The sequence below is a fragment of the Brevibacillus centrosporus genome, from assembly GCF_046622605.1.
Lineage (GTDB): Bacteria > Bacillota > Bacilli > Brevibacillales > Brevibacillaceae > Brevibacillus > Brevibacillus centrosporus.
In genome coordinates this window covers 3945622-4002398 of record NZ_CP176856.1, presented here as the reverse complement: position 1 = coordinate 4002398, position 56777 = coordinate 3945622, and the positions used below count along the sequence as shown (strand labels likewise).

57 protein-coding genes, 5 tRNA genes, 4 pseudogenes and 1 riboswitch (2 of these 67 only partly in view) are annotated in these 56777 nt (G+C 49.1%); of the genes and pseudogenes, 50 read left to right on the top strand and 16 right to left on the bottom strand.

Going from position 1 to position 56777, the window contains the following annotated elements:
* Together ACLIN2_RS20220 and ACLIN2_RS20215 are read left to right on the top strand one after the other, a co-directional pair.
* A protein-coding gene (locus ACLIN2_RS20220; protein WP_411501951.1) for a serine hydrolase domain-containing protein crosses the window boundary here: on the top strand, positions 1–1368 show its 3' portion. The gene continues 66 nt to the left of window position 1, outside the view; 1368 of the gene's 1434 nt are visible here — the last part of the coding sequence; the start codon falls outside the window, past its left edge; its stop codon occupies positions 1366–1368.
* 24 nt (positions 1369–1392) lie between these two features.
* Entirely contained in the window at positions 1393–2229 is an 837-nt protein-coding gene (locus tag ACLIN2_RS20215) for a M55 family metallopeptidase (RefSeq protein ID WP_411501950.1), read from the top strand.
* A gap of 83 nt (positions 2230–2312) precedes the next feature.
* On the opposite strand, the gene ACLIN2_RS20210 is transcribed toward ACLIN2_RS20215, so the two are convergent.
* The gene (locus ACLIN2_RS20210; RefSeq protein WP_092267633.1) at positions 2313–2981 is read right to left on the bottom strand and encodes a tetratricopeptide repeat protein; all 669 of its coding nucleotides are present in this window, start codon (positions 2979–2981) and stop codon (positions 2313–2315) included.
* A 103-nt stretch (positions 2982–3084) separates the two neighbouring features.
* On the bottom strand, positions 3085–3651 hold the full coding sequence (locus tag ACLIN2_RS20205) for a PucR family transcriptional regulator (RefSeq protein WP_411501949.1): 567 nt from the start codon (positions 3649–3651) through the stop codon (positions 3085–3087).
* 26 nt (positions 3652–3677) lie between these two features.
* On the opposite strand from ACLIN2_RS20205, the gene ACLIN2_RS20200 reads away from it, so the two are divergent.
* The 8 genes from ACLIN2_RS20200 to ACLIN2_RS20165 all read left to right on the top strand — a co-directional run bounded on the left by ACLIN2_RS20200 (position 3678) and on the right by ACLIN2_RS20165 (position 13607).
* Positions 3678–4037, top strand: a complete 360-nt coding sequence (locus tag ACLIN2_RS20200; RefSeq protein ID WP_411504568.1) for a DUF917 family protein — start codon at positions 3678–3680, stop codon at positions 4035–4037.
* Complete coding sequence (locus tag ACLIN2_RS20195) at positions 4034–5614, top strand: hydantoinase/oxoprolinase N-terminal domain-containing protein (RefSeq protein ID WP_411501948.1); 1581 nt, start codon at positions 4034–4036, stop codon at positions 5612–5614. Before ACLIN2_RS20200 ends, ACLIN2_RS20195 begins: the two co-directional genes overlap by 4 nt.
* A 206-nt stretch (positions 5615–5820) precedes the next feature.
* A complete protein-coding gene (locus ACLIN2_RS20190) occupies positions 5821–7167 on the top strand; it encodes a sensor histidine kinase (RefSeq protein WP_411501947.1) in 1347 nt (448 codons plus the stop codon).
* Positions 7168–7205: 38 nt separating this feature from the next.
* The gene (locus ACLIN2_RS20185) at positions 7206–7943 is read left to right on the top strand and encodes a LytR/AlgR family response regulator transcription factor (protein WP_411501946.1); all 738 of its coding nucleotides are present in this window, start codon (positions 7206–7208) and stop codon (positions 7941–7943) included.
* Between the two features lie 192 nt (positions 7944–8135).
* Positions 8136–9485 carry an APC family permease gene (locus ACLIN2_RS20180; RefSeq protein ID WP_411501945.1) on the top strand — a complete coding sequence of 450 codons (1350 nt, stop codon included), beginning with the start codon at positions 8136–8138 and terminating at the stop codon, positions 9483–9485.
* Positions 9486–9505: 20 nt separating this feature from the next.
* Positions 9506–10264, top strand: a complete 759-nt coding sequence (locus ACLIN2_RS20175; RefSeq protein WP_411501944.1) for an SDR family NAD(P)-dependent oxidoreductase — start codon at positions 9506–9508, stop codon at positions 10262–10264.
* Positions 10265–10489: 225 nt separating this feature from the next.
* Entirely contained in the window at positions 10490–11707 is a 1218-nt protein-coding gene (locus tag ACLIN2_RS20170) for an MFS transporter (protein ID WP_411501943.1), read from the top strand.
* Between the two features lie 367 nt (positions 11708–12074).
* On the top strand, positions 12075–13607 hold the full coding sequence (locus ACLIN2_RS20165) for an AraC family transcriptional regulator (RefSeq protein WP_411501942.1): 1533 nt from the start codon (positions 12075–12077) through the stop codon (positions 13605–13607).
* Positions 13608–13808: 201 nt separating this feature from the next.
* Here the strand turns inward: ACLIN2_RS20165 and ACLIN2_RS20160 are convergent, their stop codons facing one another.
* Complete coding sequence (locus ACLIN2_RS20160; protein WP_411501941.1) at positions 13809–14573, bottom strand: SDR family oxidoreductase; 765 nt, start codon at positions 14571–14573, stop codon at positions 13809–13811.
* 483 nt (positions 14574–15056) lie between these two features.
* Positions 15057–15197 (bottom strand): hypothetical protein, encoded by a 141-nt coding sequence (locus tag ACLIN2_RS20155; protein ID WP_411501940.1) that lies wholly within the window; start codon positions 15195–15197, stop codon positions 15057–15059.
* Between the two features lie 179 nt (positions 15198–15376).
* Between ACLIN2_RS20155 and megL the strand changes: the two genes are divergently transcribed.
* Positions 15377–16582 (top strand): methionine gamma-lyase, encoded by a 1206-nt coding sequence (gene megL, locus ACLIN2_RS20150; RefSeq protein ID WP_411501939.1) that lies wholly within the window; start codon positions 15377–15379, stop codon positions 16580–16582.
* A gap of 209 nt (positions 16583–16791) precedes the next feature.
* Positions 16792–18354, top strand: coding sequence for a sigma 54-interacting transcriptional regulator (locus tag ACLIN2_RS20145; protein WP_411501938.1), 1563 nt, complete (start codon positions 16792–16794; stop codon positions 18352–18354).
* Between the two features lie 66 nt (positions 18355–18420).
* On the opposite strand, the gene ACLIN2_RS20140 is transcribed toward ACLIN2_RS20145, so the two are convergent.
* Entirely contained in the window at positions 18421–18693 is a 273-nt protein-coding gene (locus ACLIN2_RS20140; protein ID WP_092267910.1) for an HU family DNA-binding protein, read from the bottom strand.
* 475 nt (positions 18694–19168) lie between these two features.
* On the opposite strand from ACLIN2_RS20140, the gene ACLIN2_RS20135 reads away from it, so the two are divergent.
* Positions 19169–19387: an HIT family protein gene (locus ACLIN2_RS20135; protein ID WP_092267644.1), complete on the top strand. Its 219-nt coding sequence runs from the start codon at positions 19169–19171 to the stop codon at positions 19385–19387.
* A 110-nt stretch (positions 19388–19497) separates the two neighbouring features.
* Positions 19498–19886: pseudogene (locus ACLIN2_RS20130) on the top strand (VOC family protein).
* Positions 19887–19986: 100 nt separating this feature from the next.
* Here ACLIN2_RS20130 and ACLIN2_RS20125 read toward each other — a convergent pair.
* Positions 19987–20391 (bottom strand): fumarylacetoacetate hydrolase family protein, encoded by a 405-nt coding sequence (locus ACLIN2_RS20125; RefSeq protein WP_411504567.1) that lies wholly within the window; start codon positions 20389–20391, stop codon positions 19987–19989.
* Between ACLIN2_RS20125 and ACLIN2_RS20120 the strand changes: the two are divergent.
* Positions 20336–20638 (top strand): annotated as a pseudogene (locus ACLIN2_RS20120) (hypothetical protein); the annotation flags it as partial. The gene ACLIN2_RS20125 and the pseudogene ACLIN2_RS20120 overlap by 56 nt on opposite strands.
* 67 nt (positions 20639–20705) lie before the next feature.
* Here ACLIN2_RS20120 and ACLIN2_RS20115 read toward each other — a convergent pair.
* From ACLIN2_RS20115 to ACLIN2_RS20105, 3 genes are all read right to left on the bottom strand, one after another.
* Complete coding sequence (locus ACLIN2_RS20115; protein WP_411501937.1) at positions 20706–20837, bottom strand: hypothetical protein; 132 nt, start codon at positions 20835–20837, stop codon at positions 20706–20708.
* Between the two features lie 371 nt (positions 20838–21208).
* Positions 21209–21865 (bottom strand): hypothetical protein, encoded by a 657-nt coding sequence (locus ACLIN2_RS20110; protein ID WP_122959848.1) that lies wholly within the window; start codon positions 21863–21865, stop codon positions 21209–21211.
* A 163-nt stretch (positions 21866–22028) separates the two neighbouring features.
* Positions 22029–22514: a hypothetical protein gene (locus tag ACLIN2_RS20105; RefSeq protein ID WP_411501936.1), complete on the bottom strand. Its 486-nt coding sequence runs from the start codon at positions 22512–22514 to the stop codon at positions 22029–22031.
* A 282-nt stretch (positions 22515–22796) separates the two neighbouring features.
* On the opposite strand from ACLIN2_RS20105, the pseudogene ACLIN2_RS20100 reads away from it, so the two are divergent.
* From ACLIN2_RS20100 to ACLIN2_RS20045, 12 genes and pseudogenes are all read left to right on the top strand, one after another.
* Positions 22797–24485: pseudogene (locus tag ACLIN2_RS20100) on the top strand (spore germination protein).
* Complete coding sequence (locus tag ACLIN2_RS20095) at positions 24433–25554, top strand: GerAB/ArcD/ProY family transporter (RefSeq protein WP_411501935.1); 1122 nt, start codon at positions 24433–24435, stop codon at positions 25552–25554. Before ACLIN2_RS20100 ends, ACLIN2_RS20095 begins: the two are co-directional and overlap by 53 nt.
* Positions 25523–26761, top strand: a complete 1239-nt coding sequence (locus tag ACLIN2_RS20090) for a Ger(x)C family spore germination protein (protein WP_411501934.1) — start codon at positions 25523–25525, stop codon at positions 26759–26761. Before ACLIN2_RS20095 ends, ACLIN2_RS20090 begins: the two co-directional genes overlap by 32 nt.
* A gap of 35 nt (positions 26762–26796) precedes the next feature.
* Positions 26797–27003: a CLC_0170 family protein gene (locus ACLIN2_RS20085; RefSeq protein WP_092267648.1), complete on the top strand. Its 207-nt coding sequence runs from the start codon at positions 26797–26799 to the stop codon at positions 27001–27003.
* A gap of 89 nt (positions 27004–27092) precedes the next feature.
* Complete coding sequence (locus ACLIN2_RS20080; protein WP_092267649.1) at positions 27093–27629, top strand: GNAT family N-acetyltransferase; 537 nt, start codon at positions 27093–27095, stop codon at positions 27627–27629.
* Positions 27630–27902: 273 nt separating this feature from the next.
* The gene (locus ACLIN2_RS20075) at positions 27903–28652 is read left to right on the top strand and encodes an SDR family NAD(P)-dependent oxidoreductase (RefSeq protein ID WP_411501933.1); all 750 of its coding nucleotides are present in this window, start codon (positions 27903–27905) and stop codon (positions 28650–28652) included.
* 12 nt (positions 28653–28664) lie between these two features.
* Positions 28665–29399 (top strand): SDR family NAD(P)-dependent oxidoreductase, encoded by a 735-nt coding sequence (locus tag ACLIN2_RS20070; protein ID WP_411501932.1) that lies wholly within the window; start codon positions 28665–28667, stop codon positions 29397–29399.
* Positions 29400–29515: 116 nt separating this feature from the next.
* Positions 29516–29935 carry a MarR family winged helix-turn-helix transcriptional regulator gene (locus ACLIN2_RS20065; RefSeq protein ID WP_092267651.1) on the top strand — a complete coding sequence of 140 codons (420 nt, stop codon included), beginning with the start codon at positions 29516–29518 and terminating at the stop codon, positions 29933–29935.
* A gap of 148 nt (positions 29936–30083) precedes the next feature.
* Complete coding sequence (locus ACLIN2_RS20060) at positions 30084–31016, top strand: manganese-dependent inorganic pyrophosphatase (protein ID WP_122959845.1); 933 nt, start codon at positions 30084–30086, stop codon at positions 31014–31016.
* Between the two features lie 154 nt (positions 31017–31170).
* Positions 31171–31638, top strand: coding sequence for a DinB family protein (locus tag ACLIN2_RS20055; protein WP_411501931.1), 468 nt, complete (start codon positions 31171–31173; stop codon positions 31636–31638).
* A 610-nt stretch (positions 31639–32248) separates the two neighbouring features.
* Positions 32249–34693 (top strand): bifunctional diguanylate cyclase/phosphodiesterase, encoded by a 2445-nt coding sequence (locus tag ACLIN2_RS20050; RefSeq protein ID WP_411501930.1) that lies wholly within the window; start codon positions 32249–32251, stop codon positions 34691–34693.
* 106 nt (positions 34694–34799) lie between these two features.
* Complete coding sequence (locus ACLIN2_RS20045; protein WP_411501929.1) at positions 34800–35684, top strand: hypothetical protein; 885 nt, start codon at positions 34800–34802, stop codon at positions 35682–35684.
* On the opposite strand, the gene ACLIN2_RS20040 is transcribed toward ACLIN2_RS20045, so the two are convergent.
* Positions 35681–35944 carry a hypothetical protein gene (locus ACLIN2_RS20040; RefSeq protein WP_411501928.1) on the bottom strand — a complete coding sequence of 88 codons (264 nt, stop codon included), beginning with the start codon at positions 35942–35944 and terminating at the stop codon, positions 35681–35683. The two genes, ACLIN2_RS20045 and ACLIN2_RS20040, sit on opposite strands and share 4 nt — an antisense overlap.
* A 123-nt stretch (positions 35945–36067) precedes the next feature.
* Positions 36068–36427, bottom strand: a complete 360-nt coding sequence (locus ACLIN2_RS20035; protein WP_411501927.1) for a nuclear transport factor 2 family protein — start codon at positions 36425–36427, stop codon at positions 36068–36070.
* Positions 36428–36619: 192 nt separating this feature from the next.
* Between ACLIN2_RS20035 and ACLIN2_RS20030 the strand changes: the two genes are divergently transcribed.
* From ACLIN2_RS20030 to ACLIN2_RS20020, 3 genes and pseudogenes are all read left to right on the top strand, one after another.
* Complete coding sequence (locus ACLIN2_RS20030; protein ID WP_411501926.1) at positions 36620–37909, top strand: APC family permease; 1290 nt, start codon at positions 36620–36622, stop codon at positions 37907–37909.
* A 145-nt stretch (positions 37910–38054) separates the two neighbouring features.
* Positions 38055–38165: pseudogene (locus tag ACLIN2_RS20025) on the top strand (MerR family DNA-binding transcriptional regulator); the annotation flags it as partial.
* Positions 38166–38442: 277 nt separating this feature from the next.
* Positions 38443–39198: an SDR family oxidoreductase gene (locus ACLIN2_RS20020; protein ID WP_411501925.1), complete on the top strand. Its 756-nt coding sequence runs from the start codon at positions 38443–38445 to the stop codon at positions 39196–39198.
* Here ACLIN2_RS20020 and ACLIN2_RS20015 read toward each other — a convergent pair.
* Entirely contained in the window at positions 39187–39765 is a 579-nt protein-coding gene (locus ACLIN2_RS20015; protein WP_411501924.1) for a pyridoxamine 5'-phosphate oxidase family protein, read from the bottom strand. The genes ACLIN2_RS20020 and ACLIN2_RS20015 overlap by 12 nt on opposite strands.
* A 56-nt stretch (positions 39766–39821) precedes the next feature.
* Here ACLIN2_RS20015 and ACLIN2_RS20010 point away from each other — a divergent pair, with 56 nt between their 5' ends.
* From ACLIN2_RS20010 to thiM, 10 genes are all read left to right on the top strand, one after another.
* Positions 39822–40760: a phosphotransferase family protein gene (locus ACLIN2_RS20010; RefSeq protein WP_411501923.1), complete on the top strand. Its 939-nt coding sequence runs from the start codon at positions 39822–39824 to the stop codon at positions 40758–40760.
* Between the two features lie 76 nt (positions 40761–40836).
* A complete protein-coding gene (locus ACLIN2_RS20005) occupies positions 40837–41784 on the top strand; it encodes an MBL fold metallo-hydrolase (RefSeq protein WP_411501922.1) in 948 nt (315 codons plus the stop codon).
* 121 nt (positions 41785–41905) lie between these two features.
* A riboswitch (cobalamin riboswitch) is annotated at positions 41906–42066 on the top strand.
* A gap of 181 nt (positions 42067–42247) precedes the next feature.
* Positions 42248–43234 (top strand): ABC transporter substrate-binding protein, encoded by a 987-nt coding sequence (locus tag ACLIN2_RS20000; RefSeq protein WP_411501921.1) that lies wholly within the window; start codon positions 42248–42250, stop codon positions 43232–43234.
* A gap of 1 nt (position 43235) precedes the next feature.
* Positions 43236–44273: a FecCD family ABC transporter permease gene (locus tag ACLIN2_RS19995; protein WP_411501920.1), complete on the top strand. Its 1038-nt coding sequence runs from the start codon at positions 43236–43238 to the stop codon at positions 44271–44273.
* A gap of 5 nt (positions 44274–44278) precedes the next feature.
* Entirely contained in the window at positions 44279–45055 is a 777-nt protein-coding gene (locus tag ACLIN2_RS19990) for an ABC transporter ATP-binding protein (RefSeq protein ID WP_411501919.1), read from the top strand.
* Positions 45056–45073: 18 nt separating this feature from the next.
* Positions 45074–45640, top strand: a complete 567-nt coding sequence (gene cobU, locus ACLIN2_RS19985; RefSeq protein ID WP_411501918.1) for a bifunctional adenosylcobinamide kinase/adenosylcobinamide-phosphate guanylyltransferase — start codon at positions 45074–45076, stop codon at positions 45638–45640.
* Between the two features lie 276 nt (positions 45641–45916).
* Entirely contained in the window at positions 45917–46570 is a 654-nt protein-coding gene (locus ACLIN2_RS19980) for a YitT family protein (RefSeq protein WP_411501917.1), read from the top strand.
* A gap of 178 nt (positions 46571–46748) precedes the next feature.
* Complete coding sequence (locus tag ACLIN2_RS19975; RefSeq protein WP_122959841.1) at positions 46749–47231, top strand: hypothetical protein; 483 nt, start codon at positions 46749–46751, stop codon at positions 47229–47231.
* Between the two features lie 306 nt (positions 47232–47537).
* Positions 47538–48020, top strand: a complete 483-nt coding sequence (locus ACLIN2_RS19970; RefSeq protein ID WP_246071060.1) for a hypothetical protein — start codon at positions 47538–47540, stop codon at positions 48018–48020.
* Positions 48021–48041: 21 nt separating this feature from the next.
* Complete coding sequence (gene thiM, locus ACLIN2_RS19965; protein WP_411501916.1) at positions 48042–48851, top strand: hydroxyethylthiazole kinase; 810 nt, start codon at positions 48042–48044, stop codon at positions 48849–48851.
* A 92-nt stretch (positions 48852–48943) separates the two neighbouring features.
* On the opposite strand, the gene ACLIN2_RS19960 is transcribed toward thiM, so the two are convergent.
* Positions 48944–49147, bottom strand: a complete 204-nt coding sequence (locus tag ACLIN2_RS19960) for a hypothetical protein (RefSeq protein ID WP_092267669.1) — start codon at positions 49145–49147, stop codon at positions 48944–48946.
* 140 nt (positions 49148–49287) lie between these two features.
* On the bottom strand, positions 49288–49533 hold the full coding sequence (locus tag ACLIN2_RS19955) for a phospholipase A2 family protein (protein ID WP_092267912.1): 246 nt from the start codon (positions 49531–49533) through the stop codon (positions 49288–49290).
* A 264-nt stretch (positions 49534–49797) separates the two neighbouring features.
* Here ACLIN2_RS19955 and ACLIN2_RS19950 point away from each other — a divergent pair.
* The 5 genes from ACLIN2_RS19950 (at position 49798) to ACLIN2_RS19930 (ending at position 50262) form a co-directional block, all read left to right on the top strand.
* Positions 49798–49890, top strand: a tRNA-Ser gene (locus ACLIN2_RS19950).
* A 6-nt stretch (positions 49891–49896) separates the two neighbouring features.
* Positions 49897–49970 (top strand) — tRNA-Glu (locus tag ACLIN2_RS19945).
* 9 nt (positions 49971–49979) lie between these two features.
* Positions 49980–50055 (top strand) — tRNA-Gly (locus tag ACLIN2_RS19940).
* 37 nt (positions 50056–50092) lie between these two features.
* Positions 50093–50169: transfer RNA gene (locus tag ACLIN2_RS19935), tRNA-Met, on the top strand.
* Between the two features lie 17 nt (positions 50170–50186).
* Positions 50187–50262: transfer RNA gene (locus ACLIN2_RS19930), tRNA-His, on the top strand.
* A gap of 146 nt (positions 50263–50408) precedes the next feature.
* On the opposite strand, the gene ACLIN2_RS19925 is transcribed toward ACLIN2_RS19930, so the two are convergent.
* The gene (locus ACLIN2_RS19925) at positions 50409–51461 is read right to left on the bottom strand and encodes an NAD(P)/FAD-dependent oxidoreductase (protein WP_400587154.1); all 1053 of its coding nucleotides are present in this window, start codon (positions 51459–51461) and stop codon (positions 50409–50411) included.
* Positions 51462–51646: 185 nt separating this feature from the next.
* Here ACLIN2_RS19925 and ACLIN2_RS19920 point away from each other — a divergent pair, with 185 nt between their 5' ends.
* From ACLIN2_RS19920 to ACLIN2_RS19905, 4 genes are read left to right on the top strand one after another with little or no spacing between them, the layout of a single operon-like run.
* Positions 51647–52438 (top strand): ABC transporter ATP-binding protein, encoded by a 792-nt coding sequence (locus tag ACLIN2_RS19920; RefSeq protein WP_411501915.1) that lies wholly within the window; start codon positions 51647–51649, stop codon positions 52436–52438.
* A 5-nt stretch (positions 52439–52443) separates the two neighbouring features.
* Positions 52444–53382, top strand: coding sequence for an iron-hydroxamate ABC transporter substrate-binding protein (locus ACLIN2_RS19915; protein ID WP_411501914.1), 939 nt, complete (start codon positions 52444–52446; stop codon positions 53380–53382).
* 43 nt (positions 53383–53425) lie between these two features.
* Positions 53426–54433 carry a FecCD family ABC transporter permease gene (locus ACLIN2_RS19910; protein WP_310237576.1) on the top strand — a complete coding sequence of 336 codons (1008 nt, stop codon included), beginning with the start codon at positions 53426–53428 and terminating at the stop codon, positions 54431–54433.
* Complete coding sequence (locus ACLIN2_RS19905; RefSeq protein WP_411501913.1) at positions 54430–55440, top strand: FecCD family ABC transporter permease; 1011 nt, start codon at positions 54430–54432, stop codon at positions 55438–55440. Before ACLIN2_RS19910 ends, ACLIN2_RS19905 begins: the two co-directional genes overlap by 4 nt.
* A 53-nt stretch (positions 55441–55493) precedes the next feature.
* Here the strand turns inward: ACLIN2_RS19905 and ACLIN2_RS19900 are convergent, their stop codons facing one another.
* Entirely contained in the window at positions 55494–56267 is a 774-nt protein-coding gene (locus ACLIN2_RS19900) for an IclR family transcriptional regulator (protein WP_411501912.1), read from the bottom strand.
* A gap of 202 nt (positions 56268–56469) precedes the next feature.
* Between ACLIN2_RS19900 and ACLIN2_RS19895 the strand changes: the two genes are divergently transcribed.
* A protein-coding gene (locus tag ACLIN2_RS19895; protein ID WP_411501911.1) for a fumarylacetoacetate hydrolase family protein crosses the window boundary here: on the top strand, positions 56470–56777 show its beginning. The gene runs 532 nt beyond the window's last position; the window shows 308 of its 840 coding nt (coding positions 1–308); its start codon is at positions 56470–56472; the stop codon falls past the right edge of the window.

Below are 56777 nucleotides of genomic sequence, written 5' to 3'. Positions count from 1 at the left end.
GTTCCAGGAGCGATGGTAGCCGTAGCCAAGAATGGGGAGCTTTTTTATGAAAAAGCGTTCGGGTATCGGGATCGGGAAGAGCAATGGCCTGTGAATCTCGATACGGTGTTTGGAATCGGATCGATTACCAAGTCGTTTTCGTGTGTCGCCATCATGCAGCTGCAGGAGCAGGGCAAGCTCTCCGTTCATGATCCGGTAGTGTCCTATTTGCCAGAATTCCGCACGCCGGATGAAGAACAGACGAAAGCCATTACGATCCATCATTTTATGACGCATACGCTTGGTTTTCCGCCGCTGCCTTCCTTGATTCCCGCTATGCAGCGAAGCCTGGAGGCGGATCCGACAGCGGCCGACCTGCTGAAGGCTTTTGAAGCGCAATGCCAAAAGCCGATTGATACCTTTGAAGAGCTGATGGCCTACATTGGCGATCTGTCCTTTGAACTGATCGGGAAGCCGGGAGAACAGTTCAGCTATTCCAACGACGCGTTCGGCTTGCTGGGTGCCATCGTTGAGCGTGTTACAGGAAAATCATACGAGGCTTATGTCAAGGATCACATCCTGCAGCCCCTGGGAATGGACCGCTCTGTCTTTCATGTCGAGGAATTGGGTGCCGATGACAACTGCGCGATGCTGTACACTCCGCAAGTACAAGAGGGGGTTCGCGAAGTGCTGCGGGCACCGCTCTGGTGGGATTCTCCTTCCATGCGTGCTGCGGGCTTCCTGAAAGCATCTGCTCGCGACATGCTGCAATATGCGGAGCTGTTCCGTACCGGAGGACTTGGCAAGGGGACGCGCATCATCTCGGAGGAAAGCACGGCACAGATGGTAACCCCTCATGCCAAAATTGATCCACTTCGCAGCTATGGATACGGGCTTGGTATCCTGCCATTTTCAGAAGGTCGTACCCTTGTACAGCATACCGGCGGCCTGAAAGGGATTACTGCGCAGATGTTCATTATCCCGGAAGAGGGAATTACAGGGATTTTGCTGACAAATATGGATGATGCGCCAATTACCGATTTGACTTTGGGTCTGCTGAACAGTGTGTTTGAGCGCCCCATCGATACGCAGTACGCTACGTTTGCGAACTATGAAGCTTCCCTCGCCGAACTGCAGACGTGCACAGGCACCTTCAAGTCCGGCGAAGGAGATGAAGTAAAAGTTCGCTTCGATGAAAACGAAGGGAAGCTCGTGCTGATTCTCGATAAAACGGAACTGCCTCTTCGTCCAATCGAAAAGGATGCGTTTGTATTTACGCGCCGCGGTATCGATACGGTGGTTCACTTCGTGCGCAATACGGCGGGAGAGGTCAAACGCTTTGCTTTGTTTTCGCGACAGCTGCCAAAAGTAGAGGTCGTAAACGCGTAATTTTAGGGCGGGAGGAATCCACGGATGAAGGTATTTATTTCTTTGGACATGGAAGGGATTTCTGGGATCACGGAGTGGGAAGATACGATCCCGGGGCGGCGGCATTATGAGGCAGGGCGACGACTGCTGACCCAAGATGTAAACGCCGCCATCGAGGGCGCTCTGGAAGCAGGAGCGACACAGATCGTGGTAAATGAGTCACATGGACCGATGAACAATCTGATTCTCGAGGATTTGCATCCACAGGCAGACGTCATCCGCGGTTTCTTCAAGCCGTTGTGCATGATGCAAGGAATCGACAGCACGTACGATGCCGCCTTTTTTGTCGGGTATCACGGAAAAGCTGGCGTTGGCGATGCCGTGCTCAATCATACGCTATCCGGTGTGGCGATCCACCGCCTCGTGCTGAACGGAAAAGAAGTGGGCGAAGCCGGATTAAACGCTGCGGTAGCAGGCGCTTTTGGCGTACCTGTCGTATTGGTGACTGGAGACTCCCAAACTGCACAGGAAGTGGAGCAGGATATACCAGGGGTCTTTACGGTAGCGGTGAAAACGGGTATTACCGGACTTTCCTCCCAAGCGATTCACCCTGTCCGCGCACGTGAGATGATCCGTCAGCAGGCGAAACAGGCTTTGATCAACCGAAGTGCGGTACAGCCACTCGCTCAGCAATCGGAAAATACGCTCGAAGTGGAGTTCACCAAATCGCAGTTCGCCACGGCCGTTAGCTGGATGCCGGGAGTCGAGCTGGTGGAAGGGCGTAAGGTTCGCTATCAATCCGCTGATGTGGTCAGCATGATGCCTGTGCTGCAAGCGATGCTGATGCTTACAGGGCAAGTCAATCGCATGGTTACAGGCTGATAGGCGAAGAATCAAGAAAAGGCAGCAGCAGAATCAAGACAAGTACGATCGTCTTGGACTGCTGCTGCCTGATTTGTTTTGCCTTACTTTTTCAGCCATGCCAGCAAGGCCCAGCGCCTTTCCAAGCGGCGCTTGTAGGGAGGCAAAACGCGATAAACCTCAACGGCTTCCCGGTACGATTGCTTGGCTTTTTCCTTTTGGTTTAGCTCGGCGTACAGCTCTCCTTGTTTGTAGTACACCTCGCACGATGACATGTTCATCTTCGCCAATTCTTCCAGACTCGCTAACGCTTTTTCCATCTGTGCAAGCTTCGCATACGCTTCGGCTACGCGAAGATAGGGTTCTCCATATTTGACCCGCGGATTGACCTTTAATGCCTGCTCGATTAGCCGCAAGCCCTCTTCTACACGCCCCACCTTCAGAAGGCAGGTACCCTTGTCGCACAAATATTCTGGAGAATCCTCCATGACGGATGCGACTTCTTCCAAATAGGACAAAGCTACACTGAACTGCTTTTTTTCCATCAGCAATCGGGCAGCCTCGAGTTTAGCGGTGGTATCATGCGGATTGAGACGAAGCAGGTTCGTAAGAGCGGATAGCCGTCTCCATCGCCGATAAGGCTTGGTGATGTCCGGAAGCAGGCGGACAAAGCGAAGATCCAAAAAGTAGAGCACCAGCAAAATGATGATCAGTGCGGCGAAAGGACTCCCTGTAAGCCACCATAAAATCGAAAACAAGAAAAATTTCCCCAACTTCTTTTCCCTCGATCCTCTATGTTTTTTCCTCCTAACTATAAGATCCATGCCTAGCAACTGTCAAATATTGTTAGTTGATAGCTGGTTGGCTATGGATCGATCACACCATTTTCTCCGCCTTCCGCAGCTTGTAAATCTTGATCGCAATCGAGAGGTCCTCCAGAACATCATCACTGGAGCACTTTGGCGCAACCAGCTCCTGTACTTTGGCTACCCGATAGCGGATCGTATTCTCGTGAAGAAACAGAGCTTTCGCTGTTTTACGGAAATCGCGTCCATTTTGAATAAAGCAGTCCATCGTTTCAAACAGGTTAGATTGGTTTGTTTTTTGGTCAAACTCCAAGATGGGGCCAAGAATATCGCTGTAGAACAGATCCAGCTCCTTGTGCCCGCTGAACAGCTTCAGCAAGCGGACGATTCCAAGGTTGTTGTAGTATATGACGCTGGAGTTTTTGATGCTATGGGAGTTGACGGCCGTGATGGCTTGGCTGATCGCATTGCCGCAGTCGAGGAGGCTGTTGCTGCTGCTGACGCCAATCACACAGTCTTGCATATAGCGATTGATCGTCTCGATCACATAGTCGATTTTCTTTTGCTCGGCGCCCGCTGAACCGTCCTTGTAGCTAACCAGAAACAGGAAGCCTTCTTTGTACTCGAGCGCGGACATCGTGATATCCCGATTGATGGTGCCAAATAGCGCCGAATGCGTTTGAGAGACGCACGACAGAGGGGTTTGCCAAAGGGGAAGTGAAGCTGGACGGCATCGATCAATACCTCGGTCAAACTGCAAGGCTGGACTTCAAAAATGAGTTCCTGATCGCAACGGTGGGCGAGGAAGTGGTAGCGACTACACCTGATCTCATTTCCGTGCTGGATTTTGAAACGGGTCTCCCGATCACGACAGAAGGCTTGCGATATGGGAACCGGATCGCGGTCATCGGTCTTTCCTGCAATGAAAAGTGGAGAACCGAAAAAGGAATCGAGACGGTAGGACCGCGTTATTTCGGCTATGACTTGGATTATCGTCCGTTGAAGGGAGAGACTGGGGCATGACATACCGCATTGGAATTGACGTAGGTGGAACCCATACGGATGCTGTCATTTTGGATGAGCAAAACATGCTGCATGCGAAAACAAAAGTGGCGACGACAGAGGATGTCGGCGGTGGGATTCAGGAGGCCATTCGTGTCTTGCTTGCGGAGAGTGGCATCCAGCCCGCGCAGATTGCATCGGCTATGCTGGGAACGACACACTGCACCAATGCGATCGTGGAGAGGAAGCGCTTGTCCAAAATTGGCGTGATTCGCATTGGTGCGCCGGCTACAGATGCTATTCCTCCGTACTCGGATTGGCCACAGGATTTGCTGGAAGCGATCTTTGTCGGATCGACGATTGTTCACGGTGGGCACGAGTATACCGGCCAACGCTTGTCCCGGCTGGACGAAGAAGAAATTCGCCGCATGGGCGCACAGTGGCGGGGAAAAGTGAAAGCCGTAGCGGTGACCTCCGTTTTCTCGCCAGTGGATGCGTCGGATGAGCTGCGTGCCAAGCAGCTGCTGCAGGAAGAGCTAGGCGCTGAGGTGGCGATCTCTTTATCATATGAAATTGGCAATATCGGACTCTTGGAGCGGGAAAATGCAACGATATTGAATGCTTCTCTGACAGAAGCAGCCCAGCAAATGGTAAGCGGCTTTCAGCAATCCCTGAGCGCGAATGGAATTGAAAATGCCCACATTTATCTGAGTCAGAACGATGGGACGTTAATGACGGCTGAGTACGCACGCAGGTTCCCTGTCCTGACTATCGCTTCAGGCCCGACAAACAGTGTGCGCGGCGCTTCCTTTTTGTGCGGGATTGAAGATGCGCTCGTCGTAGACGTTGGCGGAACCACAACCGATATTGGCGTCCTGACCAAAGGCTTTCCGCGCGAGTCCTCCCTCGTCGCTCAGATCGGCGGTGTTCGCACGAATTTCCGGATGCCGGATCTCTTGTCGTTTGGACTGGGCGGCGGTACGCGAATTCGCGGGCTGGGAGCAGAACCGCAAGTCGGCCCGGATAGCGTCGGGTATCGACTATCCAAAGAAGGCTTAATTTTTGGCGGTGAGGTGCTGACGGCATCAGATGTCGCCGTTGCAGTGGGACAAGCACAGATCGGGGATGCACAAAAAGTCGCGCATCTGCCTGCGGACGATGTCCAGTGTGTCTATCAAAAAATGACGGTCATGGTAGAAGAAGCAATCGACCGGATGAAAACTTCGGCAGAGCCGGTTCCTGCCATCCTCGTTGGTGGAGGAAGCATCCTTCTCCCTGATCAGCTGCAAGGAGTCTCCGAGGTCATCCGACCGGAAAACTATGAGGTCGCAAATGCCATCGGTGTGACCATCGCACAGGTCAGCGGACAAATCGATCGGATCTATGCCAATGAAGCGCGAACGCGCGAAGAGATTCTGGAGGATTGCCAGCAGCTAGCGACAGCCGAGGCAGTGCGTGCCGGCGCCCTTCCTGAGACGGTAAAAATCGTCGATATCGAAGAAGTACCGCTGGCGTATCTGAGCGGGAACGCCGTGCGGATGAGAGCAAAGGCGGTTGGGGAGCTTTTTCCTGTGGCGGCACGAGCTATCAGGGGTTAACTAGATTTGAATTTGTGCTTATGATGAGTTGGGCAAGACCCTCGTCCGAATGCGGCGACAGGGTTTTGCCTTTTTTAACATGTGCTCTGAGATAGTAGTGAAAGGTGAACCAAAACGCTTCCCCAAACCCATCCGACAAAATTCGTGCTAAAATGAGGGAAACGGTTGCACACGCCATGTCTGGACGGAAAGGTCAGGAGAGAACGATGAAAATAATCGCTGCGCGAACCAACAAAAAGGTCGGAATGATCATCATGGTCGCAATCTTTCTGAGCTTGTGCTTCATGCTTGCGAATATTTTCCTCACGTATGACAGTACGGTTCGAACGGTGGAGATTTCAATTTCGACGCAAAGCATGAAGACAGCCGCGGATATTGCCCGCGAGGTAGATGTCGAGGGCTTCGAGCGATTTCTGCAAAAGCCTACGGAGGATAGTGCGGACTATATCATGCTCAACCGTTTTCTCAACGACTATCGGCTAAAAATCGGGGCAAAGCATGTGTATATCGTCGTCATGGATGCGGAAGGAAACAGTCGGGTCATGATTAACGGTCTTCCTCCAGGAGACACCGCCCACACGTATATCGGCGAGCTATGCACGCTGACGATGGAAGAGGTCCAGCCAGCGTATCATGGTGACACGTTTCATACGGGAATCATTCACGATCCCAAATACGGAGTCTACATCACGACTGGCGCGCCTTTGTTCAACACATCAGGGAAGCTGGTCGGGATTGTGGGGATTGATACCGGCGTGGAAGTGTTGGAACAGATCGAAAACAACGCTCTGAAAAATAGTCTTTTCTACTTTTTCGCAAATTTAGTGGTCCTCGTACTCATCGTGGTGAGCTACACGCTCATCCGTCGGTGGTATCAAAAAGAGACGCTGCGTGTGGTAGGGGATTCGGAGCAAACCTTTCAAAAGGAATTTCGCTCCATCCTTACCTCGATTCAGTCGATCAAGCATGACTTCGCCAATCATCTCCAGGTGATCTTTGGTCTGCTGGAGTTGCGTAAGGTAGAGCGGGCACAGGAGTATTTGCGCGGATTGCAAACTGATCTGCAGGTCGTGACCCTTACGCAGCAAGTTGCCAATCCCGCCTTGCTGGTGCTGCTTCATTCTAAAGTGGAAAAGGCGCGTGCTTCTCAAATCGAGATGGACTTTCACGTTTCTCCCGAGGAAAACTTCGAGGGTGTCCTTTCTTCCGATTTAATCAAGATTCTCTCCAACCTGCTGGATAACGCTATCGAGGCAGCGGAGGCAGATCCGATCGGGGAGAGAAGCATTTCGCTTCATTTGAAAAAAGTGGGCAACACCTATCAGTTTACGGTCGAAAATACGGGTGCGACTATACCGGCAGAAGACGTGAAAAGGGTGACGCAGGAAGGGTTCACGACCAAAATGTCGGAAGCGGGTGGGGCGCGTGGTTACGGCCTTAGCATCGTGCAGGAGATCGTGAAAAAATATGAGGGCGAGCTATCTGTTACTTCTGCTCGTGGAAGGACATGCTTCTCAATTTTGTTAGTAGTGGACAAAAGAGTGGCAGGCTAGTTATTTCGCAAACGATGCGAGGAGGGAGCGGGAGAACCATGGGGAAGGAGCCAATCAACGTATTGATTGCCGAAGATGATGAGCTACAGCTAGAGGTGCTGGAGGGGTATCTGGCCACCCACGAACATATACGAATTGCAGCAAGAGCGCAGACCGGCGATGAGTTGATTGCCCAGGCGACACTCCGGACGGAATTGTCGGCGATGATCCTCGATATCCATCTGGGGGAGGGAAGAAGTGGGCTGGAAAGCTATTCGATTCTGAAGATGAGAGGGGTTCATCTCCCTACCATTCTCGTTACGGGAATGGCGCCACACGCGAGCGTTACGTACGACCTGGGAATTGTCGACATCGTGGAAAAGCCGTATACGGCAAAGCGCCTCCGGCAGGCGATCGAAAAGCTGCAGAGCCATATCGACTATCAATCATTCGTGAAAGCGGGGGGGCTCTACGTCCCGATCTTTGCGGAGGAAATTCTGCAAAAGACACCTGATGATATTTTGTACATCGAATCGATCAACCGAACAATACTCGTCCATACCGCCAGCGATGCCTACGAAAGCAAAATCCCGATCAAGGTATACGAGTCCTATTTGCAGGACAGCTATTTTTACCTGACACACCGCTCTTTTCTCGTAAATATGAAAAAGATCAGTCACATCGAGGGGAGTACGATTTATTTTCATCAGGCACGGGAAGGCAAGCAGGCGCTGATCGCGGAAGATAAAATACAGGAGATCGCCTCCTTCTGGAATAATTTGAAAAAATGGATGTAAGCAAATAACGGGGTCATTCCTTACCTGCGAACCAATTGCATGAGGAATGGCTTTTTTTCTGTCAAAAAAAATCGGTTCTGACCAAAGCGCTTTTGTTGGGACGGAATGTATTTCGGAATTTTTTGATAAAAAGCTAAGATGAAAGCAGGACTATTTTCTTATTCTTACTAATTGGTAAAGGGGGAGTTCGATATGGAGGGTACGCAATACAAACAAGAGCTGCGAAGGACGCTTACGTTTCGGGATTTGGTCATTTACGGGATGGTCTTTATGGCACCGCTCGCACCGATGCAAGTCTACGGCGCTGTTGCCCAACAAAGCTTTGGCATGGTGCCGCTGGTCTACTGTATCGGGGTTATTGCTCTGATGTTCACAGCGTTTAGCTACAGCCACATGAGCAAAGAGTTTCCCTTCGCGGGCTCAGTCTACTCGTATGTGAGCAGGGGAGCAAATCCACATGTGGGCTTCATTGCAGGCTGGTTGATCTTGGCGGATTATATTCTTTGTCCAGCCTTGCTATATGCCTTTGCAGGGGTATGGATGGCAGGGATTCTGCCGGAGGTTCCCGCCTTTGTGTGGACGCTCTTTTTCGTAATTTGCAACACACTGATCAACGTCCGCGGAATCACGATGACGGCTCGAGCGAATCTGATCATGTTTTGGATGCAGATCATCACGCTTGTCGTGTTTTTAGGAATCGCTTTCAAGTTTGTTTTCATCGACGGACACGGCTTGGGTGGCTTTAGTCTGGCGCCATTGTATCAGACAGACCATGTGGATTTTGGTTTTATCGCGACAGCGACGTCCATCGCCGTGCTCGGATTTCTCGGCTTCGATGGCATCAGTACCTTGGCAGAAGAAGCAAAGGACCCTGTGAAAACAGTCGGAAAGGCAACGGTCCTGTCCATCCTGTTCAGTGGATTGCTGTTTATCATTCAAGTGTACATGGCGGCATTGATTCATCCGCAGTTTGAGACGCTCAACCCGGACATGGGCTTTTTTGAAATTGCGCGAGAAGCGGGTGGACCAGTGTTTTATACGATCTTGATACTGATCAACGTCGTCGCAGTAGGGATAGCGGTTACGCTGAATGTGCAGTCGGCAACTGCCCGCGTGCTGTACTCGATGAGCCGGGAAAACCTGCTGCCTTTTGCACAGGCCTTATCCAAGATCCATCCGAAATTTCAAACGCCGGTCAACGCGACGATCTTTTGCGCGCTGCTATCTGTCGTCGTCACTTTGTCTCTGTCAATCGAGACGCTTTACAAGTTCGTCACGTTCGGTGCCATCACGGCTTTCATGATGTTGAATGCTACCATCATCGTCTATTTTTACGGAAAAAAACGCAGGCGAGGAGTCAAAGGTTTCCTTACCTACGCGCTCACTCCGTTCATTGGACTTCTGATCACAGGCTATGTCTGGTCTGGGTTTGACTGGACGACCTTTTCCGTTGGTTTTGGATGGGTATTGATCGGAGTCGTAGTCGGCTATGTGAAGTCCAATGGCTATCGAAAAGTAGCCCCAGTACTCAAAGATATGTAAATTCAAAGGAGGATACAAATATGCGCTTACAGAACAAAGTCGCCATCGTAACAGGAGCAGCCAGAGGAATTGGTGCTGCTATTGCCCAGCGTTTTGCCGAAGAGGGAGCCTGGGTCGTGGCGACGGATATTGCAGCAGCAGGAGAAGAGGTCGTAGAAGAAATTTCCGCGAAAGGCCAAAAGGCTGTCTTTTTCCAGGGGGATGTGTCCAAATCAGCAGACGTGCAAGCACTCCTCGCATTTGCCAAGGAAACGTATGGTGTTCCTACTGTCCTGTGCAACAACGCTGCAATTAACGTGCCGGGATCTGTGATCGAGCTTGAAGAAGAGGTATGGGACCGTACGATGGAGGTCAATGTTAAATCGATGTTTTTGACTGGCAAATACATTGTGCCTGAAATGATCGAGGCAGGTGGCGGCTCTGTAGTGAACATGGCCTCCGCGAATAGTTTCGCAGCAGAACCGCGCTTGTCTGCGTACGTCACCTCCAAAGGAGCCATCCATATGCTGACGAAACAGATGGCGCTGGATTTTGCGGCAGAAAAAGTACGTGTGAACTGCATTTGCCCAGGATGGGTAGACACGACTTTCAACGATGCACATGCCGACTTGTTTGGCGGCCGTGAAAACGTACTGAAAAGCATTAGTGAGTTCCAGCCCATCGGTCGAACCATCCAACCGGTTGAAATCGCCAATGTGGCCGTATTTTTAGCATCTGATGAATCCTCGGCGATGACGGGAAGTGCTGTGCTTGTGGATGGCGGTTTGACGTCCAAATAGTGGTCTCTAGAAGGAATCGAATCTTGCGTGTGGGGACGCGTCCTCGTGAGTAAAGCCTGCCGGTAAAACGGCGAGGCTTTTTTTGCTTTTTGCATTCCGGGAGTGTCAGAAGGACGTAGGCGAAATTAAAATACGTTGACAAAATAATAGACAATGAATTAAATTGTCTATAAATAATCAGATGATTTGTTTGGTTGTTTACTTTATGGAGAGGAGCTTGTTCTTTTGTTACACAATCGTTACGTCCGCACCATTATTTTTTCCCGCACGTTTTTGCAGCTTGGCGTCTGGATTCGCAATTTCGCTATCCTTTTGTACGTAAGCGATTTGACACACAATGACCCGCTGTATGTATCGCTGATTTCCGTAGTTGAGTATGCACCGATCTTTCTGTTCGCCATTATCGGAGGAACATTTGCTGATCGATGGAGGCCGAAGCGCACCATGGTTCTCTGTGATCTATTGTCGAGTCTTTCCTTGTTTGCAGTGCTGGTTGCCCTCGTTTATGGTTCTTGGCACGCTTTGCTGCTCGCTACTTTGTTTTCATCGATCATGTCGCAATTTTCCCAGCCGTCTGCGATGAAAATATTTAAGCAGCATGTCCCGCATGCGCAGCTGCAAAGCGTGATGGCTATGTTTCAGTCCTTGATGGCGATTTTCATGGTGATTGGGCCGGTTGTAGGCACGTACCTGTACCAAAAATACGGAATACATGTCTCGCTCATTTTGACAGGGCTTCTTTTCTTCGCATCAGGAATTACCCTCATTTCTCTTCCGAGGGACGCTGCAGTCCAGGAAGCAGCGGGGAAACGGGCAAATTTCAAGCAAGAGCTGTTGGAAGGCTTGCAATACGTATGGAACAATCGGACGTTGAGGACGCTGGGAGGCACCTTTGCGGCAGCGGGGCTGGCTGTCGGTATTATTCAGCCGCTCATGATCTTCGTAGCGATTGAGAATCTGGGGATGGATAAAGAATTTATACGCTGGCCCCTCATGATCAATGGAGCTGCGATGTTGGTTGGCGGCGCTCTCATTATGGGAGTGGCGAAGAAAGTGAAGCCGCAGAGCTTGCTCGCACTCGGTTTGGCAGTGAGCACCGTGACGACTATCTGGGTAGGCTTGTCTCATAGCGTGTGGATTACGCTGCTCTTGCAAGCTGTGAGCGGCTTGATCTATCCGTGTATTCAAGTGGGGATCAATACGATGATCATGCAAAATACGCAGGTCGAGTTCATCGGGCGGGTAGGGGGAGCCATGACTCCGATTTTCATGGGGATGATGGTCGTCGGTATGTCTGCCGCAGGGGTAGTGAAGGACCTGCTTACCCTCGGAGCCGTGTATACGTTCAGTGGGTTCCTGTTTCTCATCGGTGCGCTGTTGCTTTTGCCAATCATCCTTCCGCGTAGACAGCAGGAAAAGATTGGCCACGCACAAGAAAAGTAGAAGGTTTGTCAGGACGGCTCCGATCCGATATAACGCGTTTTGATGTGCGCCGATATGTCCTGCACGAAACGGAAAAGTGGCAGTCCTATCAGCTTCCGACGAGCTGTTTTCTCTACGCGTTTAGAGGGTACGCACGGCTGTCACTGGCAGGCAGAGAGTATATCGCTCAACGTTTTTTCCTGCTACATGGCGGAAAGGGCATTTCTCTGGATATCGCCGAGGTAGAGGATGAGTTTGAATTCTGCCTGATTTTCTATAAAGCGACGATTCCCTTGTCCAAAGCAGATACCATAGCCGGAACTCGTTTCAGGAAGTATACGGCTTTTCCCCGGAAGAGCCGGTACCGCTGCTCGAGTGGGCAAACCAAATGGAGCAAAAATGGCAGCAGCCAGATGCATTGGGACGGCTGCATGTCAAAGCGATATTCTATCAATTTGTACACGCTCATTTGCTCCAAAAGCAGCTGCAGGGAGCACAGCCGGAAACAGAAAAACCAACCTTGGTGGAGCAAGTCATGGCTTATTTGGATAAGCATCACGCAGAGCAGATCACTCTTGACTCGTTAGCCAAGCAGTTCCATTACAGCGTGCGCTATTTGACCCGCATCTTTAAAATGCAGACCGGATATAGTCCCATCGATTACTTGATCAAGGTGAGAATTCAAAAAGCAGCAGAAAGACTGCAAGGGACGGACGCTACACTCCAGGAGATCGCGGCCAGTGTGGGCTACGCCGATCCGTTCTATTTCACAAGACTGTTCAAAAAGCATACGGGAATGACCTCGAATCAATATCAGAAGCGGGCAAGCACGCAGCGAAAAGGTCCATATCGTCCCTATGACAAGACCGAATTGTCCATTGCCGCACAGGAAATCCAAAGGTATATTGGTGAAAACGATTCTCAACAAGTCTTCGGAGGGATTAGGCAAGTGGATAGAAAGACAACACAGTCGATTGCTTTCGCACTGATCGTAGCGCTCAGCTTGCTGGTGAGTGCTTGTGCGGGTACACCGAATACAGCTGCACCGAATGGCAATGTACAGGCAGAGACACCAGTATCTACTGAGCGAACTGTAACGGACGCATTGGGACATGAAATGAAGGTGCCATCGCAGCCACAGCGAGTGATCGCGTCGTATCTGGAGGATCATCTCATCGCGCTGGGAGTAAAACCCGTTGCACAATGGTCGGTAAAAGGAAACGTTGTTCAGCAGTACCTGCAAAAAGATCTGGCGGGAGTACCTTTGATTCCTCATGATCTGCCGCCGGAAGTCGTCATGAGCTACAATCCAGATTTGCTTTTCGTCGACAGTGCCGAAATGGTAGCAGGGGACCGCTACAGCCAATATGCGAAAATCACGCCCACCATTGCTGTAGGGACAGAGAAAAACAACGACTGGCGTCAAGAACTGCTGACAGTCGGAGACGTTCTGAACAAGAAAGAGGAAGCGAAAAAAGTACTGGCTGACTACGAAGCAAAAGCAAAGGACGCTCGGGAGCAATTGAAAAAAGCAATAGGCACACACTCAGCTGCAGCGCTCTGGGTCACAGGGAAAGCCGTATTCGTCGTAGATGAGCATTTATCCAGCGGTGATTTGCTCTACAAAGACCTAGGGCTGACAATCCCAGAAGTCGTGAAGGAAGCATCCAAGCAAAATGATGCCAACTGGAAGCCCCTTTCGACAGAAAAGCTGGCGGAGTTAAACGCTGATCATTTGTTTGTTGTACAAGGAAAAGGCGTAAACATGGATGAAATGAAAAAGGATCCAATCTGGTTGCAAATGCCGGCTGTAAAGAACGGGCATGTGTACGTATTTGATGATAGCTCGAGCTGGCTGTACACCGGAGCGATTGCCAACAGTCAGATGATCGATGACGTTTTGAAATCCGTAGTGAAGTAAATAGCAGGATATCCTGATAGAGAAACAGCGGCTGCCTTTGACGAGGCTAGCCGCTGTTTTGTTGAGCCCGCATCCCGCATCAAGCTTTTCGCGAATCTAATCCAAACCGGGTTCCCGTCAAAGCATCATGCTGAAAATTTTCAAACGTTTTGAAGATGTTCGTAAGCCTAGCACTCGTACCAGACTTCTGAACGATCCCACTTACAAATGTGACCCGCCGCTCGCATCGATCAACTGACCGGTTATCCAACGGCTGTCTGAGGAGGCAAGAAAAGCGGCTATATCCGCTACATCTTGGGGCTCTCCCCATCTGTTGAAGGTTGAAAGCGAAGCCGCATACTTTTGTCCGTCAGGGCTTTGCAAGGTGCCTGCATTCATATCCGTGTTGATGATACCGGGGAGGATCGCGTTCACCGTAATTTGGCGGCTCCCAAGCTGTTTGGCCAACATGAGGGTTAGCGTGTTGATTGTGCTCTTTGACATACTGTAGGCGAAAACACTTGGAGAGGCTGCCCGCGTAACGAACGAGGAGAGGTTAATAATCCGGCCTTCTTCCTTTATACGAGGCAAAGCTTGCTGGATCATAATAAAAGGCGCTTTGACATTCATGTTCATGACCTCGTCAAAAGATTCTTCCGTAGTCTCCTCGAAGCTTGCTATTTGTCCGATCCCAGCATTGTTTACGAATATATCAAACCGCGTCTCTCCCGTACGTTTTAGAAGCTCCTCGTCCAGCTGCGTATAGAAATCGCCAATTCCAGTATGGACACGCAAGTCAGTGCCGATCGAGAAGGCCGAACCGCCGTTTCTCTCGATGTCCTGGACAACCTCTTCGGCATCTTTTCTTCTCGTCCCATAGTGTACGGCTACCAACGCCCCATCCTGTGCCAGACGCCGTGCAATAGCTCGACCAATTCCTCGGCTTGCACCCGTCACAACCGCAATCTTGCCCTTCAGCTTGCTCATGTTCTCATCTCCTTGTTTGAAATTCATGTTAGTTATACCATGAGGAGATGTTTGGAATGTTGCTCTGTTATTCGTCTGCAGAGAGTATAGGGAGCTGGGAGCTTACCTTTGCTCTTTCGGAAACTTGACCCAGACGACGATTAAAAAAGTAGCGACTGGGCCAAGCAATAGCGAGAGAAAAAACCACGTAAGGCCACTTTCATTTTTACTTTGAGCTAATCCGGCATTAATGAGGGCTAAAGTCCCCCACCCGATCGCATACCCATTCTCCACGCTGTCACACACCTTTTACCAAAAATTTTGAATCTATTTCTTAGCGGGCTCATCCATGAACCATAAAATATAGAGCAGCGCTTGCAAATTAAGATGGACGCTTCCTTGTTCGCCCAGTCCAAGCCGAAGAACGTGGCTCCTCGCGCTGCCTGTTAATCGACAATAAACAGTTTTGCTCCAACCTTGGTAGCAGAGCGATGTGGAGAGGTATCATCTGTATTCGACAAGTCGAACCCGCATGTCATGAAAATGCTGCGTTCTCCAATAGGCGGCTCCTTCTAGGCCCTTATGCTCAGTAGGCTCGATGGCACTCCAGTCTGTTACGGTAAAGGGAATGTTGGTTAATTTCATTTCATATGCCTCCTTCCAGTACTTGTCTCTCATTATGGTAAGTTATCTTTCCGAATGGCAAGAATTCTTTCCATTATCTTCTGCTTCTTTCTAAATAACGTAGTCCCAATCAGCTTTTCACGCTGGCATACATTGTGCAAGAATACGCTTTCAAAATGAAATGATGGGGTGATTCTTGGATGAATAACAACCAAACCGTTCAGGCACAGAAAAAGCAAGGGAGATCTACGACTGCCATCCATGCTGGTTACCATGCTGATCCACAGACAGGCGCATTGGCGACACCCATTTACCAAACCTCGACGTTTGTCTTTGCCTCAACGGAGGAAGGGGCTCGGCGCTTTGCTGGGGAAGAAGCGGGCTACGTCTATTCTCGTTTAGGCAATCCGACGGTCACTGTCTTGGAAGAGAAGATTGCCGCTTTGGAGAAGGCGGAGGCTGGTCTTGCCTTTGCATCCGGGATGGCCGCGGTTTCGGCGGTTCTTATGGCCCTCGTGAAAAGTGGGGACCATATCCTCGGCACCAAAGGATTGTACGGCTGCACGTACGGTTTACTGAATTTGATGCAAGACCGTTTTGGAGTCACGTACTCGCTCTGTGACATGACAGTCGAGGAGTCCATCCGTCAAAAGCTGATGCCCACTACCCGAGTGATTTACGTCGAAACGCCGATCAATCCTACGATGGAGCTGGTCGATCTGAAGCTGGTCGCAAAAATTGCCAAGGAGATAGGTGCCTGCGTCGTCGTGGATAATACGTTTATGTCTCCCTACTTGCAGCGGCCCATCGAGCATGGGTGTGATATCGTCATTCATAGCGCAACGAAATTCATTGGCGGACACGGCGATGTCATTGCAGGTGTTGCGGCAGGTCCTCAATCGATTATGGATACGATTCGCATGACCTCTTTAAAGGATATAGGCGGTATTATAGGTCCGTTTGATGCTTACTTATTGATCCGAGGGCTGAAGACGCTGGGCGTGCGGATGGATCGCCACTGTGAAAATGGCCAAAGGGTTGCGGAGTTTTTAGATCAGCATCCGAAAGTGGCGAAGGTGCATTACCCGGGCTTGTCGCGGTTTCCTCAATATGAATTGGCCTGCAGGCAAATGGATGGCTTCGGCGGCCTGCTCGCCTTTGAGCTGAAAGGCGGGATGGAAGCAGGGATCCGCATGATGAACAACGTACAGCTGTGCAAACGGGCCGTCAGTTTGGGAGATGTGGATTCACTTATTCAGCATCCCGCCTCGATGACCCATTCGATCATTCCGCTACAGGAAAGAGAAAAAATGGGGATTACAGATGGACTGATCCGTTTGTCCGTAGGGATCGAGGACATTGAGGACATCCTCGACGATTTGGAAGCAGCGCTTGCCTTTGCTTGATATCTCCGATGGCCCGTGTGCAGAAACACACCGGGCTTTTCTTTATAGAAAACGATGGACAAGCATCTGATCCAGCATACATACAAAAAAGAAAGACTTGCGCCCTTTGAATCAGACGGCTCCACCAAAAAGCTTGGCGTAGCCATTTTTTCTCATTATGATGGATGGAGAGAACTAGACCGTTTGACGGGTGAGGTGGGATTGCGCTCATGGGTATTACCTTTCAAATCAATGGCGTAAACCGGGTTGGCATCACACATGAGGTCATCGCCTGCTTTGCAGCGAACCAGATCGATATTATCGGGATGGAGGTTCGGCCTCACTATATTTATTTGAAAATTCCTACCGTGGCTCCGAGCAAGGTCGAGACGATCACGCAATGGATTAGGCAGGTGAAAGGCATCGAGCAGGTAAAAATGATCCCATACCTACCTGCAGAAGAGCGTGAAAACCGCATTCATACGATTCTTACAACGGTTTCGGAAGGAATTCTCCTGCTGGATGATCAGCTGAGGATCACTACCATCAATCGTGCAGCTCAAGCGATGCTGAAAATGGAGCCAGAACGGCTGCTGCATGACTCGATCGAAAAGCTGTGGGGAGAAGCAGCGGTCGAGGTGAGGCGATGCCTGGAGGAAGCGATTGAGGTGCCCAGCGTTCAGGTAAGTCTGCTTACCGGACAAAAAAAGCGCATGACTTACATTTGCAGCTATCATCCCATTATTCCTGCCGAGAAGAGCGAGCGTCAAGGTGTCGTGATTGTGCTGCGCGACAATAAACAAATTCAAGAATTGCTGTCCACCGTACAGCGAAGTGAGCGATTTTCCTTTGACGAAATCGTTCAGCAGAGTGCGAATATGCGACAGTGTATTGAGACGGCAAAGCGAGTGGCGAAAAGCGAAGCCACTGTTTTCCTACAAGGGGAGAGCGGTACGGGAAAAGAGCTGTTTGCCAAAGCGATTCACTTTGAGAGCAATCGTTCTGCCGGGCCTTTTGTACCCATTAACTGTGCCGCCATTCCAGATGCTCTGCTTGAAAGCGAGCTATTTGGGTACGAGCAAGGAGCGTTTACGGGGGCGCTTAAGGGGGGCAAGCTTGGGCTGTTTGAGATTGCGCAGGCTGGAACACTTTTTCTGGATGAAATTGGGGATATTCCGTTGCATCTGCAAGCGAAGCTCCTGCGCGTATTGGAAGAGCGAAAAGTACGGAGAGTCGGCGGGAACAAATCGATTCCCATCGATGTCCGCATTATCGCAGCTACGAATCGAAATCTTGCAGACATGACGAGCAAAGGACTGTTCCGCGAAGATTTATATTACCGCTTGCACGTCATCCCGATCGTGATTCCGCCGCTTCGAGAGCGCAAAAGCGATATCCCGATGCTGGCCCAGTACTTTATTCAAAAGGTATGCCGAGCAACGAATCAGCCGATGATTCCGCTCACTCACTCAGCTATTCGCGCCTTGCAGGTTCACAATTGGCCGGGCAACGTTCGTGAGCTGCAAAATGTGATGGAGCGAACGGTATACCTTTGTCCTGGACAGGAAATTGGGGCGGCGCATTTGTATTTTGATACACAGCAGGATCGTGCCGAAAGCGAACAAGACTTTTCACACTCCACCCCAAAGCTACTCAAAGAACAAATGGATTACTACGAAAAAACGATATTGATTCGTGCGTTAAAAGAGCATCCTTCCATCAGGCAAGCCGCGGCCTATTTAGGCATTAGCCATACAGCTGTCCTGCAGAAAATGAAAAAATACCAGTTGTAAGCGGGGACTAAAGCGTTGCCAAACAAAAAAACGCCCAAAGCGGGCGTCTTTTTATGTAACCGAAATCTATTTTACGATTTCTTTCAGTTCTTTTCCTGGCTTGAATGCAGGGAGTTTTGCAGAAGCGATTTCAATTTCTTCACCTGTTTGAGGATTGCGTCCTTTGCGAGCTGCACGTTCGCGCACTTCGAAGTTACCGAAACCGATGAGGGATACTTTTTCTCCGTTTTGGAGTGCACCAGCAATCGCTTCGAAAATCGCATCTACAGCTTTGGTAGAATCCTTTTTCGTGAGTTCAGTAGCTTCTGCTACTTTTGCAATCAGTTCTGTTTTGTTCATGAGTAACACCCTTTCATTCAATATAAAATACATAATACTTGAGTTGGGAAGGAAATGGAAGAGTGTGAGAGAACATTCGTTTCCTATGTTGAAAAAAATATGGAGATTCTCGAGAATGGAGCCCTCCAGCACACCATTATTTATGCAAAAATAGATAATCATGCAAGAATGGATATGGCTCTTTGGTTCTGCCCGATAAGCGGTTGAACAGATAATGGCATAAAAGCTGCATGGTACAAGAAATAGAAATCATCCATTGACGAACTGCTGGACGTACACGTACTTTATAGAATAGCATCGTGATTTTGAGATCGTCTATGATCATTCCAATGAAGTTGTAGTGAAATGATTCTCCTTGCCAAGGAAATCGTGAGTAGATAGGCAGCGAAAGCAACCTTTGTTCGGGAGTCAGCCGGGTAAAGATTGCTTTGTTTCTGGAAGAGAATATATAGCGGAAATTTAGGGTATATCGGCATTGATCTTACCGAAAAAGCATTTCACCGATTTGGTTGATTTGGATATCGGGACGGCGACGGAAATCATGAAAGCCTCTCAGAAAATTACCACTGCCCTGAAAAAAGTATTTCCTGTAGAAGGGGTAAGTGTTTGTGAAAATGGGGGAATATTCAAGGGGGGCGTTCAACATAAAAGAATGAATGAAAAAGCAATAGATTGTGGGGGAACGCAGCAATAGCCGTTAGCGTCCTTGAGGCACAACATCTGTACGCGAGTTTGGGGTTTGCGGATCACGGTCATCGATACTTTACACATGCTCGGAATTCTCAAAAGAAAGGAGTCAAGAAAATGATCCAGTCCATCGTACACATTGCTCTCGTCGTCAAAGATTACGATGAGGCCATCGAGTAGACACCTATCAGCCCGAACAGGATAAACGCTGGGTGGTTGTGTCTCCTCCGGGCTCAGTGGGGACTACGATCTTGCTAGCGAGAGCATCTAATCCAGAGCAAGAGAGCTACATAGGCAATCAGACCGGCGGCAGAGTCTTTCTTTTCCTAAATACAGATGATTTTTGGAGAGATTATGAGGAAATGGTTGCAAGAGGGATCGAATTTGTGAGGGAGCCGCAAGAGGGGTCCTACGGAACAGTTGCCGTGTTCAAGGATTTGTACGGGAACCTCTGGGATCTGCTGCAGCTTAAAGAAGATCATCCGATTTCGAAAAGAATGAAGTAAAAGCATTTGTGTGGCCTCTGGCTCGTTTGATGCCTGCAGCCACTGAACGAGAAAAAAGATAGCCTCCAACCGAAGCTATCTTTTTTCATTACGCACCTATTCAGCTACAATCGTATTTCTCAAAAACTCCCACGCGGCTTACTTCGATTTCCACCACATCGCCTGCCTTCATGTAAACGGGTGGGTTCCGTTTCATACCAATCCCGCCTGGCGTACCCGTCACGATGACATCCCCTGGCTCGAGTGTAGTGAAGCTGGACACGTAGCTGATCAAGGTAGGGATCGGGAAGAGCAGCATGTCGGTCGTAGCGTGCTGCATGACCTCGCTATTCAACCGCGTTTCGAGAGTCAAAATCTCTCCGTCGCTGATTTCATCCCGCGTGACCATCCAAGGTCCGAATGCTCCGGTTCCCTCGAAGTTTTTGCCCGGCCCCCATTGATGCGTATGTCCTGTGCGTGCCGTCCAGAAGCTGCTTGCACGAACAGGAAAAAAGGTTTCTGACATTGGACTGCTCGAATGCAATGAAGCCTTTGCTGCGCAGGCACTGGCAGTCATCCGTGAGCTGTCATTGGATTTGGACTGCGTGAATGTAAACGGGGGAGCCATCGCATTGGGGCATCCTCTGGGCTCGACGGGTGCACGTATTCTCGTCACGCTGCTGTATGAGATGAGGAGACGAGGCGAACGCTACGGAATCGCTACCTTGTGTGTAGGCTCTCTACTTTTGGGTAGGCTCTCTACTTTTGGGTAGGCTCTCTACTTATGGGTAGAGAGCCCTTGCTTGTGTACGTATCTGTATTTTTCATAGGTTATACTGTTTACTTTTTCACAGCTGCATCACTGGTGGCTGATTGCGCTGCTGCGGCTGTAGCTGCCACTGTCACGATACGTGTAGGGTTTTGGAGCTCCAATGTCACCATCGAGGTGATGGCGGTTTGCATGGTCACCATAAAATAGATTCAAAAAAAGACGTTTCTCCAAAGCGTTGATTCCAACGAAAATCGTTTCTCCTTCTATTTGTCACGCCTGCTTTTCGAGTGCGTATGAGCTAATTATAGGATGTCCCGACAGTATTCAGCAAAGGTCAAAGTCGCTCGTTTTGGACTTCATTCGGGGTGGAGAGGAAGAGGCGTGCGTTTGTCTCATCAGCTCGCTTTGTAGATCCTCCGCAAACCACGGGATGCGTCTTCTTCTTCTTCTTGAAAGGCGCGTAGTAAAGCAGAGAGTATATTCTAGTAAAGTAGATTCAAGCCCCACCTATTTTCGGCAAAAAAAAATGTTCCTGCACGGAGGAACAAATGAGCGGACAATCCATATTCTCTTATCTGCCTGGGTAAGACTGCGGGGCGAGTCGCTGTTGATCTTGTTTCTCAGGGGGGACATATGGTTTTACAGTCTGCGGGATGCCGAAGTTTTGTTTGTTTAACGTCGGGGTAGCAGGAACTTCCATGCCCCGATAAATTTTGACGGATTCCTGGACTTTGCCTGTATACGGGTTATATTCGAGCGGCATATTGAACGAACCGCCGCCGTAGCTGCTCGTCGTTGTATAGGTAGTCTCTTCATAATGAATCGTGGATGGCTCGTAAGTATAGGTGATTTGAACGTCTGGACCATCCGATTGTCTCGATGGGGTGGAAGGCTTTTGGGCAGTTTTCTTTGGCTGTTTACTGGAAGCCGTCTGTACGGCCTTTGCCGACGATTGCTTTTTCGAATCCGTGCCGGGTTTGCTTGCTGCTAGCGCAGTTGAGCTCGGCTGACCCGCCGGCTGTTCGACCGGATACGCTGATACATGGGCTGGACGAGGCCCTTGATTGGACAAATCCATGACGGGAGTTGAAGCTGGTAAAATGGTGGCGGTTTGAACGCCTTTTTCGTTTTTCTGATCGGCTTTTACTTCTTTTATCAACGTTGGCCACAGGTATGCATTGAAACCTAGCAACGCTACCATAATCGTGATTCCTGCCGCTTTTTTCATCGTTATTTTCTCCGTTGCCTGTTAAATTTAAAGGGTAAATAGTACGGGGACCAAAGGACTATTACAGGGAAATTATACGATACTAGGCGGATGATTTCCAGAATAATCGACACAATTCACCCTTTTTCCGTCCTCGAAGAGCGCACAGGCAGGAACAAGAGCCTCACAAAAAGTGCTGCATCCAGATATTCGGTTCGATGTACAACGCTTCGTCTTTTTCCACGTCAATCTGCACGGGAGTCAACGCATCCGGAATCATGTACGTTCCCGATTCGGGAAACCTCATACCTGTCCAGCTTTCCCACTGGGCGACATTCCCTTTGATGAACATCGATTCAGAGGCGACCTGCATGATTTTGGCCACCAGCTTCCAATGCGTGCGCACCCATGGATCGAACGGAGCTCCCTCTGGTGTTTGCCATCGGATGTACTTTTCCATTGGCGTAAGAGGATACTTGTGCTTGAAGGAGGGACGCACAGGAGCAAGCATATACGTCAGTCCATTTTGGATAGCGATCTCTTTCATCGCTGTTACCATCTGCCTGCTGAAACCAAGTCCGCGGTAAGCAGGATTGATTGAAATCATTAAAGCGGACAGCGTATTGGGCTGCTGCTTTTGGCGGGACCCCTCAATCCCTCGCAGGAACACGTCGTCCCATCCTGGTATCCTCCTTTACAAGGTAAGGCAAGTGAAAAATTACCATATCGTAGTAAATTAAGTAAAGAAGTAAATAGATAATTATTCCAATTATAAGGATTGCAAGATGGGATGAAGCAGGGGGAAGTCTCTGGATGCGTCCATGTAAGCGTCCAAAGCGGTTGAACCTAGCGGGCTTTCGTTTAAACTGGGGCTGAAATGTCAATGATGATGAAAACAACCGAGCGATGAAGCGTTTCGGGCCAATTTGCTAGAGGAATCGGCGGTGGAAGAATGCCATTTTCCAAATGGTTCAGCCAGAAGATGAAACAGCCCCAGGTCACAACTTCCGATCAAAACAAGAACGATTCCAACGACGAAAGAATAAATGGAAATGTGGAAGATACCATTTCGTACATCCGACATATTTTCGGAGAGAACTCTGATTTTTCGATGCGTCGTTTTCATGTGTTTGGACGATTTTCGGCAGTTATGTTCTATTACTCCAACATGATTGATCAGGGTAACCTGAATACCGACATTTTAAAACCGCTGATGCTGGTCAATCCTCGCATGAAGAAGGGAAATGTTGATCCCAAACGGATGAAGGATATGCTGATAAACGAAACTCTCTATCATAGCGAAGCGGTGCTGGAAAGTCAGCTCTCCATGCTTGTTGAGGGTATTCTGCGCGGTCAGACGGTGGTCGTTGTCGAGGGATTGGATGACGCGTTTCTGATCGGGACGCGCAATATTGAAAAAAGAAATGTGGATCAGCCAGCTACCGAGCAGGTTATCCGCGGCCCTCGCGAAGGCTTTATTGAACTGTTGGGGACAAACATTGCTTTGATCCGTTACCGTTTGCAGACACCGGATCTACATGTGCGCACGCTCGAAATCGGGCAAAGGACAAAATCAAAGGTCGCCATCTGTCATATGCAAGGGATCGCCAATCCGGAACTCGTGGAAGAGGTCAGGCAGCGGCTGTCCCTAATCGATATTGATGCGATACTGGATTCCGGGTACCTGGAGCAGTTCATTGAGGACAACCATCTGTCTCCGTTTCCCCAGGTTCAGTATACGGAGCGTCCGGATAAAGTAGCTGCCAATTTGCTGGAGGGCAGAGTGGCCATCCTCGTCGATGGTTCGCCTCTGGCGCTTGTTGTACCCACGACCTTCAACCAGTTCTATCAAACGGTGGAAGATTACACGGAGCGATTTCTCCTGATGAGTGCCATTCGTTTGGCACGGCTCGTAGCGCTGATGTTCTCACTCGTTTTTCCGTCTCTTTACGTCGGGATCATCTCGTATAATCCAGAGCTCATTCCTACCGAGTTTGCGGTGGCTGTAGCAGGTGGACGGGCGGGGGTTCCTTTTCCAGCGGTGATCGAGGTGCTCGTCATCGAGATTTCCATGGAAGTCTTGCGGGAAGCGACGATCCGGTTGCCGCAGCAAGTGGGGGGAGCCTTGTCGATTGTAGGCGTGCTCGTCATCGGTCAAGCAGCCGTTGCCGCAGGCTTTGCAAGCCCGATTACCGTGGTAATCATCGCACTGACCACTATCGGATCATTTGCCACGCCTGCTTACAATGCAGCACTGGCACTTCGCTTTCTCCGCTTTCCTTTGATCGTGATGGCGGGTGTCTTCGGACTTTACGGGATTGTAGTCGGTTTGATTTTGATTGTGAATCACCTGCTGTCGCTAAAATCGTTTGGAGTACCGTAATTGAGTCCGCTCGTACCAGGCAGTTTTCAGGGGATGAAAGATTTGTTCACACGCGGGCCATTGTGGTCATTGAAAAGCAGACCTACTTTTTTACAGCCAAAGGATTTGCGGAGGCTGGATGAATCCGTCGTAGAAAAACTGAAAACCCCTGGCGATCACATGGATTCCTCCTCGCGAGCTCAAAAGGGAAGGGAGGATATTACCGGTGAAGGTTCCTCAACAAATAACAGTGATTCAAGTGGTGACAATACTGGTTAGCACCATCATTGGCGTAGGGGTACTGGCCCTGCCGCTCTTTGCATTGCGGACGGCAGATTCGGGGGCGCCGTTTGTCACTTTCCTCGGTACTTGTCTCGCTTTCTTCGGAGTGATCATCATTACGATTTTAGGGAAGCGATATCCCAGCAAGACGATAATCATCTACAGCGAAGATATTATCGGCAAGTGGCTTGCATGGATTGGCAGTTTGCTTGTGATCGGCTTTTTTGCGGTTTTGACCTCGCTTACGGCGCGAGAGTTTGGGGAGGTCGTCGTCACGGCCGTACTAAAATCAACGCCTGTGGAAATCACCGTGATTGTCATGCTGCTCCTCGCTGCCATTTCTACGAGAAGCGATATTTTTACCTTTACCTACATCCATCAGTTTTACTTTCCGTTCCTCTTAGTGCCTGTTTTGGTCATTGCATCGCTCTCCCTAAAAAACGCTGAAATGATCAATCTCCTGCCACTGTGGGGGAATGAACAGCACGACCTGCTGAAGGGTGTTTTGACCGTGGCGGCACTGTTTCAGGGGTCCTTTATTTTGACCATGATCATTCCTGCGATGCGCAATCCTCATCGAGTCATGAAGGCAAGTGTTTGGGCCATGGTGATTTCGGGAGGGCTGTACATAACAATCGTCGTGGCGACAGTCGGTTTATTTGGCGCAGAGGAAATCAAGAAACTGCTCTGGCCCACGCTGGAGTTGGCAAAAGCGACATCTCTGCCTGCGAATATTTTAGAGCGTTTGGACGCAGCTTTTTTGGCAGTTTGGGTGACGGCGGTTTTCACATCGCTGCTGTCCAGCTATTATTTGACCATCCAGTCCGTAAGCAAGCTGCTGCGCCTACGCGATCACGGTATGTTTTCCTTCTTTCTCTTGCCTTTTGTGTTTGTATTGGCGATGGTCCCACAAAACATCATGCAGATGTATGACATTATTGAATTTGTAAGCCGGTGTGGTCTCATGATCACCATTCTGTACCCGAGTGTTCTGCTGATTGTGGCCATCATTCGCGGGAAAAGAGAGGATCGCAATGAAGATACAGCCATGGATAAACCAAGCTAAGCTCATTGTGGTCATCTCGCTTCTGGTTCCTTTCCTGGCGGGGTGCTGGGATCGCTTGGAAATTGAGGAACGGGCTGTCGTACTAGGAATCTCGGTGGATACAGCAGAGCCGGATGCAGAAAAAGAGGAGCAAGAAATTTCTCACATACGGGGGAAATTTCCTGCACCGAAAAAGGAATTGATTCGTGTCGCTGCACAGATCGGACTGCCAGGGCGCATTCCACTGGGACCAGGTGAAGGTGGCGGGCAAACGGATGGTGGTGGACAAAATACGGTCTGGGTCATTGAAGTAGTCGGTCACTCGATCGATGATGCCCTCATGAACCTCCAGCAGCAGATTTCAGGAAGGCTCTTCTTTGGTCATCTGCGTGTCATTGTTGTCTCAGAGGCCGTGGCAAAAAAAGGGCTGGGAAACCTAAGCGACTACTTCCGCAGAAATTCGGAAGTACGGCGAATGGCGTGGCTGGTAATCTCTAAAGGAAGAGCAGTCGAATTAATGAAAGCAGCTCCCAAGCTGGAGCGAGTGCCGACGATGTATCTCATGTCCACGCTGGATGAGGCTGTTCGACTGGGGAAGTTTCCGTCTGATTATATCGGTTTGTTTTGGAGCGATTCCTCCAAGAGAGGGAAGGAAGGCTTTCTCCCTTACATGCAATTGAAGAAAGAGCAGAATGTCGAGCTCTTGGGAATGGCTTACTTTCAAAATGACAAAATGGTGGGGACGACCAAGCCGTTTGAAATCGCAGCCTATATGGGAATAAGGGGATTAAATCCTGCCGGGTACCGAAGCTTTGTGCGAGTGGGAAATACGCCTTATGTCGTCAATCTATACGCGACTTACCGAAAGTCTAAGATTCGTGTGCAGATTAAAAATGGTCTTCCTCATTTCCTGGTCCAAACCTTCATCGAAGTCAATTTGGAAGAAAAAAGCAATGAAAAAGGTCTGGTGATCACTTCCGCTCTGCTCGAACAAATTGAGCGTCAGGATGAGCAGGGAGCTGTGAAGTTTTATGAGGGGCTCATCAAGCAAACGCAAGCAAAAAGCGCCGATATCTTTGGGTTCGGTGAATACGTGCGGGCGATGGAGCCGCAGTATTGGAACCAGAAAATAAAAACGAAAGAGCGCTGGCAAGAGATGTATAAAGACATTACCGTGGACCTTCAGGTGAATATCGAAATTCGACGCGTGGGCATGAAAGCGAGATAGGGAAGAAGTCTTTTGCCGTTTGGAGGATCAGCCGAATGATTACGGGGGGCAGCATCAGTTTTTCTGTTTATGTGATCCCAATGTTATTGCTTTCAGGCTTGCTCATTTTAAAAGTGGATGTAAAAAGGTATGCCCTGCCTGGCATGCAAAAAGAAAAGAAGGCATCCCAATTCCTTGGGTGGTTCAATCTCATTTTGGGTATTTTGCTTTTGCTTGTGAATTCGCTGCTCCAAATTTGGTGAAGGTCATCCTAGAAAGACCGATGAGTGGAACGCTTGGCTTTCGGAGATGCTAATCCTGGATCGAAGTGTTTGCCAAAAGGGGGAGCGGCATGCAGTGGTATGAGCGCCTGAATGAGTATTTTCCCGAGCATGAAATGAAGGATCCCGGCCAATTTCGTGCTTTGATCGAGGATAAAGATGCGTACCATAAAGAAGAGACAGAAGACTACCTCTTGCTGTACGCGGAGTTTGAGAACTTTCTCTTTATCGACTACTTGCTGATTCATCCGAATACGAGAGGCAAGGGGATGGGCACAAAGGTCTTAAACAAGCTGAAGGAGAAAGGAAAAACGATTCTCCTGGAAGTGGAGCCGGTCGATGAACAGGATGAGGATACTGTGCGCAGAGCTCGATTTTACGATAAAAACGGATTTGTGGAGGCTGATCGGATCAAATACGAGCGGGAGGATCAAAACGGGGAGCCGTATGAGATGATCGTGTACTACTGGAGTCCGGATGGGGTGCCGCAAAAGGAGATCCTGGAGAATATGGCCAAGGCTTGCCGAGAGATTCATAATTTCCGTTCGCACCGTTTTTATGGCAGGGAAGTGGCGAATCCGGATGAAGTTTTGACTTGGAAGCATTGAGGATAACCGAGCATACAAAGCAAAGCTTTCACCATTATTCTGGTGGAAGCTTTTTTCATGTTAGCCATGCCAGTTTTTATAAAAGGAGTGACTCTGCCACGATTGCTTTAGGGAAATGCCGGCGTTCATGTGGGCATTCCGGCTGCGATTGGTATCAGATAGGAAAGCGTATGCATTTTTGATTGGGGTTGCACGAAAACAGATGCTTTGTTATTATTTAGATGTAAAATAATTAGATATCTAAATATAATGGAATGAAAAGAGGTTACAATTATGAGATTGCAAGGAAAAGTTGGAATTGTAACTGGCAGCGCATCAGGAATTGGTCGGGGAATTGCCCTTGCCATGGCGAAAGAAGGCGCCCATATCGCCATCGTCGATGTGAATGAAGAAAAAGGAAAGGACACCCTTGCACAGGTCAATCTATATACAGAAGGAATGCTTTTTATTAAAGATATTTCCGTGAAAGAGAATGTCGATGAGATTGTGGCTGCTGTCGTCAAGAAATTTGGCAAGCTCGATATCATGGTGAACAATGCCCACGTATCCAGACAAGCTCCATTTATGGAAACGACGCAGGAGCTGTTTAACCTGTCGTTTGGGACGGGCTTCTACCCTACCTTCCACTTTATGCAGGCAGCCTATCCCGAGCTGAAGAAAACGCAGGGAAAGGTCATCAACTTTGCATCGGGTGCCGGCTTGGATGGTCAAGTGACCCAAACCTCCTATGCTGCCGCGAAGGAAGCGATTCGGGCCATATCCCGTGTAGCAGCGAACGAATGGGGGCCGGATGGCATTAATGTGAACCTCATTTCTCCTATTGCACTGACCCCGGGTGTAGAGCAATGGCGTGAGAGCGCACCGCAGCTGTATGATGCTATGATCCAGAAAATCCCGCTGCGTCGACTGGGTGATCCGGAGCAGGATATTGGACAAGTCGCTATATTCTTGGCAAGCCGTGAGTCTGATTACATTACCGGTCAAACGATTATGGTGGACGGCGGCTCCATTAAATTACGCTAGGAGGTATTGGACATGGGAAGAGTAGCAAATAAAGTAGCCATCATCACGGGTGGAGCATCGGGTATTGGGGAATGCATGGTCGATCTATTCAGTCAGGAAGGCGCCATCGTCATTGCAGCAGATATCAATGAAACCGCACTGGAAGCCGTCAGCAAAAAGGAAAATGTATATGGGATGAAGCTAAATGTCTCGTCGGATGAAGACTGGGCTTCCCTGGCAAAAGAAGTGAACGAGCGTTTTGGCAAGATTGATGTTCTGGTCAACAATGCAGGGATTTCATCGGAGAAGCCGTATCAGGACATCAATCTGGATGATTGGCAGAAAATGCTTGCGATCAACGGTTTTGGTCCATTTGCCGGCATGAAGCATGTTGCACCTTATATGGCAGCCCAAAAGCAAGGCTCCATCATCAATATTTCCTCTTATACGGCGCAGATCGGACAAGGCTTTAACCATTACTCTGCATCCAAGGGCGCTGTGCGTGCGATATCGAAAGCAGCAGCTACTGCGTTTGGACGTGACGGGGTACGCGTAAATGCCCTTTTCCCCGGAATTATTGAAACACCCATGACACAAGCGCTGAGTACATCCAAGGAGCTTCTCGGACGCTTGATTCAGGCGACTCCGCTGCAGCGTTTGGGTCAGCCTGCGGACATTGCCAAAGCGGCATTGTTCCTCGCATCTGATGACTCAGCGTACATCACTGGTGCTGAATTGGTGATTGACGGTGGATTCTCCGCTCAATAGCATGTATGATAGAAAAGCCCCTAATGTTGGATTAGGGGCTTTTCCTAACGTATAGGGAGCTGTCCGGGAGTCGGCAGCGATAGAGGTTTTCTAGTAGAAAGCGGGGATCGACTCTGATGAAGGAACAGACGATTTTTGAGATCATTCATAACATGGACAAAGTTACAAACAACTTGATCATCCAGTGGAATAAAATGTTCAATGAAGATCTTGGTGTCTCTCATATACTTGTTCTCGGACATCTAAAGCAAAGCGGAAGAAGCCGCCCGTCCGATATTGCGAGGGCGCTAGGATTGACTCCTCCTACGCTCACTCATTTATCGGAAAAACTTGTACGAAAAAAATTAGCGATCCGGATCATCGATGAGTCCGACCGTCGCATTATTTATTTGGGAATTACCGATAAAGGCGTGGAAATGGTGAATCGGGCCAATCAGGAGGGGCAGGCTCTACGCAGAAATCTGTTTGAAAAGCTGACGGATGAAGAACGACAGCAGCTGTTAAAAATATACGAAAAGCTGAATGCGTCACAGTAAGAAGACAAGGGCAGTCTGGACAAATTCTTCGTTCGGGCTGCTATTCTTATTTCCAATCAAGGCGTTTGAACCTATAATGTTACTTGGGAATATCCTAAAGCCTATGGTATAATTTTGACGCCAAAACAAGACTAAGGGAGTATGAAGCATGGAAAAAAAACTCATTTTCGGTCATAAAAATCCTGACACGGATTCCATCTGCTCTGCATTGGTATACGCAGACTTGAAAACAAAGCTGGGGGCAAATGTAGAGCCGGTTCGCCTCGGTGTGGTAAGCAGCGAAACGCAGTTCGTACTGGACTATTTTAAAGTAGCGGCTCCTCGCCAAGTGGAAACCGTAGCGAATGAAGTAAACGAAGTCATCCTGGTCGACCACAACGAGCGCCAACAAAGCGCAAACGATATTGAGCAGGTGCAAGTGGTAGAAGTCATTGACCACCACCGTATTGCGAACTTTGAGACGAGCAATCCACTCTACTTCCGCGCAGAACCAGTTGGTTGCACGACCACCATCCTGAAAAAAATGTACAAAGAAAACGGCGTAGAGATTCCGCAAGCGATCGCGGGTCTGATGCTGTCGGCGATCATCTCCGACACACTGCTCCTGAAATCTCCGACCTGCACAGAGCAAGATGTAGCAGCAGCGCACGAGCTTGCTGAAATCGCCGGTGTGAACCTGGAGCAGTACGGTCTGGAAATGCTGAAGGCTGGTGCTGACCTGAGCGACAAAACGATTGCACAGCTGTTGTCTCTGGATGCAAAAGAATTCCAGATGGGCAGCGCAAAAGTAGAAATCGCGCAGGTGAACGCTGTAGACGTCAACGATGTACTGGGACGTCAAGCTGAGCTGGAAGCAGCTATTTCTGCGATCGTGGCAGAAAAAGGTCTGGACCTGTTCCTGTTCGCGGTAACCGACATTTTAAACAACGATTCTGTAGGTGTTGCGATCGGTAAAGCAGCACATGCTGTAGAGAAGGCGTACAATGTGACCCTGGTGGACAACAAAGCCGTTCTCAAAGGCGTCGTTTCCCGCAAAAAACAAATCGTACCTGTACTGACGGACACCTTCGCAAGCCTGTAAGGGTAGAAGGTTCGTAGAAAAAGACTGCCTAGGCACAACTGCGGGCAGTTTTTTTGCATTTGTAGGAGGAAAGAACGCGAAAGTGCCCCAGCATTTTGTAAAATGGAAAGAGCAGAAATTAGGATATACAGATAGCGAAGCGGGAGGGGTAAAAGTGAAAGACTGGATAGAAGAGTATCGGAGCGGATACAACATGCTTCGAGACGCGATTGATGGATTGAGTGAGGAAGAGCTTAGGTTTAAACCCGCACCAGACGAATGGAGCATTCATGAAATCATCATCCATGTGACCGACTCTGAAATCTTATCTACGCATCGGATGAGGAAGGTCTTGGCGGAAGAGGAGCCTCTCCTGATTTCATTTGATCAAAACGCCTGGGTGAATAAGGTTGGATATGATTTACTAGATCGTGAAGAGCATCTGCGTCTGTTCCAATTGTTGCGTTCCTCCATGCAGCCCATTCTGGATCATCTAACCGCAGAGCAATCTGAGAGGGTGGGAGTATATGCAGATGCGGGACCAGTTACGTTCAAGCAGCTGCTGGAGTACCGTGTGGAGCATATTCGTGGTCACCTTGCCCAGATGAAACGAGTCAGGGAGGCATATCAGGTAAGTCAGTGAGCCACTTGAGGTAGGAATGGTTTCGTGCCTTCTTTATAGTCGAAAAAAACAGTCAATCAAGATCTTAGGGATCCTGGTTGACTGTTTTTATCTTCTTGGGCGATTCGTTTTACCTTCCCACAAAATGAGCCGGTATGTTTTTTTGGAATATGTAGACGCTCCACACACTTGATCCCATTGTTTTGTCCCGCAATTGGAACAACGATATCTGCGACGTTGTATGTTTATCACAATCCTCCTATTACCCATGAAATCGTGATAGTCATAGCTTCTTTTTTCATCCTTATGAAATTTTGAACATCCACAAGAATGGCATTTCGAGGGGGGGATCATGCGTAGTACGGTATCCTCCATAAGGCTCAACTCCTTAGGGTAAAGTGTATGTGTGATTATAATATAATACTTGAGATTATTGATAGTAAATTGTAAATTATGTAACTATAGCAACATTTTATTTGTCCCTCGTTGCTTTGTTCAGAAATAGTTCAGACAATTCGTCTGAAATGAACCAGTTCAACTTCAGGAAAAATTTGATATTGGGATAGAAATAAATTAGAGTATTCCATACGAAAGTTTTCACGAAGAATATTACAAGGTAGGTGAATGATCCATGCACAATCACATTCACGGTACATATGACACTTTGCTCGTTGTCTTATCTTATATGATTGCTGTAGCGGCCTCTTATTCCGCGCTTGATTTGGCGGGGAGAGTAAGCATAAGTAAAGGAAGGCATAGGATTCTCTGGCTGCTTTTCGGAGCGCTCTCAATGGGGCTGGGAATCTGGTCGATGCACTTTGTAGGAATGCTGGCGCTTACTTTACCCATTAACGTCCTATATGATATGGAATTGGTCCTGCTCTCGGTTCTGTTTGCGATAATCGTTTCGGGAATCGCCTTGCTAACAGTTTCAAGGGATAAGCTTGGGTTCAAGGAGCTTCTCACGGCCGGCATCTTGATGGCCATTGGGATTTGCAGCATGCACTACACCGGTATGGCAGCCATGATCATTAAGATCAAGTATGATATGGCACTTGTGATTTTATCCGTTATCATTGCAGGGACAGCTTCGATTGCGGCTCTATGGTTGTTGTTTTATTTTCGGAAGGACCAATCACGTTTTGCTTTCTTCTACAAACTAGGAAGCTCGCTTATCATGGGGGCAGCAATTGCAGGTATGCATTATACAGGGATGCTTGCAGCCCAGTTTCAACCAATAGAAGGTGGCGATTTTGGCAATGGGTTCAATATTGAAACGGGGTCATTAGCCTATATTATTGTTGTCGCTACGTTCGTTCTGCTTGGGGTTACGTTGTTTGGCATTTTTATCAATAAAAGGTTTTCTCAAAAGGATTCGGTAATCCAGGAGAACGAAAGCTGGTATCGTTCGCTTTATAAAAACAATGAATACGGGATCATTTCGATAGATACCAATGGAATCATCACAAATATTAACCCTGCTGCGGTCAAAATTAGTGGGCTTCATGCAGAAGAGGTTGTAAATCAGCCTATCTCCAAAATCGGCATGATTATTTCGGAGGAGGAGAAGGAAAAAACGCGTGAAGAATTTTATCAATCCTTTGAACAATCGAGAAGTAATTTTGAAACAACCATCGTTCATCCAGATGGTCGCTATGTGGAACTGAGTGTAGTCAATGTGCCTGTGGACATACAAGGAAAAGTGGTAGGCAACCACATTATTGTGAAGGACATTACGGAAGAAAATGCAGTGAAACAGAAAATGAAGCATCAGGCTTATCATGATGAGCTGACTGGCTTGCCAAATCGAAGAAAATTTAATGAACTGCTGAATCAGGCAATCACCACCCGTGAGCAGGATCCTTCCAGCTTTGCCATCATGGTTCTTGACATTGACCGTTTTAAAATGATTAATGACTCGCTTGGTCATACATACGGGGACATGTTTTTACAGGGGGTAAGCAACCGCATTTTAAAGTGTGCGGAAGGGTTTGAAGCGGACATTGCCCGAATGGGTGGGGATGAATTCACCATTCTGTGTAGCACCGGTGCCAAGGGACAGGAAGCCGCTCAATTGGCAGAGCGGATACTGGTAGCTCTTCAGCAGCCGTTCCATTTAAAAGATAGTGAATTTTATGTATCTGCAAGCATCGGTACGGCTCTGTTCCCTTCCGACGGGAAGAGTACAGTGGAATTGCTCAAAAAAGCAGATACCGCCATGTATGAAGTCAAGAAGCAGGGTAAAAATGGCCATCTATTCTATACCCCGCAGTTGGACATGCAGCTTTTGACGAACATTGAGCTGGAAAGCGACCTGCGAAAAGCGATCGAGCGTAATGAGCTGGTTGTCTATTATCAGCCCCAATTCCACGCAGAGAGTAACCGCATGATTGGAGTAGAAGCGCTGATTCGTTGGAACCACCCAAAGAAAGGGCTGCTGTCACCAGGCGTGTTTATTCCCATTGCGGAAGAAACGGGAATGATATTTGAAATCGGGACATGGGTATTACGCAAAGCTTGCCAGCAAATGAAGCAGTGGCATGATGAGGGCGGTCCAATGATTCCTGTGTCGGTCAATTTGTCTTCCCATCAGTTCCACCAACCGCATTTGGTAGAGTATGTCCAAAACATTCTTCAGGAGACTAGGCTCGATCCACAATATTTGGAGCTGGAAATCACGGAAAGCATGATGATGGACCCGACAGTTTCGATTAACATCCTTCAGGAGCTGAATAATATTGGAATCAGAATTAGCCTGGATGATTTCGGAACCGGCTATAGTTCATTGAGCTATTTAAAGAAGTTTCCCATCCATAAATTGAAAATCGACCGTTCGTTCATCACGGATATCTCTGAAAGCACGAATGATAAAGCCATCGTTGCAACGATTATCTCCATGGCTCAGCACTTAAATCTGGACGTGATTGCGGAAGGAATTGAAACGAAGGAGCAGCTTGAAATTCTAACTCAAAATGACTGCATGGAAATTCAGGGTTACTATTTTAGCAGGCCACTATCGTCCAAAGATATAGAGAATAGCTTTTTTGTTCCCTCTCGGCCTATGGTTGAGAAGTAAAAAATCTGAAGTAAAGTTATCAAGTTAGAAGCTATTTATAAAAATCCACAAATGCGCCGATATGAGTAGTAGGGAAAAATCTTATAGTGCATTTGGAGGAAGGAAATTGAAGGCTGCAGCACGATTGTCGGCATACGTTTGTTTGTTATCATTATTTCTTTTGATCACGGGGTTTTCATCACCGCAAGAAGCGCCACGCAAAGCGGTTTGGCTGTGGCACACGTCTCTGGTTGCTTCGGAGCCGGACGAGATTCTCGCATTCAGTAAGAAGCAAGGAGTAAACCTTCTGTATCTGCAAATCGACATCACGAAAAAGCCCTCGTACTATCAGGCATTTATCAGAGATGCTCGCCGGGTCGGTATCGAGGTGCATGCACTCAGCGGCAGCCCAGCTTGGGGGTTGCGAGCCAATCAGCAGAAGGTGTTAGCCTTTGTAAGCTGGGTGCATCAATACAACCAAAGCGTTTTGGAAGAGGAAAAAATCAGCGGCGTGCATGTGGACATCGAGCCGTATCTGCTGCCAGAGTGGAAGAGTGATCAGGCTGACGTCATGGGCCAATGGCGGGAGAATGTGAATGCCTATCTGGAACTAGCCCATGAAGACCCTCAACTTGAGACTGGCTGTGACATTCCTTTTTGGCTGGACAAATACGAGCTGCCGGATCTTCCAGACATGACACTCAGCCAGTGGATGATTGCCCAGCACGACCATGTGGCGATCATGTCCTACCGGGATAGGGTAGATGGACCTAACAGTATTGCCTCTCTCGTCGTGCAAGAGCTGGGGTACGCAGATGCCCTTGGGAAGAAGATCATGCTTGGCGTAGAAACCAAAGAGAGCAGCGAAGGCAATTTTGTTTCCTTTTATGAGGAAGGTGCAGCGTATCTGAACCAAGAGATCACGAAGCTTCCGATCCTGATGGCTGAGCATGCATCCTATGGCGGGATTGCTGTGCATTCTTACGAGTACTGGAAAACATTGGGCGACTAGTGTGTCCTGCGCAAGGAAATAGAGAGCAGAGCGGAGAAAGAACTCCGCTCTATTTTTTTTCGATCGCTTCGGAAAGAAAGGATTCCCCGCCGGTAAAAGCGTGGGTCATAGATGCCCAGCGCTTCTTCGTTATCGACGACAACGACAAAGGGCATCTGATACATCACTTCTCCTGTAGCCGTGAATTGACTGAGCACCAGTGCCATGAAGAAGAGACTTTTCTTCATGCTCTTGGTCGCGCTATCCTTCTTCTTTTGCACCGTACAGCGCCAACCCTAACAAGGTATGCGTGATAGAATCCATGGGCGCTCCTCTCCGTTTTGTTTATCTTAAAAAAGGCACGTCTGTTGAAAAAACGTGAGGATTCAGAGAATGAGAAGCGGTTATTCTTGCTCTTTTTCCAAAAACATTACCTTCTTGATCAACTGATCCTTTACCTCATAAATCGCTACAGCCTGAAACGGTTCCCGGTTGTCCCGGCCGCTGACTTCCTCTAGATCGATGACAAATGAACCAAATGCAATCCGATTTTGGATAGCCGCACGATTGTTGGGATTGGCTGCAAACATTTTGGCATAGCGCTCCCGCAGTTCATCTTCTCCCCGCACGAGCACGTTTCCACTCGGGTGCTCCGTGATTTCGATGTCGGATGTGTAGGTGGATACGAAGCCTGCTACATCCTGTTTGTTATAGTAATCCAACTGCAACTGGACGACTTGCTCGGGTGTTTTCTTTTCTGACATATGACTGCCTCCTTGAGTTCTGCTCGTTCGCAAGCATGATGGTCATTCTCATTCCTTTCTATGGTAGCAGAAGAGGGGAAAAGCGAGCAATCAGGATGAAAAACTGACCTTCTCGATTTGCAGAAAATTGCCCCTTTTAGCAGGTCAAATTCTAAGTAAGATGAGAGTATTGGCCATAAGGGAGGATTTACCGTGAAACAAACGCCCGTGCAATCCGCTTTCCAAGAGATTTTATCGTTACCTCAAATTGTAGCGCTTTATGTGGGAGCGGTCGTTGGCTCGGGAATTCTACTCATCCCGGGACTGACCGCCGAGCTGGCTGGTCCTGCTTCGATACTGGCATGGCTGGTCATGTCTATTCTCGTCCTTCCGATGGCGATCACGATGGGGCTGTTATCGGCTAGGCACCCTCACTCAGGAGGAGTCTCTCATTTCGTCCGTCTGGCCTACGGAGATCGCTTTGGCAACGCGGTAGGCTGGTTTTTTCTTTTGTCTGTGCCGATAGGCGGTCCGATCCTGGGAGTGACGGGAGCCAAGTATTTTGCGATATTGATGCATTGGGGAGATAGCGAGACTTATATGATGGCAGCCCTGATCTTCTTCATCGTTCTCCTGATGAACGTATTCGGCTTGCAGCTGGCTGGCAAAGTACAGACGATCGTCGTTTCGCTGATTATCGCCATCCTGCTGCTCGCCATATTCACAGCCATTCCTCACTATGACGCGGCTAACTTTACCCCATTCATGCCAAACGGCTGGTACAGTGTCATGCAAACCGCGGTCCTCTTGTTTTGGTGCTTTATCGGGTGGGAAGCGGTCACTCATCTCTCGCAGGAGTTTGTCAATCCACAAAAAAACGCGATTCGCGGTGTTCTGTGGAGTGCGGGAGTCGTTGCCCTGCTTTACTTTGCCGTCGCGTTTTTGACCGTTGCGACACATAGCTACGGAAGCCAGAAGTCAGCGGCTTCCCTGAGCGTTATGGTACAGCTCTCACTAGGACCGATCGGCGGATGGATCGTCGCTGTAACGGCATTGTTCATCTGTATTGCCTCGGCGAATGCCTATGTAAGCGCCGCCTCGCGCATCGCCTATTCACTTGCGCAGGAAGGAATTGCCCCGAAGTGGTTCGGCATCTTGCATTCGAAATACAAGACTCCCATTGGAGGACTTACATTCATTTCAATGGCGTTTATCGTGGTGTTGATTCTCTTGGCGAGCGGGGTGATTTCGTTTGCCCAACTGATTCAATTGCCGAATGCCACCTTTTTTGCGACCTACATTGGAGGATGCTTTGCGGGAGTGCGGTTGCTGCGTGATTCTCGCTTGGGCAAACTCTGCGCCTGGATTTCCCTGATCGTCTCGTTTGGTCTGTACCCTTTTCTCGGTTGGGCCGGTTTGTACCCAGTGGCGATCGTCGTCTTTTTGCAGCTGTGGGAAAGGCGCAAGCAACGGCTAAAGGCAAAGGTATCCATAACGTCATAAATCGAGGACTCATTCCCGTAGCGGGGTATGAGTCTTTTTTCATGTGCCGAAAACTAGGGGGAATGCGTGCAAAATCGCAGTTCGATTGGTTATTGACTTTGACGGTGCGTCAACGTGTACGATGAATTTGTCAGGAGGGATGACCATGGAATATACCGTACAAAAACTGGGGCTCCTGGCGGGCGTTAGTACCCGGACGCTCCGATACTACGACGAGATTGGCATTCGCAAGCCGGCGAGAATCAATAATTCGGGCCAAGTACGGGGAGCAGCAAATCAACAAGTCCTATCAGAAGCTCAAAGGGATGACAAAGGAAGAGCATGCCCGGCTGGAGGAATGGCGAATGAGATCTTGCAGACACTGGTGAAAGCAATGGAAACGAAGGATCCGGCAGGAGAGCTTGCGCAGAAGACTGTAGAGCTTCACCGGCAGTCTTGTTTCATTTACGAGGGCAATATAACGAAAAAACAGGAATTGGAAAGAAGGTAGCCAAATAAATGAAAAGAGGGTTGATCGACGAAGGAGGGATAGGATGGAGAGGCTCAAAGGGAACGTTGCCGTCATTACAGGAGTGAGTCATAACAAGGGCATAGGGGCAGCGATTGCTCGCGCCTTTGCAAAGGAGGGCGCGGATGTCTTTTTCGCTCATTGGCAGGCGGAGAAAGAGTGGCCAGACAGCTTTCGAGCAGAAATCGAGGGTTACGGGGTACGCTGCGGGGGGATGTCCATCGATTTGGCCGACCCAGAAGCGCCCAGGCAGCTGCTCGACAAGGCTGCGCTTGCAATCGGAGCCCCCACTATCCTGGTTAACAACGCCGCCTATTCAACGAGAGAAGGCTTCGAGCTATTGGATGCAGCGACAATGGACGCGCACTATGCCGTAAATGTCAGGGCAACCTGTTTGCTGAGTGTAGAATTCGCCCGGCGCATCAAGCAAGACCACCGGGAAACGGGAAGAATCATCAATCTCACGTCTGGACAAGGTCAGGGCCCGATGCTCGGGGAATTGGCGTATGTGGCAAGCAAGGGAGCCATTTCTGCCTTTACCCTGACTCTGTCTGCAGAGGTGGCGCCGCTCGGTATTACTGTAAATGCGATCAACCCGGGTCCGACCGATACCGGCTGGATGTCCCCCGCATTGGAGGAAGAGCTTGTGCCCAAATTTTTACTCGGGCGTATGGGACAGCCAGAGGACGCGGCACGCTTGGCCGTTTTTTTAGCCAGCGAAGAAGCGCAGTGGATCACGGGGCAGGTCATCAACTCCGAAGGTGCTTTTTTACGTCGTTGAACCCGTAGTATCTCGAAGTCGTTCTCCTAGTGGAGTGACGCGTCCGTCCATACTGGTGGTATTTTTCTCACGGTGGTATTCGGTAAGGCCATCCTCCCCTTTGGCTACCGCCCATTTTTGCAGCGTGTCACGTTCTCCTTCATAGGAGTAATACGGGATTGAAAAGCCGCACGAGGTCTTGACGCTCTGCACGTTCACCACAATGATTTGCCGGGCTCCTGGGAGCAGTTCAAAGTGAGGGGCAAGCTGATTCCATTCGGGAGTATCAGGCAAAACGACTTGTCCCCTTCCGTACAGACGCAGGATCATAGGTGGGCCTTCAAAGGCCACGAACATAATGGTAATGCGCCCGTTCTCAGCGAGGTGGGCGCTTGTTTCATTGCCGCTGCCGGTCAGGTCGAGGTAGGCGACTTCTGTCGAGGAGAGAATTCGCAGCGTGCCATAGCCTTTTGGTGACAGATTTACATGGCCGAGGTCATCAGATGGAGCGGAGCCGACGAAAAACAGATGCTGCTTTTTGATGAAAGCTTCATGCTCAGGTAAGATCTCGGAAAATTGTTTTCCCAAGTCATACACCTCCCTATCAAATGGGTGCAAGGAAATCTGCGAAAGAAGGACTGCTTATGACAAGCGACCGCACAAAGGAAATGGATATGCCAGAGCGGGTCCTGCGATGGATCGTTGCATCCGTGGAAGCAGCTTCTGAGGTCCTCCACGTTCAACAGCTTCAGGGAGGAATTTCCTCCCTCATTCATCGTATCACGCTGCGACGATCGGGGGTAGAGCAGAACTATGTTATCCGGCAGTTCAACAACGAGGATTGGCTTCGGGAAGAGCCGGACTTGGCATGGCATGAAGCGGCAAGTCTTCGCCATGCGGAGCGATTGGCGATACCGACGCCAAAGCTGATCGCCTACGACGAAACAGGAGAGCATGGCAATGTTCCTGCAGTGCTCATGTCTCACCTGATCGGCTCCGTTGTTCTAGAGCCCCGTGACAAGCAGGGATGGATCAATGGACTGGCGAGCACACTCGCCACCATACACAACAGAGATACAGACGACTTCCCCTGGAAGTACGCTACATACCAAAACCTCGAAACACTGGAGGCACCGGGTTGGGGAAAGGATCGAGCCATGTGGCAGCAGGTAATCGACTTTGTAAAGCAGCCGCGCCCGGTATTTCCTCCGAGATTTATTCACAGAGACTATCACCCGACCAATGTGCTTTGGGCAAATGGAGAGGTAAGTGGGGTAGTCGATTGGGTGAATGCTTGCGTAGGACCAGTGGGCGTTGATGTAGGTCACTGTCGAGTCAACCTTGCCCAGCTCTATGACGTAGAAACGGCTGATGCGTTTTTGTCGGCGTACCAGCAGGAAGCAGGAGAATCTTTTAGGTATGACCCGTACTGGGACCTTGTTTCCTTGACTGATATTTTGTTTGGACCGCCTCAGGTGTATGCCGGCTGGACAGCACTGGGCTTTACAGGCTTGACCGATGCCTTGATCGCTGATCGTCTCGAAGAATATGCCAAAAGCTTGGTGGAGCGAGTCTCTAGGTGAGGTGATTGGTTTTCGCCTGTTCCCTTCTTATGGTAAAGTGGAAATATTCCTATCCAATAAGGAGGCAAGAGCGGAAATGCAGCCAAAAGAGCCACTCCAATTGGGGCAGCGCATCCATCTGATTGACGGTTTCGACATGGGATGGCCAGAGAGAACAGGCACCTATGTCATTGAGGAAGAACAATTGACTTTGATTGAAACGGGGCCAAGCCCTTCCGTCCCTTATATTCGGGAAGGGTTGGCAAAGCTAGGGTATTCGACAGAGCAAGTCAAATACGTGATCGTGACCCACATACACTTGGACCATGCGGGTGGTGCCGGCTTGTTTTTGCAGGAATGTCCGAATGCGACCATCGTGGTTCATCCAAAGGGAGCGCGTCACTTGGTTGAGCCCAGTAGACTGATAGCAGGTGCACATGCCGTGTACGGTGACCAGTTTGACGAGCTGTTCGACCCGATCGTTCCGGTTCCAGAAGACCGACTGATGATTAAAGCAGACAAAGAGACGCTTCAGATTGGGCCGAATTGCACGTTGGAGTTCATGGATTCTCCAGGGCATGCCAATCACCACTTCAGTATTTACGATCCGGTCAGCAACGGCATGTTTACCGGGGATACCGCTGGCGTGCACTATCCTCAGCTTCGTCAGGAAGGGATCCATTTCGTGTTGCCATCCACGTCACCCAATCAGTTCAATCCAGACAAAATGCTGGCTTCTATCGAACGATATCGGGAACGAAAGCTGGACAGGCTCTACTTCGGACACTTTGGCATGACTGACCAAGTAGAAGACGCATTTCGTCAAGTCAGTGAGTGGCTGCCTGTTTTTGTTCGAGAAGGGGAAGATGTGCTTGCACAAGGCTTGACGCAGGACGATCTCGCGCAAAGGCTCCTGCATCGGGTCACTGATTTTTTGCGCCAATTGGGAGTGGCAGACGAGCATGAGATTTACAAGATCATTCAGGTCGATCTGACTGTCTGCGCCATGGGCATTGTAGATTACCTCCAAAAGAAAAACGGATAAAGCAAGAGCGGCTTTGCCAGCGAGTTCTGGTGGAGCCGCTCTTGTGCTGGGAAGATTTCTAGTTTTTTTTCCTAAGGAATGCTATCATGGTGGGGAAGTATGAGAGCATGGGACAATTGGATAGGAGTACTCGCAAACAGGTGCCTCGCGTTGACAAACGGACGAGGTGAAAAGGGAAGTCGGTGCAAATCCGGCGCGGTCCCGCCACTGTAAAAGGGTGTAACCCGAAAGAAGGGTTTCTCCCCGAAAGCCAGGAGACCTGCCTGTATGCTTACCTGCTGGGTTCCTTCGCGGAAAGGATCGGCCGGATTGATTGTCTATGGCAGATAAAGTTCAATGCGATTTCGCCATTTGGGACCTGAAAAGCCGACCCTTCACTTCTAACGCAGGAGTAAAGGGTCTTTTTGCGCTCGCTTATGGCAGATTCGCCTAGGTCAACGAGAGAAGAAAGGAAGATTTTGAAATGAAACGATTGTGGAAAATGTCCATTCCGTTCCTGGTTGCCGTAAGCCTGGTCGGATGTGGAAATAACCAGCCTGCGCAGCCAGCTCAGCCTGCAGCACAAGAGCAAGCAGCTGCACAGAAACCGGCAGAGGCGACAGCCAAGGAAACGGTATATCCTTTGACAGTCACGGATGCCACGGGAAAAGAAGTGACCTTCCCAAAAGCACCGGAGCGGATTGTTTCGACCTCACCTGCGGAAACAGAAATATTGTTTGCACTAGGGCTGGATGATCGGATCGTCGGAGTATCTGATTACGATGATTATCCTGATGCTGCGAAGTCGAAGCCGAAAGTCGGCGGGGTCGTAAAGCCAAACGAGGAGGCCATTTTGTCCCAAAGTCCTGACTTTGTCATTGGCGGAATCTCCATGGAAAAGCCTGTGGCAGAAAAATTGAAATCGTTGGGTATGCCAGTCTATGTGACACAGCCAAAAAAGCTGGATGATATCATGGGCAACATTCTGGTGATGGGGAAAATTACGAATAAGCAGGAGCAGGCAGAGAAACTGGTCGCGCAAATGAAGGACGACATCGCCCGCGTACAAGATGCCGTGAAAAACGTAAAGCAGGAAGACCGGAAAAAAGTCTATCTGGAGTTCTCTCCTGGCTGGACCGTTGGAAAAGGCGAGTTCATGGACGAACTGATCTCACTTGCCGGTGCGACGAATATTGCTTCGGATACAGTAGGCTGGAATCCGATCAGCGAGGAAAAAATCGTCAAGGATGATCCGGATGTGATCCTGTATGCTAATGGCATCACGGATGAAAAGACAGGGAAGCAGCTTGAGGATATCATCAAGAACCGCAGCGGCTGGGAAAAAATCAAAGCGATTCGTGAGTCGCAAATTTACGGAATGGATCAAAACACGCTGTCTCGCCCAGGCCCGCGGATTACCCAGGGCTTGAAGGAAGTCGCAAAAGCCATTTATCCAGATCTGGTGAAATAGGATGAAAGGGAGACTGGTTATCTGGAGCGGGGCTAGCCTTTTGCTGTTGCTTGCATCCGTGATCATTAGCATTTCGCTTGGAGCAGCGAATTTGCCGCTCTCTCAAGTCTGGCTGATCATGCTGCATCAGGTGCCGGGCCTCTCCGAAATCGTATCAGTGAGCTGGCCTGAGTCAGCCGAGCAGATCGTCATGAAGGTTCGCTTTCCACGGGTGGTACTGGCTATTTTGGTGGGTGCTTGTCTGGCGCTGGCTGGGGCTGGGTTTCAAGGAGTACTCCGAAATTCCTTGGCTGATCCGTATACCATGGGAGTGGCTTCCGGATCGGCCGTAGGGGCAGCCTTCCTGATTCTGTTTGGCCTGCATATTTCCTTTCTTGGCGAGTGGAGTACGCCTGTTATAGCGTTTTTTACAGGCTTTCTCAGCTTGTGGATCGTAATGCGCTTGGCGAATACACAGGGGAAGCTGCAGACGGAGACGCTGCTATTGTCTGGTGTTGTCGTTCAGGCTTTTCTCGGCTCACTCGTGTCCTTTATGGTCTCGCTCTCGGACCAGACCGTCAATGAAATTGTATTCTGGTTGATGGGAAGCCTGTCTTTTCGCGGCTGGCAGTTTACGTATGTGTTGTTTCCCTATCTGCTCGTCGGCTTGATCATTTTGACAACGTATTCGCGTGCACTAAATCTGTTTGCGCTAGGGGAAAGGCAGGCAGCTCACCTCGGGGTGCATGTGGATCGGACGAAGCTCGTCGTGCTGATTGTCGCAACGCTTTTAACGGCTGCAGCTGTTTCCATTTCCGGAATTATCGGTTTCGTCGGGCTAGTCGTTCCCCACCTCGTACGCATGATGGTCGGACCAGATTATCGAATCCTTTTACCGATGTCCACGATTTTTGGCGGAATTTACGTCCTTTGGGCAGATACGCTGGCCCGGATGCTGCTTGTGCCGACAGAGATTCCATTGGGTGTCGTTACGGCATTCCTGGGTGCACCGTTTTTTGCCTACCTTTTGAAAAAGAATAAGCGGGTTGGAGGGAGATAAGTCCAGTGATTGAGGTAGCTTCCGTACATAAATCGTACAACGGCAAGCAGGTCGTGAAGGGCGCCCGCTTTTCCATAGCTCGTGGCGAGTTTTTTGGCATTATCGGCCCAAATGGAAGCGGAAAATCTACCCTGCTGAAAATGATCTCAGGGGTTGTGCCTGCAGATGGCGGTGAAATTTCCCTGGATGGCAAACGAATGGGCTCCTATTCCCGCAAAGAGCTTGCGCGCCTTTTGGCTGTCCTCGAGCAGGAAGCCCTCCCTCCCGTGGGTTTTCGCGTGCGAGAGGTGCTGGAGATGGGCAGATTTCCTTATCAGAACTGGTTGGGAGAAGAACCAGAGGACCCGACTCCCTTGATTGAAGAAGTCATTGAAAAGCTTGGACTCGGCGAGCTTACCGAGCGTACGCTGGACCAGCTAAGCGGAGGAGAAAAGCAGCGTGTCGCTTTAGGGAAAGCTTTGGTACAAAAGCCAAGGGTGCTGCTGCTGGATGAACCGACGACGTTTTTGGATATTGGGTACCAGATACAGCTGATGGATATTGCCCGCAGCTGGCAGAAGAATACGCAAGTAACAGTCGTAGCTGTCCTGCATGATCTAAATTTGGCTTCGCTCTACTGTGATCGGATTCTGATGCTGCACAAAGGAAATCAAATCAGTGTAGGGAACCCCCAGGATATTTTGCAAAGCGCGCTGATTGAACAAGTGTACGGAACGAAACCAATCGTAATGGAGCATCCCGTGCATCATCGTCCACAGATCATTCTGCAAGCAGGATCTTGATAGATAAGGGGGAACCACATGGTCGTGCTGATTACGGGTGGCGCCAAGAGTGGCAAAAGCTCATTCGCCGAAAAATATGCGGCGCGTCTGGGTGCAAAGGGGATCTATATCGCTACTTCTCCCGTTTTTGATGAAGAACTCGAGGAGAGGGTCAAAAAGCATCAGCTGCGCAGAGCACAGGCAGCTATTCCATGGGATACCATCGAAGAGCCGCATGAGTTAAATGCCATTCTACGAGAGCTGGCTGCAGCCGCAAAGCTGTGGGAGGAGGAGACGGTAGTTGTGGTGGACTGTCTGATCCTCTGGCTTTCGAATTGGCTGCTGCGTTTTGAGCAGGACAGGGAAGTGGAACGAATCGAGGAGCAAATGGCGTTACTTGTGGATACGCTGCGAGCCTTCCCCGGAACCCTGCTGCTGGTGACCAACGAGGTCGGATACGGCATCGTTCCCGAATATCCGCTGGGGCGCCTGTTTCGCGATCTGGCAGGTGTCATGAACCAGCGAATTGCCGCGGTATGCGATCGGGTCTTTCTCGTTACGGCTGGTATTCCGGTTGAATTGAAAAGCAGGGAGTTCATTTTCTAAGGCGCGGACCTGAAGCAGGTTCGCGTTTTCGTCTTTTTTGTGGTATAATAAAAGAAAAGCAATGGAAGGGATCAGGATACCATGCGTCCCTATAGGACGATCTGGAAACGTTTTGACCTCTCCTACATCTAGCTTCGTAGTAGTCGTTCGTCACTTTTAGACGACCAGCCTACTACGGAAGCGAGGTCTTTTGTATGAGTAGCGACTTATACCTGCGAATTACCTCCATAGTCGGTTGGCCGTCTGTGCCAAAACCGACAAAATTGCGGGGAATTCATGATGAGGAGAGCGCTGCAAGTAATCCGACGGTATAGTTTGATTTTGTTTGGCGCGTGTTTATTAGCTTTTACCTACTATCACATTAATTTTCAAAACCACCTGTCTGAGGGTGGATTCGTTGGTCTGGGTCTGGTGGCGAAATACGCTTTTGACCTGTCTCCAGCGACCGTGATGCTCTTGCTCGACATCCCACTTTTTTTGGTGGCTTGGCTGGTAAGAGGACGTCAATTCATTGGGGATACGATCTTGGCATCCCTGTCGTTTACCGTTTTCTATGATTTGTTTGAACGGTATTCGCCGCTTGTTGTTGACTTGAGCAGCATGATGCCTGTGGCCTCTATTCTTTCCGGTATTTTGACTGGATTGGGTACGGGATTGGTACTGCGATTTGGTGCAGCTACCGGAGGGGACGATATTTTGTCCTTGCTGCTGAGCAAATACACGGGCCTTTCGATTGGTACCATTTTTCTCTTGCTGGACGTCATGGTTTTGACATTGTCTTTCTGGTATGTGCCTGTAAAAGAAATGGTCTTTACGATCTTGGCCGTTGTCATTTCCAGTCGTGTCATTACGTGGACAGTGACTTCCCATGCAGTGGTTGCCGAAGAAGTCGAAGAGGGTCATGGAAGTGTATCCGTGACACACAGATAATAGTGAGATTCTTGTTGAAAGACGTGCGAATAGAAAAGAAAATGGGAAAGACCTTGCCTAAAGGATTGGGCAAGGTCTTTTTTACGTAATATTTGGTACCGTAATATTTCGCGCGCGAGTAGATAATATCGAATAGGAATGCCATCATCTTATGTAGGACGAAAGAAAGGAAATGCGTATGAGCGAAAATTTCTTTGGAAACTACAAGGAATTTGTGGTCATCCCCATGGAAGAAAATGAGGAAGGAATTGAGGAGGTCTTTGTCCCACAGGATTATTCGATTCATTACATTCTCACCTTCTCGTTGTACGATTCCTGCATCTCAAGCTGGAGAGAGGCGAGTAAATACCATCTGGACGCCGAGAAAAGCTTGAGAAAAGTGGTGGAGGAGCTCAACGCAAAAAAGAAAGGGATCGTTCGCCTGGAATTGCTGGAAATAGATGATAAGACAACTTATTTTGTAGTAGCATTATCTTGGAAAGACCAGAAAGAAGAGGAAGAAGCTGTTCGACGCAACATCCAATATTTTTTGGAAAAAGATCTTTCGACGGACCTGCTGATTGGGGAGAAGTGGTACCAGCTAATCGGCGCCAAAGGTAAGTTTGAGCGACGCCTTTTTGCCTACAACATGGAAAAATACGAAGCACATCGATCGTCCTAAAGGAAAAACTGGGCATAATATCCTGTATTTTAGACAAAACGTGAGTAATGTGATGCAGGGAGACTTTGAAGCGAAGGCGAATCAAGGCATAAGTAGGAGATAACCATAGCAGAATAATTGTGTCCTCGCGTGAAAATCGGTTCCAATGTAACATAAATCCCATCACATATACATCCGATACCAGAATAGAGACGAAAAAGGGAGACAGGGGAACATATGCCTACATACTACTACTTCAGTTGCCAGAAATGCCGAACTCGCGGGGGAGTTTTCGGTGAACAGGCATGGGGTTGGGGGAACTTTGACATGATCGAATCCTTCAAATACCTTGCCCATCATATTCATACATGCGGAGAAGATTCCATCCGTGTCATCTCCGAAGAGGAAGATCATTATATTGATCAATTACATACGGAATACAATCACTTTTTAGAAGAAACAAAACATATTTTTCCCCATTCAAAGGACTGGGCCTTCCTTGTCAATTGGAAGGATTTATCCGTGGATGATTTAAAGGAGAAGTGGGTCGAAGAAAATCGGATTGGCTACGAGGATGAACGGACGAAAGTCACGGGCGTTCTCGAGCAATACGAGCTGATTCAAGCGGATGATGGACATCCCCGTTACCATGGCTACGTCATGCCAAAGGAAGGGGAGCGGGTAGCCGTAATCGGAAGTGCCAGACAATTGCCTCTTGTAGGTAGATCCTATATCATCATAGGGGTGGGGCGGGAACACGCAGAATTGGGAAACGTACTGGAAATACATAAAATCATTCCTGACTCCTAATACTGAAAGGGGCATTTTTTCATGAGCATCGATCGAGTCGGACAAGCTTTGGAAAAAGTGAGAGCGGTGAATCCGCTCATTCATAATATCACGAACGTTGTCGTCACCAATTTTACGGCCAATGGACTATTGGCACTCGGAGCCTCTCCCGTGATGGCGTATGCCAAGCAAGAGGTTGCGGACATGGCAAAAATAGCAGGTGCACTCGTGCTGAATATGGGGACTTTGGATGACAAGGTTGTGGAAGCCATGCACATCGCAGGGAAATCTGCGAACGAACACGGTGTTCCGGTACTCTTTGACCCGGTGGGGGCAGGAGCAACCGCTTATCGTACGGAAACAGCGCAGGAATTGGTCAAGAGCGTAGCCGTTTCCATTGTGCGAGGGAACGCGGCCGAGATCGCGAATGTAGTTGGGGAGTCTTGGGAAATCAAAGGCGTCGACGCGGGAGAAGGTAAAGGAGATCCTGTGTCGCTGGCGAAACAGGCGGCGAAAAGGCTGGGGACAATTGTCGCAATCACTGGCAAGGAAGACGTAATCACAGATGGGGAGCGCACCTATGTGATTCGTAACGGCCATCCGATTCTGACCAAAGTAACCGGAACGGGCTGCCTGTTGACATCGGTTATGGGGGCGTTTGCAGCAGTAGGCGAGGACAGACTGTTTGCAGGAGCTGCTGCACTGGTGTGCTATGGGGTAGCGGCAGAAAAAGCAGCCGCGAAAGCTGCTGGAGAAGGTCCGGGCAGCTTCCAAATTCAATTTTTGAACGAATTGGCAGCGATGACTGTAGATGATGTGCATAGAGAAGGACAGCTGGAATTCCTCGAATAAGCTCCTCCTTGAAAGAGGTTCATCGTCATAGCAACTGGTTCCTGCAAATAAAAAATCCCCCCAAAGTGGGGAGAAAATGATCCGGACTATGACTAGGCTAAGTATGTTAGGGCGTAGCTGTAATTGCGTAACGCATATGATAGCAGCTTCTTCTGATGTTCGGAAAGAGCGAGGAATATGAATTCGACTTGATCATTTTCGTAAGGACGCAAATAGAACTGGGAGATTCCATGGCAAATGATTTCTCTCTTTAACGCCACTGCCACCTTGGCGTCCGTGCAGATGTGCAATTCCACGGTGCTACCCTCCTTGGACATTAACTAGAGTACCAAATAATTACTGGGAAATGCATACAATTTGTGGCAGGATCATGTCCAAGTTGTTACCGATTTTTGTATGAAGATCGACTACAAAGAGTATTCTGTCAATGGTCGCTTTAGCGGTTATCTGGGATGCATTTACTGCGTGTAAAATAAGCTGAGATCATGGCAGCTACTCTGCCCTTTTCGGTGGAGAGATCATGCTTTTTGCTTGCCAAGCATCTGAGCAGCTCCTTGTCGCAGCTGCAAGAAAAATAACCGCGCTTTTCGTAGCAGCGATCGTGCCTTTTGCAGCATCTGTCGATCTCGTCGATCGGTGCACCAGGTCCAGAACAACCGGGGCCGCACCAATTTCCATACAAACAAGGCAATTGATTTCGACGGCGCTTTTTATTGAACAATGAGCATCACCACGCTTGTAAGAGTTACTGTTAGATTATTGGAACAGGGGCAGGAATGCTTTAGGCAGGATGCCCTTCTTTTGGAGAAAGATCTCCATTTTGCTCCGAGGAAAGGGAGCCGAATTTTGACATTTTTTTATCAGCCAAAACTTCTAAAACAACCCTTGAAATCATAGAAAAGATATGATAGATTATTTCTTGCCGAGCAAGTTGGCAAAATAATAGGGATGGATGTCCGAGCGGCCGAAGGAGCACGATTGGAAATCGTGTAGGCGGGGTCGACCCGTCTCGTGGGTTCAAATCCCACTCCATCCGCCATATTTTGGCCCGTTGGTGAAGCGGTTTAACACAGCAGCCTTTCACGCTGTCATTCAGGGGTTCGAATCCCCTACGGGTCACCTATTCATGCGGACGTAGCTCAATTGGTAGAGCGTCGCCTTGCCAAGGCGAAGGTCGAGGGTTCGAGACCCTTCGTCCGCTCCATCGTATTTTTAGCTTCGTAATGATTAGGAAAAAACTTGGCGGTGTAGCTCAGCTGGTTAGAGCGTTCGGTTCATACCCGAAAGGTCGGGGGTTCGATTCCCTCCGCCGCTACCAAATAGATCGACTGTATGGCGGTCGTGGCGAAGGGGTTAACGCACCGGATTGTGGCTCCGGCACTCGTGGGTTCAAGTCCCATCGATCGCCCCATACGTTTTGAAAAGAGTGTGATGGAGAGATCTCTGTCACACTCTTTTTTGTTTGCCTAAAGCATCATGAAAAAGCTCCGCTCCTTACCTGACGAGAGGCAAGGAACGGAGCTTTTTGGCTGTTCCAAAGAAGTAGGGAGTGAAGTTTTACTTTTGCAGCATTTGCTTGACTAGCTCACGGTTTCGCTGCTTGAAAATCTCATTGTGGGAAGAAACCATTCCGTAAGAATTCGCTTCAGGCTGTACAAATTGCTTGGCTTTGTTAACAGCGTTCGCAGCGTCCTGGAAGGCACCTGCGATCAAGTGTAGCTTGCCGTCGTAATGAACAATATCACCGGCAGCATACAGCCCTGGGATCGACGATTCTCCGTTTGAGCTAGCAGCTACGTAGAAATCTTCAACCAATTGAATGTCCAAGCTGCTGTTGCGCAAAAGGCTCGAATCCCGCTCGTATCCGTGGTTGATGATCACATCATCGACAGCGAGAGTCGTGACCTCACCTGTATCATGATTGGTCAGTTCTACATACTCAACGACCTCGCGATTGGCAGAAGCGACGAGTCGCGTGATGGTGGTTTGGAAGAAGCAGGTAGCCGAGCTGGTCATGAGCTGAGTGACTTGGGCTTCATGTGCGGACAGGTTTTCTTTCCGGTATGTCAGATAAACCTTCTTTGCGATCGGCTCCAATTCGTTCGCCCAATCGATCGCGGAATTCCCTCCGCCTGAGATGATGACCGTTTTGTCCTGGAAGTAGTTGATCGACTTTACTGTGTAGTGAAGATTGGAAACCTCGAACTTCTCTGCCCCCTCCAGATCCAGCTTTTGCGGGGTCAAAATTCCGCCGCCGACAGCGACGATGACGGTTTTGGAGTAGTGCAGCTTGCCAGACGCTGTATGCAGAATAAAAATTCCGGTTTCATCGCGAGAGATCGATTCTACTTTCTCATTTAATACGACTTCAGGATGGAAGGTAAGCCCTTGCGCGATTAGCTGCTCGATGAGTTTGGCACCCGTAATCGGTGTCTGTCCCCCCACGTCCCAGATCATTTTCTCCGGGTACACATGGATTTTTCCGCCCAAATGCGGCTGGAACTCCATCAGCTTTGTTTTCATTTCGCGAAGTCCGCTATAGAAAGTGGAGTAAAGCCCTGCCGGACCTCCACCAATAATGGTAACGTCAAATAAATCGTACTGCTCCATATCCATCACTCCTGCTATTATATGTAAGTGATTCTCATTCTCAACAAATTATAATGCCTTTTCTTGCTCATGACAACCTAATTAAGTATTGACAGTAAAAATGAACACCCTTTATAGTATAATACGAAATTGATAATCATTATCAGGATCTCCCCTAAACTTTTTTCACAAATGGAGGGTACATAATGGCTCGCCTGTATACCGAGGATTTGAGCATTGGCTATGGTGAACGACTGATTGTAAAAACACTCAGCGTGCAAATTCCAGATAAAAAAATCACGACCATCATCGGTTCCAATGGTTGCGGGAAATCTACGCTTCTCAAGGCTATGACACGGATCATTTCCCATCAGGGCGGAACGGTCATTTTGGATGGAGAGAGCATTTCCAAAGAAAATACGAAGGTTCTTGCGAGAAAAATGGCCATCCTGCCACAAACACCGGAAAGTGCAAGTGGACTAACAGTAGGCGAGCTGGTTTCCTATGGACGGTTTCCTTATCAAAGCGGGCTTGGTCGGTTGACCAAAAAAGACTACGAAGCGATCGACTGGGCGCTTGAGGTTACGGGAACCAAGGAATTCAAATATCGTCCTGTAGATGCCCTGTCAGGTGGACAACGCCAACGGGTCTGGATTGCCATGGCGCTCGCGCAGGAGACGGAAATTATCTTCCTGGACGAACCGACTACCTATTTGGATCTGGCCCATCAGTTGGAAGTCCTCGAGCTTTTGCAAAAGCTCAATGTCGAGCAGGACCGTACGATCGTCATGGTCTTGCATGATTTGAACCAAGCCGCACGTTTTGCCGACTACATGATTGCTCTAAAAGACGGGCAGGTCGTGAAGGCTGGCGGATGCGAAGACGTTATGAAGCCAGACGTACTGAAAAAAGTATTCCAGATTGACGCCGAAATCGGACGAGATCCTCGGACAAACAAACCTATGTGTATCACGTACAACTTGGCTAAAGGGGAATAGACATCATGAAAAAAATGTGGTTTACGCTTACACTAGTCTTCGTATTTATTCTCAGTGCTTGCGGCAGTCAGCAACCGGAAGCCAGCAACAACGCCAGCTCGGCTGCACCGACACAGGAAGCAAAAACAGGCACGATTACTTATCAATCGGAAACAGGGCCAGTCGAAGTGCCAGCAGACCCGAAACGGGTTGTCGTACTCGCTTCCTACGCAGGCAATGTGATGGCACTGAATGTGAATCTGGTTGGGGTAGACGCTTGGGCGAAGAAGAACCCACGCTTTAACGACAAACTCAAAGACGTTGCTGAAGTCTCAGAAGAGAACATCGAAAAAATTATCGAGCTGGATCCGGATCTGATCCTGGCCCTGTCTGATGTGAAAAACCTCGACAAGCTAAGGCAAATCGCTCCGACTGTTACCTTTACATACGGGAAGCTTGATTATTTGAGCCAGCATGTTGAAATCGGGAAATTGCTGAACAAAGAAAAGGAAGCACAAGCTTGGGTCGATGATTTCAAAAAGCGCATGGAAGAAACAGGGAAAGAAATCAAAGCAAAAATCGGTGACAACGCGACGGTATCAGTTATTGAAAACTTCGATAAACAGCTTTATGTATACGGGGACAACTGGGGGCGCGGTACAGAGATTCTCTTTCAGGGGATGAAGCTGAACATGCCTGAGAAAGTAAAAGAAACGGCTCTCAAGGAAGGCTATTTTGCGCTCTCCTTGGAGGTATTGCCTCAATTTGCGGGAGACTATGTCATCTTGTCCAAAAACAAGGACACTCACAATTCCTTCCAAGAGACGGAAACGTATAAAAACATGCCAGCGGTCAAAAACAATCACGTATTTGAAGCGAACATGAACGAGTTTTATTTTAACGATCCGCTTACCCTGGAGTATCAATTGTCATTTTTCAGCGAGCATTTCCTTGGAAAAAAATAAGGGACACGTTAGGAGGAATTCTTTTCTGGAAGTGAGATGGCAAATGACAAACGATAATCGACGCTATTTATTTGGGCCGAAGCTGGTCGCTTCGTTTCTTGTTTTTTTGGTGATGTTCGCCATCGCCATGGTTTTGGGAGCAGCAGATACCAGCTTGAGGGATGTATGGATGGCGCTGACGACGCGGGCAGCTGGCGAAAAAATGTCACTTCTACGAGAAATTCGTCTGCCTCGAGAGGTCGCTGCCATCTTCGTGGGATCGGCATTGTCCGTCGCAGGAGCGATCATGCAAGGGATGACGAGAAACCCTCTGGCCGATCCGGGATTGCTCGGGCTGACAGCAGGAGCGAACGCTGCTCTGGCCATCACGATTGCCTTGATTCCTACAGCGAACTATTTAGGCATCATGGTGGCATGCTTCATCGGCGCGGCAATAGGCGCCCTGCTCGTTTTTGGCATGGGTTCGCTGAAAAAAGGTGGATTTTCGCCGCTGCGTATGGTGCTGGCGGGATCAGCGGTTTCAGCCTTTTTATACGCGGTAGCAGAAGGGGTAGCGCTTCACTTCAAAGTTTCCAAGGATGTCTCCATGTGGACAGCAGGGGGCGTCGTTGGAACATCGTGGAGTCAGCTGCAGATCATCATTCCCTTTATCACGATCGGAATCATTCTGGCCGTCATTTTGTCCAGACAGCTGACGATTCTCAGCTTGAGTGAAGAGGTTGCAGTGGGGCTAGGACAAAAAACGATGCTGATCAAAACCATTCTCTTCATTGTGATGATCCTGCTCGCAGGAGCTTCGGTAGCGCTTGTAGGAAATATGGCGTTCATTGGTCTGATGATTCCCCATCTAGTGCGTCCGCTGGTTGGCACGGATTACCGCTACATCATTCCGATGTCTGCTGTGATCGGAGCTGCTTTTATGCTGCTGGCAGATACACTCGGGAGAACCGTCAATGCGCCTTACGAGACTCCCGTAGTCGCATTGGTTGCGGTGCTGGGATTACCCTTCTTCCTTTTCATCGTCCGGAAAAGGGGGAAATCGTTTCTATGATTCATCCAGCTCTTGTTAGAAAACAACGAATTCTCTTGTTCGTGCTTTTGGCAATGACAGCAGTCATTATCGTGATCGGCATGGGAATGGGCTATTCTTCGCTGTCCTATGACCGTTTGCTGCCCACTATGCTGGGGGAGGGTACATTTAAAGAAGAGTTTGTGCTGTTTGAAGTTCGACTGCCGAGGTTGATTATTACGTGGCTGGCAGGAATGGCTTTGGCCTTATCGGGTGCTATTCTCCAGGGCGTTACTCGAAACGACCTGGCAGAACCGGGGGTAATCGGGATCAATTCCGGTGCGGGTGTCGCGATTTCGTTGTTCTTTTTGTTTGCTCCTATTGACGCGGGGGCGTTTGCCTACCTGCTGCCGGTCATTGCGTTTGCAGGGGCGATCCTTACGGCATTGTGCGTCTATTTCTTTTCGTTTAGCAAGCTTACAGGGTTGCAGCCGGTGAGAGTCGTACTGATTGGGGTAGGCTTTTCCATGGCGTTATCCGGAGCCATGATTGTCCTCATATCGTCAGCAGAGAGGGAAAAAGTAGACTTTATCTCCAAATGGCTGGCAGGGAATATATGGGGAGCCGATTGGCCGTTCATTTGGGCTATTTTGCCTTGGCTGGTTATTCTGATACCCTTTACGCTATACAAGGCCAACCGCTTGAACCTGTTATCGTTAAATGAGCCTGTTGCGATTGGCGTAGGGCTCGCAGTAGAAAAGGAACGCTTGATCCTGCTGCTGACAGCTGTCGCTTTGGCTGCCTCTGCTGTTTCGGTAACAGGAGGGATCGCGTTTATCGGTCTCTTGGCACCACATTTGGCAAAAGCACTCGTAGGTCCCCGGCATCAGCTGAATGTGCCGGTAGCCATTGTTCTCGGCGGAGCGCTGCTGCTGCTGGCAGACACGATTGGACGCAATCTCGCTGACCCGGAAGGAATACCAGCGGGAATCATGGTAGCCTTGATCGGGGCACCGTACTTTATGTACTTGTTGTGGAAGAAATCTTAGAGATGGGAAAGAGCAGGGGCCAGTGGCTTCCTGCTCTTTTTTCTATCTCTATCCTACATGACGACTCTGTGCCCGAGCTTCAGCGAAATGCGTTCGGAAGCCTCCACGATCAAATGCTTGAAGCCGTCTAGTTGGTCGTCGATTTCCACCGCGGGACCGATGATTCCAATGGCGGCAATCGCCTCGTTATTAAGTCCAATGACCGGAGAGCCGATTCCAGTCACACCGAGGTTGGTTTCATTTGTCTCAATATAGTATCGATCGGATCGGATCTGCTTCAGCCGTTCGCGTACGACTGACGGATCTCTCAGCGTATGCGTCGCATGCTCAGTGACAGGTAATCGCAGAATCCGCTCGATTTCCTTGTCAGGCAAAAAGGCGAGGAGAGCAGGACCGAGGACACCGTAAATATAGGGCCGTCGCTGGCCGACAAAGGATGAGAATTTCAATCCCTCTTGCTTCTCTTTTTTGAAGATATAGAGGATTTCGTCCGCATCTTTCGCCGCCATGAGAACCGTTTGACCCGTTTTGAGCTGCAGGTCTGCCAAGATATCTTCTGCTTCCTTGCTGACATCGAGGACAGATGAGAGCAGGAAGCCGAACTCCAAAAGACGCAGCCCGGGCTTGTATTGCAGGCTTTTTTCATCAAACTTCACAAGTCCGCGCGTTTCTAGGGTGCACAAGATGCGATAGACAGTAGAGTGAGGGATTTTCGTCAGATGAGTGATCTCTTCGATGGTGAGGCTGGGTCTATCGATTGTAAACGCTTGCAGAATATCGACGGCTCTGTTTATCGAGCGGATCGGGTTCATATTTACATCACGCATAAGGACCTCCAAAATGACCAAATGTATCTTTTTTCATATCAAGTATACACAGCATGACCAAGAAAAACGAACAAGATTTTACAAAACGAGAGCTTTAGATTTAATTTTCAAAAAACATTGACTACTTTTTTGGTTTTTGTTACCTTTAATTCAGAAAACGAGTTGATAAACTCACTATACGAGTAGAGAGGGTGTAAGTAAAGTGAAAATTGCGCTATTTAATCATTTTCTTCCCGGAGTCGTCGAGGGAAATCGCATTTATGATCTCTCATCGGTGATCTCCTGGGACCAAGCCAACCCGCAAGCTTCCCTCATTCGCCTCATGGAGCGATTTGAGGATCTGAAGCCGCAAATAGAAGATGCCCTTTCTCAGGTTCCGTCCTACGCCCTAGAGGACGTTCGTCTGCAGCCGCCTGTCCCGCAGCCAACCAAGATTGTGGCGGCGCCGGTCAATTACTACTTGCATCAGGATGAGATGAATGAGCAATTCAGCAACGCCGAATACACCAT

Coding starts and splice junctions, on each gene's coding strand:
- ACLIN2_RS20215 (WP_411501950.1), top strand. CDS start 1,393: ATGAAGGTATTTATTTCTTTGGACATGGAAGGGATTTCTGGGATCACG.
- ACLIN2_RS20205 (WP_411501949.1), bottom strand. CDS start 3,651: ATGTCCGCGCTCGAGTACAAAGAAGGCTTCCTGTTTCTGGTTAGCTAC.
- ACLIN2_RS20195 (WP_411501948.1), top strand. CDS start 4,034: ATGACATACCGCATTGGAATTGACGTAGGTGGAACCCATACGGATGCT.
- ACLIN2_RS20190 (WP_411501947.1), top strand. CDS start 5,821: ATGAAAATAATCGCTGCGCGAACCAACAAAAAGGTCGGAATGATCATC.
- ACLIN2_RS20185 (WP_411501946.1), top strand. CDS start 7,206: ATGGGGAAGGAGCCAATCAACGTATTGATTGCCGAAGATGATGAGCTA.
- ACLIN2_RS20180 (WP_411501945.1), top strand. CDS start 8,136: ATGGAGGGTACGCAATACAAACAAGAGCTGCGAAGGACGCTTACGTTT.
- ACLIN2_RS20175 (WP_411501944.1), top strand. CDS start 9,506: ATGCGCTTACAGAACAAAGTCGCCATCGTAACAGGAGCAGCCAGAGGA.
- ACLIN2_RS20165 (WP_411501942.1), top strand. CDS start 12,075: ATGGAGCAAAAATGGCAGCAGCCAGATGCATTGGGACGGCTGCATGTC.
- ACLIN2_RS20160 (WP_411501941.1), bottom strand. CDS start 14,573: ATGAGCAAGCTGAAGGGCAAGATTGCGGTTGTGACGGGTGCAAGCCGA.
- ACLIN2_RS20155 (WP_411501940.1), bottom strand. CDS start 15,197: ATGAAATTAACCAACATTCCCTTTACCGTAACAGACTGGAGTGCCATC.
- megL (WP_411501939.1), top strand. CDS start 15,377: ATGAATAACAACCAAACCGTTCAGGCACAGAAAAAGCAAGGGAGATCT.
- ACLIN2_RS20145 (WP_411501938.1), top strand. CDS start 16,792: ATGGGTATTACCTTTCAAATCAATGGCGTAAACCGGGTTGGCATCACA.
- ACLIN2_RS20140 (WP_092267910.1), bottom strand. CDS start 18,693: ATGAACAAAACAGAACTGATTGCAAAAGTAGCAGAAGCTACTGAACTC.
- ACLIN2_RS20125 (WP_411504567.1), bottom strand. CDS start 20,391: ATGTCAGAAACCTTTTTTCCTGTTCGTGCAAGCAGCTTCTGGACGGCA.
- ACLIN2_RS20115 (WP_411501937.1), bottom strand. CDS start 20,837: ATGGTGACCATGCAAACCGCCATCACCTCGATGGTGACATTGGAGCTC.
- ACLIN2_RS20110 (WP_122959848.1), bottom strand. CDS start 21,865: ATGAAAAAAGCGGCAGGAATCACGATTATGGTAGCGTTGCTAGGTTTC.
- ACLIN2_RS20090 (WP_411501934.1), top strand. CDS start 25,523: ATGAAGATACAGCCATGGATAAACCAAGCTAAGCTCATTGTGGTCATC.
- ACLIN2_RS20085 (WP_092267648.1), top strand. CDS start 26,797: ATGATTACGGGGGGCAGCATCAGTTTTTCTGTTTATGTGATCCCAATG.
- ACLIN2_RS20080 (WP_092267649.1), top strand. CDS start 27,093: ATGCAGTGGTATGAGCGCCTGAATGAGTATTTTCCCGAGCATGAAATG.
- ACLIN2_RS20075 (WP_411501933.1), top strand. CDS start 27,903: ATGAGATTGCAAGGAAAAGTTGGAATTGTAACTGGCAGCGCATCAGGA.
- ACLIN2_RS20070 (WP_411501932.1), top strand. CDS start 28,665: ATGGGAAGAGTAGCAAATAAAGTAGCCATCATCACGGGTGGAGCATCG.
- ACLIN2_RS20065 (WP_092267651.1), top strand. CDS start 29,516: ATGAAGGAACAGACGATTTTTGAGATCATTCATAACATGGACAAAGTT.
- ACLIN2_RS20060 (WP_122959845.1), top strand. CDS start 30,084: ATGGAAAAAAAACTCATTTTCGGTCATAAAAATCCTGACACGGATTCC.
- ACLIN2_RS20050 (WP_411501930.1), top strand. CDS start 32,249: ATGCACAATCACATTCACGGTACATATGACACTTTGCTCGTTGTCTTA.
- ACLIN2_RS20035 (WP_411501927.1), bottom strand. CDS start 36,427: ATGTCAGAAAAGAAAACACCCGAGCAAGTCGTCCAGTTGCAGTTGGAT.
- ACLIN2_RS20020 (WP_411501925.1), top strand. CDS start 38,443: ATGGAGAGGCTCAAAGGGAACGTTGCCGTCATTACAGGAGTGAGTCAT.
- ACLIN2_RS20010 (WP_411501923.1), top strand. CDS start 39,822: ATGACAAGCGACCGCACAAAGGAAATGGATATGCCAGAGCGGGTCCTG.
- ACLIN2_RS20005 (WP_411501922.1), top strand. CDS start 40,837: ATGCAGCCAAAAGAGCCACTCCAATTGGGGCAGCGCATCCATCTGATT.
- ACLIN2_RS20000 (WP_411501921.1), top strand. CDS start 42,248: ATGAAACGATTGTGGAAAATGTCCATTCCGTTCCTGGTTGCCGTAAGC.
- ACLIN2_RS19995 (WP_411501920.1), top strand. CDS start 43,236: ATGAAAGGGAGACTGGTTATCTGGAGCGGGGCTAGCCTTTTGCTGTTG.
- cobU (WP_411501918.1), top strand. CDS start 45,074: ATGGTCGTGCTGATTACGGGTGGCGCCAAGAGTGGCAAAAGCTCATTC.
- ACLIN2_RS19980 (WP_411501917.1), top strand. CDS start 45,917: ATGATGAGGAGAGCGCTGCAAGTAATCCGACGGTATAGTTTGATTTTG.
- ACLIN2_RS19975 (WP_122959841.1), top strand. CDS start 46,749: ATGAGCGAAAATTTCTTTGGAAACTACAAGGAATTTGTGGTCATCCCC.
- ACLIN2_RS19970 (WP_246071060.1), top strand. CDS start 47,538: ATGATCGAATCCTTCAAATACCTTGCCCATCATATTCATACATGCGGA.
- thiM (WP_411501916.1), top strand. CDS start 48,042: ATGAGCATCGATCGAGTCGGACAAGCTTTGGAAAAAGTGAGAGCGGTG.
- ACLIN2_RS19925 (WP_400587154.1), bottom strand. CDS start 51,461: ATGGAGCAGTACGATTTATTTGACGTTACCATTATTGGTGGAGGTCCG.
- ACLIN2_RS19920 (WP_411501915.1), top strand. CDS start 51,647: ATGGCTCGCCTGTATACCGAGGATTTGAGCATTGGCTATGGTGAACGA.
- ACLIN2_RS19915 (WP_411501914.1), top strand. CDS start 52,444: ATGAAAAAAATGTGGTTTACGCTTACACTAGTCTTCGTATTTATTCTC.
- ACLIN2_RS19910 (WP_310237576.1), top strand. CDS start 53,426: ATGACAAACGATAATCGACGCTATTTATTTGGGCCGAAGCTGGTCGCT.
- ACLIN2_RS19905 (WP_411501913.1), top strand. CDS start 54,430: ATGATTCATCCAGCTCTTGTTAGAAAACAACGAATTCTCTTGTTCGTG.
- ACLIN2_RS19900 (WP_411501912.1), bottom strand. CDS start 56,267: ATGCGTGATGTAAATATGAACCCGATCCGCTCGATAAACAGAGCCGTC.